General features: G+C 64.6%; 54 protein-coding genes, 1 tRNA gene and 1 pseudogene (1 of these 56 running past the window's edge). 27 read left to right on the plus strand and 29 right to left on the minus strand.

The window, feature by feature from the left end:
- The 8 genes from GGR61_RS00005 to GGR61_RS00040 form a co-directional block, all read left to right on the plus strand.
- Window positions 1–222, plus strand: a 222-nt coding sequence (locus GGR61_RS00005; RefSeq protein ID WP_184620045.1) for a transposase, incomplete at its 5' end; no start/stop codon positions are given.
- Between the two features lie 420 nt (window positions 223–642).
- Window positions 643–1812: a phage major capsid protein gene (locus tag GGR61_RS00010; RefSeq protein ID WP_184620046.1), complete on the plus strand. Its 1170-nt coding sequence runs from the start codon at window positions 643–645 to the stop codon at window positions 1810–1812.
- A gap of 2 nt (window positions 1813–1814) precedes the next feature.
- A complete protein-coding gene (locus GGR61_RS00015) occupies window positions 1815–2333 on the plus strand; it encodes an HK97 family phage prohead protease (RefSeq protein WP_184620047.1) in 519 nt (172 codons plus the stop codon).
- Window positions 2330–3472: a phage portal protein gene (locus tag GGR61_RS00020; RefSeq protein WP_184620048.1), complete on the plus strand. Its 1143-nt coding sequence runs from the start codon at window positions 2330–2332 to the stop codon at window positions 3470–3472. Before GGR61_RS00015 ends, GGR61_RS00020 begins: the two co-directional genes overlap by 4 nt.
- Window positions 3426–3755: a head-tail connector protein gene (locus GGR61_RS00025; RefSeq protein ID WP_184620049.1), complete on the plus strand. Its 330-nt coding sequence runs from the start codon at window positions 3426–3428 to the stop codon at window positions 3753–3755. Before GGR61_RS00020 ends, GGR61_RS00025 begins: the two co-directional genes overlap by 47 nt.
- Entirely contained in the window at window positions 3752–4084 is a 333-nt protein-coding gene (locus GGR61_RS00030; RefSeq protein WP_184620050.1) for an HNH endonuclease signature motif containing protein, read from the plus strand. Before GGR61_RS00025 ends, GGR61_RS00030 begins: the two co-directional genes overlap by 4 nt.
- A gap of 239 nt (window positions 4085–4323) precedes the next feature.
- Complete coding sequence (locus tag GGR61_RS00035; protein WP_221237213.1) at window positions 4324–4659, plus strand: hypothetical protein; 336 nt, start codon at window positions 4324–4326, stop codon at window positions 4657–4659.
- A 77-nt stretch (window positions 4660–4736) separates the two neighbouring features.
- Window positions 4737–6155 (plus strand): terminase TerL endonuclease subunit, encoded by a 1419-nt coding sequence (locus tag GGR61_RS00040; protein ID WP_221237215.1) that lies wholly within the window; start codon window positions 4737–4739, stop codon window positions 6153–6155.
- A gap of 88 nt (window positions 6156–6243) precedes the next feature.
- Here the strand turns inward: GGR61_RS00040 and GGR61_RS00045 are convergent, their stop codons facing one another.
- The 3 genes from GGR61_RS00045 to GGR61_RS00055 all read right to left on the minus strand — a co-directional run bounded on the left by GGR61_RS00045 (window position 6244) and on the right by GGR61_RS00055 (window position 7974).
- Window positions 6244–6453, minus strand: coding sequence for a hypothetical protein (locus GGR61_RS00045; protein ID WP_184620052.1), 210 nt, complete (start codon window positions 6451–6453; stop codon window positions 6244–6246).
- Window positions 6454–6594: 141 nt separating this feature from the next.
- A tRNA-Ser gene (locus GGR61_RS00050) sits at window positions 6595–6684 on the minus strand.
- Window positions 6685–6960: 276 nt separating this feature from the next.
- Complete coding sequence (locus GGR61_RS00055) at window positions 6961–7974, minus strand: LysR family transcriptional regulator (protein WP_184406325.1); 1014 nt, start codon at window positions 7972–7974, stop codon at window positions 6961–6963.
- A 100-nt stretch (window positions 7975–8074) separates the two neighbouring features.
- Between GGR61_RS00055 and GGR61_RS00060 the strand changes: the two genes are divergently transcribed.
- Entirely contained in the window at window positions 8075–8656 is a 582-nt protein-coding gene (locus GGR61_RS00060) for an NAD(P)H-dependent oxidoreductase (protein WP_184620053.1), read from the plus strand.
- A 230-nt stretch (window positions 8657–8886) separates the two neighbouring features.
- On the opposite strand, the gene serS is transcribed toward GGR61_RS00060, so the two are convergent.
- Window positions 8887–10167, minus strand: a complete 1281-nt coding sequence (serS, locus tag GGR61_RS00065) for a serine--tRNA ligase (RefSeq protein WP_184620054.1) — start codon at window positions 10165–10167, stop codon at window positions 8887–8889.
- 112 nt (window positions 10168–10279) lie between these two features.
- Here serS and GGR61_RS00070 point away from each other — a divergent pair, with 112 nt between their 5' ends.
- Both GGR61_RS00070 and GGR61_RS00075 read left to right on the plus strand, forming a co-directional pair.
- Window positions 10280–10942 (plus strand): energy transducer TonB, encoded by a 663-nt coding sequence (locus tag GGR61_RS00070; protein ID WP_184620055.1) that lies wholly within the window; start codon window positions 10280–10282, stop codon window positions 10940–10942.
- A 248-nt stretch (window positions 10943–11190) separates the two neighbouring features.
- Window positions 11191–11754, plus strand: coding sequence for an energy transducer TonB (locus GGR61_RS00075; protein ID WP_184406278.1), 564 nt, complete (start codon window positions 11191–11193; stop codon window positions 11752–11754).
- 273 nt (window positions 11755–12027) lie between these two features.
- Here the strand turns inward: GGR61_RS00075 and aroA are convergent, their stop codons facing one another.
- From aroA to serC, 3 genes are all read right to left on the minus strand, one after another.
- On the minus strand, window positions 12028–13341 hold the full coding sequence (gene aroA / locus GGR61_RS00080) for a 3-phosphoshikimate 1-carboxyvinyltransferase (RefSeq protein ID WP_184406276.1): 1314 nt from the start codon (window positions 13339–13341) through the stop codon (window positions 12028–12030).
- A gap of 121 nt (window positions 13342–13462) precedes the next feature.
- Window positions 13463–14653, minus strand: coding sequence for a prephenate dehydratase (gene pheA / locus GGR61_RS00085; protein WP_184406274.1), 1191 nt, complete (start codon window positions 14651–14653; stop codon window positions 13463–13465).
- A 62-nt stretch (window positions 14654–14715) separates the two neighbouring features.
- Window positions 14716–15801, minus strand: a complete 1086-nt coding sequence (gene serC, locus GGR61_RS00090) for a 3-phosphoserine/phosphohydroxythreonine transaminase (protein WP_184620056.1) — start codon at window positions 15799–15801, stop codon at window positions 14716–14718.
- Between the two features lie 176 nt (window positions 15802–15977).
- On the opposite strand from serC, the gene msrP reads away from it, so the two are divergent.
- A complete protein-coding gene (gene msrP / locus GGR61_RS00095) occupies window positions 15978–16946 on the plus strand; it encodes a protein-methionine-sulfoxide reductase catalytic subunit MsrP (protein ID WP_184620057.1) in 969 nt (322 codons plus the stop codon).
- A 161-nt stretch (window positions 16947–17107) separates the two neighbouring features.
- The gene (gene msrQ / locus GGR61_RS00100; protein ID WP_184620058.1) at window positions 17108–17764 is read left to right on the plus strand and encodes a protein-methionine-sulfoxide reductase heme-binding subunit MsrQ; all 657 of its coding nucleotides are present in this window, start codon (window positions 17108–17110) and stop codon (window positions 17762–17764) included.
- Here msrQ and GGR61_RS00105 read toward each other — a convergent pair.
- Window positions 17706–18515, minus strand: coding sequence for an FHA domain-containing protein (locus GGR61_RS00105; RefSeq protein WP_184406268.1), 810 nt, complete (start codon window positions 18513–18515; stop codon window positions 17706–17708). The genes msrQ and GGR61_RS00105 overlap by 59 nt on opposite strands.
- Window positions 18516–18688: 173 nt before the next feature.
- On the opposite strand from GGR61_RS00105, the gene GGR61_RS00110 reads away from it, so the two are divergent.
- The 3 genes from GGR61_RS00110 (at window position 18689) to GGR61_RS00120 (ending at window position 21600) form a co-directional block, all read left to right on the plus strand.
- The gene (locus GGR61_RS00110) at window positions 18689–18964 is read left to right on the plus strand and encodes a polyhydroxyalkanoic acid system family protein (RefSeq protein ID WP_184406324.1); all 276 of its coding nucleotides are present in this window, start codon (window positions 18689–18691) and stop codon (window positions 18962–18964) included.
- Between the two features lie 187 nt (window positions 18965–19151).
- Entirely contained in the window at window positions 19152–19712 is a 561-nt protein-coding gene (locus GGR61_RS00115) for a phasin family protein (protein ID WP_184620059.1), read from the plus strand.
- 886 nt (window positions 19713–20598) lie between these two features.
- Complete coding sequence (locus tag GGR61_RS00120; RefSeq protein ID WP_184620060.1) at window positions 20599–21600, plus strand: restriction endonuclease; 1002 nt, start codon at window positions 20599–20601, stop codon at window positions 21598–21600.
- A gap of 168 nt (window positions 21601–21768) precedes the next feature.
- On the opposite strand, the gene hutC is transcribed toward GGR61_RS00120, so the two are convergent.
- Together hutC and GGR61_RS00130 are read right to left on the minus strand one after the other, a co-directional pair.
- Window positions 21769–22542, minus strand: coding sequence for a histidine utilization repressor (hutC, locus tag GGR61_RS00125; protein WP_221237216.1), 774 nt, complete (start codon window positions 22540–22542; stop codon window positions 21769–21771).
- Window positions 22543–22546: 4 nt separating this feature from the next.
- Complete coding sequence (locus tag GGR61_RS00130; RefSeq protein ID WP_184620062.1) at window positions 22547–23917, minus strand: formimidoylglutamate deiminase; 1371 nt, start codon at window positions 23915–23917, stop codon at window positions 22547–22549.
- Window positions 23918–23977: 60 nt separating this feature from the next.
- Between GGR61_RS00130 and hutI the strand changes: the two genes are divergently transcribed.
- From hutI to hutU, 4 genes are all read left to right on the plus strand, one after another.
- On the plus strand, window positions 23978–25183 hold the full coding sequence (gene hutI, locus GGR61_RS00135; protein ID WP_184620063.1) for an imidazolonepropionase: 1206 nt from the start codon (window positions 23978–23980) through the stop codon (window positions 25181–25183).
- A gap of 13 nt (window positions 25184–25196) precedes the next feature.
- A complete protein-coding gene (hutH, locus tag GGR61_RS00140) occupies window positions 25197–26738 on the plus strand; it encodes a histidine ammonia-lyase (protein WP_184620064.1) in 1542 nt (513 codons plus the stop codon).
- Window positions 26739–26811: 73 nt separating this feature from the next.
- Window positions 26812–27672, plus strand: a complete 861-nt coding sequence (gene hutG, locus GGR61_RS00145) for an N-formylglutamate deformylase (RefSeq protein WP_184620065.1) — start codon at window positions 26812–26814, stop codon at window positions 27670–27672.
- Window positions 27673–27688: 16 nt separating this feature from the next.
- Window positions 27689–29356, plus strand: coding sequence for a urocanate hydratase (gene hutU, locus GGR61_RS00150; protein ID WP_184620066.1), 1668 nt, complete (start codon window positions 27689–27691; stop codon window positions 29354–29356).
- 139 nt (window positions 29357–29495) lie between these two features.
- Here the strand turns inward: hutU and GGR61_RS00155 are convergent, their stop codons facing one another.
- Window positions 29496–30545 carry a hypothetical protein gene (locus GGR61_RS00155; RefSeq protein ID WP_184620067.1) on the minus strand — a complete coding sequence of 350 codons (1050 nt, stop codon included), beginning with the start codon at window positions 30543–30545 and terminating at the stop codon, window positions 29496–29498.
- 450 nt (window positions 30546–30995) lie between these two features.
- Here GGR61_RS00155 and GGR61_RS00160 point away from each other — a divergent pair, with 450 nt between their 5' ends.
- Complete coding sequence (locus GGR61_RS00160; RefSeq protein WP_184406251.1) at window positions 30996–31724, plus strand: hypothetical protein; 729 nt, start codon at window positions 30996–30998, stop codon at window positions 31722–31724.
- Between the two features lie 139 nt (window positions 31725–31863).
- On the opposite strand, the gene gyrA is transcribed toward GGR61_RS00160, so the two are convergent.
- From gyrA to ligA, 5 genes are all read right to left on the minus strand, one after another.
- Window positions 31864–34563 carry a DNA gyrase subunit A gene (gene gyrA / locus GGR61_RS00165; protein WP_184620068.1) on the minus strand — a complete coding sequence of 900 codons (2700 nt, stop codon included), beginning with the start codon at window positions 34561–34563 and terminating at the stop codon, window positions 31864–31866.
- Window positions 34564–34771: 208 nt separating this feature from the next.
- Window positions 34772–35836, minus strand: a complete 1065-nt coding sequence (gene mtnA / locus GGR61_RS00170) for an S-methyl-5-thioribose-1-phosphate isomerase (protein WP_184406248.1) — start codon at window positions 35834–35836, stop codon at window positions 34772–34774.
- A gap of 618 nt (window positions 35837–36454) precedes the next feature.
- Window positions 36455–37141, minus strand: a complete 687-nt coding sequence (locus GGR61_RS00175; protein WP_184406246.1) for a DUF3011 domain-containing protein — start codon at window positions 37139–37141, stop codon at window positions 36455–36457.
- Window positions 37142–37310: 169 nt separating this feature from the next.
- On the minus strand, window positions 37311–38273 hold the full coding sequence (gene epmA, locus GGR61_RS00180) for an EF-P lysine aminoacylase EpmA (RefSeq protein WP_184620069.1): 963 nt from the start codon (window positions 38271–38273) through the stop codon (window positions 37311–37313).
- The gene (gene ligA, locus GGR61_RS00185) at window positions 38270–40771 is read right to left on the minus strand and encodes an NAD-dependent DNA ligase LigA (RefSeq protein WP_184620070.1); all 2502 of its coding nucleotides are present in this window, start codon (window positions 40769–40771) and stop codon (window positions 38270–38272) included. The genes epmA and ligA overlap by 4 nt, the downstream gene beginning before the upstream one ends.
- 310 nt (window positions 40772–41081) lie before the next feature.
- Here ligA and GGR61_RS00190 point away from each other — a divergent pair, with 310 nt between their 5' ends.
- Window positions 41082–42206 carry a pyridoxal phosphate-dependent aminotransferase gene (locus tag GGR61_RS00190; RefSeq protein ID WP_184620071.1) on the plus strand — a complete coding sequence of 375 codons (1125 nt, stop codon included), beginning with the start codon at window positions 41082–41084 and terminating at the stop codon, window positions 42204–42206.
- Between the two features lie 234 nt (window positions 42207–42440).
- Here GGR61_RS00190 and GGR61_RS00195 read toward each other — a convergent pair whose 3' ends face one another.
- The 7 genes from GGR61_RS00195 to GGR61_RS00225 all read right to left on the minus strand — a co-directional run bounded on the left by GGR61_RS00195 (window position 42441) and on the right by GGR61_RS00225 (window position 49594).
- A complete protein-coding gene (locus GGR61_RS00195) occupies window positions 42441–42842 on the minus strand; it encodes a hypothetical protein (protein WP_184620072.1) in 402 nt (133 codons plus the stop codon).
- 105 nt (window positions 42843–42947) lie between these two features.
- A complete protein-coding gene (gene zipA, locus GGR61_RS00200) occupies window positions 42948–43679 on the minus strand; it encodes a cell division protein ZipA (protein ID WP_184620073.1) in 732 nt (243 codons plus the stop codon).
- Window positions 43680–43735: 56 nt separating this feature from the next.
- Window positions 43736–47239, minus strand: coding sequence for a chromosome segregation protein SMC (gene smc / locus GGR61_RS00205; RefSeq protein WP_184620074.1), 3504 nt, complete (start codon window positions 47237–47239; stop codon window positions 43736–43738).
- Between the two features lie 207 nt (window positions 47240–47446).
- Complete coding sequence (gene rplI, locus GGR61_RS00210; protein ID WP_104601707.1) at window positions 47447–47896, minus strand: 50S ribosomal protein L9; 450 nt, start codon at window positions 47894–47896, stop codon at window positions 47447–47449.
- Window positions 47897–48129: 233 nt separating this feature from the next.
- Window positions 48130–48360, minus strand: a complete 231-nt coding sequence (rpsR, locus tag GGR61_RS00215; RefSeq protein WP_005991243.1) for a 30S ribosomal protein S18 — start codon at window positions 48358–48360, stop codon at window positions 48130–48132.
- 11 nt (window positions 48361–48371) lie between these two features.
- A complete protein-coding gene (gene rpsF, locus GGR61_RS00220) occupies window positions 48372–48806 on the minus strand; it encodes a 30S ribosomal protein S6 (RefSeq protein WP_055844662.1) in 435 nt (144 codons plus the stop codon).
- A gap of 449 nt (window positions 48807–49255) precedes the next feature.
- On the minus strand, window positions 49256–49594 hold the full coding sequence (locus tag GGR61_RS00225) for an iron-sulfur cluster assembly accessory protein (RefSeq protein ID WP_184406236.1): 339 nt from the start codon (window positions 49592–49594) through the stop codon (window positions 49256–49258).
- Between the two features lie 206 nt (window positions 49595–49800).
- Between GGR61_RS00225 and asnS the strand changes: the two genes are divergently transcribed.
- From asnS to GGR61_RS00250, 5 genes and pseudogenes are all read left to right on the plus strand, one after another.
- The gene (asnS, locus tag GGR61_RS00230) at window positions 49801–51195 is read left to right on the plus strand and encodes an asparagine--tRNA ligase (protein WP_184620075.1); all 1395 of its coding nucleotides are present in this window, start codon (window positions 49801–49803) and stop codon (window positions 51193–51195) included.
- A pseudogene (locus GGR61_RS00235) lies at window positions 51170–51573 on the plus strand (ADP-ribosylation/crystallin J1). Before asnS ends, GGR61_RS00235 begins: the two are co-directional and overlap by 26 nt.
- A complete protein-coding gene (locus GGR61_RS00240; protein ID WP_184406233.1) occupies window positions 51570–51875 on the plus strand; it encodes a hypothetical protein in 306 nt (101 codons plus the stop codon). The pseudogene GGR61_RS00235 and the gene GGR61_RS00240 overlap by 4 nt, the downstream one beginning before the upstream one ends.
- Entirely contained in the window at window positions 51872–52198 is a 327-nt protein-coding gene (locus GGR61_RS00245; RefSeq protein ID WP_184620076.1) for a hypothetical protein, read from the plus strand. The genes GGR61_RS00240 and GGR61_RS00245 overlap by 4 nt, the downstream gene beginning before the upstream one ends.
- A 1-nt stretch (window position 52199) precedes the next feature.
- The gene (locus GGR61_RS00250; protein WP_184406231.1) at window positions 52200–52835 is read left to right on the plus strand and encodes an FMN-binding negative transcriptional regulator; all 636 of its coding nucleotides are present in this window, start codon (window positions 52200–52202) and stop codon (window positions 52833–52835) included.
- A 143-nt stretch (window positions 52836–52978) separates the two neighbouring features.
- On the opposite strand, the gene GGR61_RS00255 is transcribed toward GGR61_RS00250, so the two are convergent.
- The 6 genes from GGR61_RS00255 to GGR61_RS21325 form a co-directional block, all read right to left on the minus strand.
- Window positions 52979–53668, minus strand: a complete 690-nt coding sequence (locus GGR61_RS00255) for a hypothetical protein (protein ID WP_184406230.1) — start codon at window positions 53666–53668, stop codon at window positions 52979–52981.
- A gap of 66 nt (window positions 53669–53734) precedes the next feature.
- Window positions 53735–54304, minus strand: coding sequence for a hypothetical protein (locus tag GGR61_RS00260; RefSeq protein ID WP_184620077.1), 570 nt, complete (start codon window positions 54302–54304; stop codon window positions 53735–53737).
- Window positions 54305–54763: 459 nt separating this feature from the next.
- Entirely contained in the window at window positions 54764–55477 is a 714-nt protein-coding gene (locus GGR61_RS00265) for a response regulator transcription factor (protein ID WP_184406323.1), read from the minus strand.
- A 375-nt stretch (window positions 55478–55852) separates the two neighbouring features.
- Window positions 55853–56722: a hypothetical protein gene (locus GGR61_RS00270; protein ID WP_184620518.1), complete on the minus strand. Its 870-nt coding sequence runs from the start codon at window positions 56720–56722 to the stop codon at window positions 55853–55855.
- 169 nt (window positions 56723–56891) lie between these two features.
- Entirely contained in the window at window positions 56892–57635 is a 744-nt protein-coding gene (locus GGR61_RS00275; protein ID WP_184620078.1) for a hypothetical protein, read from the minus strand.
- Window positions 57520–57671, minus strand: the 3' portion of a protein-coding gene (locus GGR61_RS21325) for a hypothetical protein (RefSeq protein WP_326520615.1). Its footprint extends 187 nt past the window's final position; only the last 152 of its 339 coding nucleotides appear in the window; its start codon lies off the right edge, out of view — the gene reads right to left on this strand; its stop codon occupies window positions 57520–57522. The genes GGR61_RS00275 and GGR61_RS21325 overlap by 116 nt, the downstream gene beginning before the upstream one ends.

A 57671-nucleotide genomic window follows, 5' to 3' on the forward strand; every position in this document is an offset into this window, starting at 1 on the left:
CGGGAGCGTGCTCGGGAACAGCGCTGGGAACACTTCAAGGCCAGCGTGCGCGCGAAGGTGGAGCATCCATTCCGGGTGATCAAGCGCCAGTTCGGTTACACCAAGGTCCGCTATCGCGGCCTGGCCAAGAACACCGCGCAGGTGCTGACCTTGTTTGCGCTATCGAACCTGTGGATGAAGCGAAAGCAGTTACTGCCGACGATGGGGAGCGTGCGCCTGTAGCCCGGGCAACACCCTGCAAACGCGCCGGAAACGGCAAAAAAATCGAGGATCTGAGCGCCGTCAGCCTGGTCGATGTGGTTAGGCTCATCCTCCGATGCCGTTGATCAGACCATCCCTAGATGCGCCACTCCTGAAACCTTTGGGCCGTAAGGCTTTCAGCTAAATAGTGGCGCAAGTGGCGCAAGATTTGGAATTAGCAACCTAGGAAAAAAAAGAGTTTTAGAGCTTTATTCCGCCAGCGCCGTCATATATGGGCATGCGCCACTTGCGCCACTCCCCCGTGTGGGCATCCTGCGCAGATTCTTTCACATAAGACACTGTTATTCGTCCAGCTACATCCCTGCGCATCCAACGCTTGCAGCACACATCCGCGTGGTCATCTAGTACGTCCGGGATATCCCTTCACTCCTGGAAAAAAACATGACCATTATCGAAATTCGCCAGCGCAAAGCTGCCCTCATCGCCGAAGCGCGCACCGCGCTGGAAGCAAACAACCAGGCCGAGTTTGAAAAGGCCAAGGCCGCGATCACCGAATTGGAAGCCGCCGAACAGCGGCAACAGTATCTGGACGATCTGGACCGCCGCGCTGCCACACCTACCCGCATCGACAACCCGGAGCAGCGTGTGAGTCTGCTGGACGTGCTGCGCGCCGGCATTGAAGGCCGCGCGCTCACTGGTGCTGCTGCTGAGCAGCATGTCGAAATGGAGCGCCGCCACGGTCCCGCCAAACACGGCGGCATTCTGGTTCCGCTGTCCGCATTCGAGAAACGCGCCAACACCACCGCGACCGCACCCGAGCTGATCGCCACGCAGCACCGTGCAGACCTGTATATCGGGCCGCTGCGCAATTCGTTGCTGGTGCAACGCCTGGGCGTGCGCACACTCACAGGTCTGACCGGCAATGTGTCCATTCCCAAGGCGGGTGCCGGCTTGTCCAGCGGCTGGGTGGCGGAAGGTCAGCCATTGCCGGAAAGTCAGATGGATTTTGAATCCGTCACCCTGACCCCGCGCCATGTTGGCGGCATCACCGAAATGAGCCGCCAGCTGATCCAACAGAGCGCGCCGGCTATTGAGGACCTGGTGCGCGAGGAATTGTCTTTCGCAGTGGCATCGGCCATCGACAAGGCCATCATTGCGGGCACGGGTGCAAACGGCCAGCCGCAGGGCATCATCGGCCGTGCTGGCGTGCAGACTGTTACCGAACTGCCGGGCAGCTGGGCTGCAGTGCTGGACATCGAGCAGAAGTTGGCGGCGCTGAACATCACCCCGTCCGGCTGGTACACCAGCCCCGGCATCCTCACTGCGCTGCGCAAGGTACTCAAGGCACCGAGTGCAGGCAGCGACTACGTGGCAACTACCGCACGCATCGGTGAACTTCCGGTGGCATCGAGCAACGCTGCGCCGACCAACACCGCCATCCTGGGGGACTGGTCGCAAATTCTGCTGGGCCAGTGGGGCGCGGTGGAAATTTTGGTCAACCCGTATGCCGAAACGCCGTACCGTCGCGGCGGCGTGCTGGTGCGTGCGATGGCAACGGTGGACGTGGCTGTGCGTCACGAAGCGGCTTTCGTCGTTGCCAAGGAGGCGTAACCATGAATCTGGAACTTCGATTCGCATCGGGTTCCAGCGTTGACGGCCGGTCACTCTACGGAGTGGCCGCACCGTTCGGCGTTGAGACTCGTATCGCTGATTTTCGGGAGGTCATCGCGCCCGGCGCATTCACGCGCTCGCTGGCATCTGGCACCGACGTGCTGGCGCTGGCCGATCACGACCCTGCCAAGGTGTTGGGCCGCACGCGCACGCGAAGCCTTGAACTGATCGAAACGGCTGCCGGCCTTGAGTACCGCCTCACTTTGCCGGATACGTCCACCGGGCGCGATCTGCGCGAGCTTGCGCAACGTGGTGACCTGGGCGGTGTTTCTTTTGGTTTCACCGTGGTGCGGGACAGCTGGGCCGGTGACGTGCGCACGCTGCATGAAGTCGCTTTGCATGAAGTCAGCATCGTGCAGGCTTGGCCCGCCTACCCCACCACCACCGTGAGTCTGCGCAGCCGCCAACAGCTGGATACGTGGATGGAACGCTCACGCTTGTGGTTGGAGACATGCCGATGAACCTATGGCCCTTCAAGCGCGCCGAGAAGCGCGATACAGATCCTTCCTGGTCGGCCCTCATCAATCGCGGTGCATTGAGTGCATCGGGCCAGTTTGTTGACGCGAACGCAGCGGAAAGCCTGACCGCCGTATTTGCCGCCGTGCAGGCGCTGAGCGAATCCACCGCCACGCTGCCGCTGCACGTCTACCAGCGTCAGGACGACGGCGAGCGCGTGCGCGCCGATGAGCATCCCTTGTCGCGCGTGCTGCGCCAGCCGAACGAATGCCAGACCGGCGTGGCCTTCCGCGAATCCATGACAGCAAGCGTGTTGCTGCACGGGAACGCCTATGCACGCATCGAAACCAACGCGGCCGGTGAGCTGACTGCACTGCATCCGATCCCTACGCGCGAGGTGAGCGTCATCAAGCTACCGAGCGGACGATGGGCCTACGATCTTCCCAACGGTGAACGCCTGCTACCACACGAACTGTTCCATCTGGCTGACCGCACCGAGCCTGGAGACATCGCGGGACGCTCACGCATCGCCATTGCACGCGATCAACTGGGCCTGAGCCTTGCGCAGCGTGAGCATGGTGCCGCTGTGTTCAAGAACGGTGCGATGCCATCGGGCGTGCTGGAAACTCCGAATCGCCTGGATGAAAAGCAGGTATCGCGGATCGCTGAGCAATGGCAAGCGCGCCATGGCGGTGCGGCTAACCATGGCCGCACGCCGGTCCTGGAATGGGGTCTTTCGTACAAGCCGCTCTCCACCACGCTGGAAGATCTGCAGTGGATCAGCGCACAGAAGTTGGCAGTTGAAGACGTGGCACGCATTTTCCGCATCCCGCCCACCATGATTCAAGACCTGAGCCATTCCACGTACACCAACGTCATCGAACTTGGTAGCCAGTTCGTTCGCTACTCGCTGGCCCGCTGGATCGCCATGTGGGAGGCCGAAATTTCCCGGCAGCTATTGGGGCCGGTCGCGCGTCGCCGCTATCTGGCCGAACACAGCGTGGAAGGTCTACTGCGTGGTGCGCCTGAGACGCGTGCAGCGTTCTACGCCAGCGCCATCGCTGCCGGCTGGATGACCGTCAACGAAGTGCGCAGGCTTGAAAACCTTCCTGCCTTGGAGGTGTCCGATGTTGACAACGATTGATGACGCCATCGACTACGTGCGCGCGGACGCCGACGATAGCAGCGTGGCCGTTCTATTGGCAGCTGCAGAAGCGGCATGTTTCGCAGTGCTGAACCGTAACGTCTACGCGAGCGTGGTGCCGAACGATGACGCTACGGGAATTGCTTTCCTTCCCGACATTCGGGGCGCAGTGCTGATCACGTTCGGTGCGTTCTATGTGCACCGCGATGGCAGCGTGGGGAGCGATATTCCGGCTGCTGCACTGGCCCTGCTGCGTGCCCATCGCTGGATTCCGCAGCCATGAGCCGAAACCGTCAGACAGGACGTGATGCTGATCCGCGTCGCGCCATTCCCTTGAACTCGCATGCTTGGAGGAAATTCCGTGCACAGATTATTGACTCCGAACCGCTGTGTCGGCATTGCAAGCGGTGCGGCCGGGTTACTCCCGCCACCGTGGTGGACCATATCAGCGGTGATCCTGCTGACAATTCTTTGTCTAATTTGCAGGCGCTGTGCGAGCAGTGCCACAACATGAAGACTGCGCGTGGAAACAATGCTGCGCTGCCTGGATGCAACGTCCACGGTATCCCGGCTGATCCTGTTCGGGGCTGGTTAGAAATATTTTCTGATTGATGAAAATCACAAAAAACCTCCGACTTACTAGACCGGCTGTCCATCGTTTTCAATCCCTAAGTGCAATATCTTTACTGCGGAGTACACTAATGCCAAATGTCCGGAAAGCCGCGCCCCGTGCGCGCCGCGCTGACAGTGCGACCGCTGCGGTTGAGGCGACCAAGAATGCAGCCCTGCCGATGCTTGAGCCGCCTGCGCACGTACGCCTGTCTGCTGCTGCGCTCAAGTTCTGGCCCCGCGTGATCGCCAACCGCGCGCGTGATCGCTGGAACGACCTAGACCTGACGAATGCAGCCGAGCTTGCGCGCCTGTATGCGGACATCGAGCGTCTGCGCGCCCTGATCGACAAGCAGGGCGACGTTCTGGGCGACGGCAAGCCGCACCCTGCGCACAAGCTGCTGGAAGCAGCCGGACGCCGCGCCGTTGCCCTCGCCCGCATGATCCAAGTCCACGCCGAGGCGACACAGGGCCGCGCGCAGGATCAAGGCAACGCGCTCAAATTGGAGAACCAGGCGCGTGCCGCGACGCAACAGCGTGATGATGACGATCTGATCCCCGGCGCGAGGCTGCAATGATCACGCGGGCGGGCAAGGTTATTAAATTCATTGAAACGTACTGCCTGATCCCAGACGGTGCGCACGTCGGCAAGCCAATGAGGTTGGCCGAGTTCCAGCGCGAGTTCATCACCAGCGTGTACGACAACCCCGCCAGCACACGGCGCGCGATGCTTTCCATTGGTCGCAAAAACGGAAAAACCGGCCTGATCGCAGCCCTGCTTCTGGCCCATCTTGTCGGGCCAGAGGCCAAACAAAATTCGCAAATCGTCTCTGGCGCGATGAGCCGCGACCAGGCGGCATTGGTGTTCAACTTGGCTGCCAAGATGGTGCAGCTGTCGCCGCGCCTGTCGGAAATCGTGCGCATCATCCCGAGCGGCAAGCGTCTGATCGGACTCCCACGCAACACCGAATACAAAGCGCTGGCAGCTGACGGCAAGACCGCGCACGGACTTTCCCCGGTGCTGGCGATCCTGGATGAAATCGGCCAGGTGCGCGGGCCGCAGTCTGACTTCGTTGACGCGATCACCACCAGCCAGGGCGCCCACGCAGAACCGCTGCTGATCGCTATCAGCACGCAGGCAGCCAGCGATGCAGACCTGTTTTCGATTTGGCTGGATGATGCACAGCGATCCGACGACCACCGCATGGTGTGTCGCCAATACAGCGCGCAGGAAGGTGCCGACCTGGACGACGAAAGCGCGTGGCGTGCCGCCAACCCTGCATTGGGTACGTTCCGCTCGCTGGACGACGTGCGCGAACAAGCCAAACAGGCTGCGCGGATGCCGAGCATGGAAAACACGTTCCGCAATTTGATCTTGAATCAGCGCGTGTCCGTAGTGTCGCCGTTCGTTTCGCCCAACGTGTGGAAGACCAACGGCGAGCAGCCAGCCGAGTTTGTGGGGCCGGTGTATGGCGGGCTAGACCTGAGCGCACGCACCGACCTAACCGCCTTCGTGCTGTACGACTTGCATGGCAATGTGCAGCCGTATTTCTGGACGCCGGGCGATGGTCTGCGTGATCGTGCCGCGCGTGATCGCGCGCCCTACGAAGTATGGCACCGGCAAGGCTTCCTGCGCACCACGCCTGGGGCCAGCGTGGACTATGACCACGTCGCTGCGGAAATCGTGGAGTTGTGTGCGGACCTGGATCTACGCGCCATCGCCTTCGACCGCTGGCGCATTGACGTGTTTCGCAAGTCCCTGGAACGGCTGGGCATCGAGCTGCCGTTGGTGCCAATGGGGCAAGGCTTCCGCGATATGGCCCCCGCACTGGATGCGCTGGAAGCGGAGCTGTTGAACGGCCGCATCGCGCACGGCATGCACCCAGCGCTGACCATGTGCGCGGCTAACGCCGTGGTGACGAAAGACCCGGCAGGCGGTCGCAAGCTGGACAAGTCCAAGGCAACGGGACGCATCGACGGCCTGGTGGCGCTGGCAATGGCCGTGGGCGCCGCGACCAGCGCGCCGGAAGCCGAGGCGTCACCCTACGCGGACAGGGGCTTGCTGTTCGTGTAACCGCGTGGGAGACAGCTGACAGGCGGGCCACCTTGAAAAACAGCCAGCAGCCGGAGCGGCGTCATGCGCCGTGATCCGGCACTTTGCCTCAAGCAAGCCTTTCAATGTCGGCGAGATTAACCTCCACCACATACACTGCAATGCCTGCTGCTTCCGCGAGCGTTTTGACGATCTGTCGCGCGTTCTTGCCTTCAACGATGAAGACCCCTGGTGCAACTGGCCTAGCATGCGCACCGATGAATGCTGAAAATTCGTCCGGCTTGTCTGAAAACGCCAAATACGTGGCGTGCAATGCCATCCTCGCTCCCCTCTTCCTTAGGCGGATTGCCCGAGACGATTTTGCCCGGATTGACCGCATAGCGACTAGGTGGATGGGATGTTGGAACGAAGATCTAGCGAAAAAATAAAGCGAATTAGATCAGTGACTTAGATCCGCATCTGGCGGAGAGAGTGGGATTCGAACCCACGGAAGGTTTGACCCTTCGCCGGTTTTCAAGACCGGTGCCTTAAACCGCTCGGCCATCTCTCCGATGCTGCTTGATTCTGCTTTGCACGATCCTCGACAAAGCATCGATGAATCACGCACGCGCCACGCGCGTTGCGAATGGCGCTGATGGTGACCGCCGCTGGTGCGGTGCTCCCCCTGGGAGCGCTCCCGGGCGCGTATTCTCGCATGCCCGGGCGCACTTTGCTAAACGCGTCGGCGTGCTGGGTTGACGCGCTACTGAGCGCTGCCAGGTTGCGCAGCGTTGCCAATCGGCCTGCCGCTTCGGCAGCGTCAACGCTGACGACTTAGACGCATCCCTCAGCCGGCTTCGGCGACCAGGCGCGATGCGGGACCGGCCGCACGCTTGAGCTTTTCGGCCAGCTCGGCGCAGTTGCCGCCGCAATCCAGGCGCGAGCGTTCGATTTCCTGCGGCAGGTGTTCGGCCAGGAAGTCGATGAACACGCGTACCGCCGGCAGCAGGCCGCGACGCGAGGCGAACACCGCGTGGCAGATGCCCTGCGGCAGCGACCAGTGCGGCAGCACCACTTCCAGTTCACCGCTGCGCACGGCTTCGGCGCACACGGTTTCCGGCAGCATGGTGATGCCGAAGCCGTCGCGCGCCATCGACTGCAGCAGCGGGAAGTCGAAACCGGCCAGGCGCGGTTGCAGGTCCACGCGGCGCATTTCGCCGTTCGGTCCATGCAACTCCCAGCGCTGGTGCGCTTCGTCTTCGCTGGTGCTCATGGTGGTGTGGTTGGCCAGCTCGCTTGGGTCCTTGGGCCGCCCGGCGCGGTCCAGATACTTGGGACTGGCCACCAGCAGCTCCTGCACCTGACCGAAGCTGCGCATCACCAGGCTGCCGTCGTCGTCCAGGCGCGAGCGCACGCGCAGCGCGATGTCGTAGCCCTCGTTGATGACGTCCACGCGGCGATTGCTGATGTTGAGCTGCAGCCGCACCTTGGGGTACTTGGCGAGGAATTCCGGCAACAGCTTGGGCAACTGGATCTGCGCCAGCGACACCGGCACGCTCACCCGCACAAGCCCGCGCGGCTCGGCGCTGAGGCGGTCCACCACCTCGCGCGCGGCCTGGGCCTCGGCCAGCATGGTCTGGGCATGCCGGTGCACGCTGGTGCCAACGTCGGTGACCGCAAAGCGGCGGGTGGAGCGCTGCAGCAGACGCACACCAAGATCGGTTTCGAGCTGGCTGATCCGGCGGCTCAGACGCGACTTGGGAATTCCCAGCGCACGTTCGGCAGCAGCAAAGCCACCGTGGTCCACCACCATCGCAAAGTAATACAGGTCATTCAGATCGTGCATGGCACTTACATCCAGGAATAGAACGATACGTGATATTTAAGCACCTTTATCCCACCAGAGCAACGACCTACGCTACGTCCCTCCGCGGCATCGCCGCTCTCAACAGGTCCTTGCCATGAAGCTGCTCCACCTCGATTCCAGCGCGCTCGGCGCCAATTCCGTCAGCCGCGAACTCAGCGCCGCCGCCGTGCAGCAACAACGCCGCTTGCACCCCAACCTGGAAGTGGCCTATCGCGATCTCGACAGTGATCCGGTGCCGCACCTGACTGGCAAGTCGCTGGCACAGACCGATCCCGCCGAAGCCGCTGCCGCCGAGGCGGTGCTGCAGCAGTTCCTGGACGCGGACGTGATCGTGATCGGCGCGCCGATGTACAACTTCTCGATTGCCTCCACGCTCAAGGCCTGGATCGACCGCATCGCGGTGGCCGGGCGCACCTTCCACTACACCGCCAATGGGCCGGAAGGTCTGGCCGGCGGCAAGCGCGTCATCATCGCCAGCGCACGCGGCGGCATCCATACCGGCCAGCCGACCGATTTCCAGGAACCCTATTTGCGCCAGCTGTTCGCCTTCCTCGGCATCGATGACATTCGATTCGTGCGCGCCGAAGGTGTGGCGTACTCGCCGCAACACCGCAGCGACGCGCTGGCACACGCGCTTGCCGGGTTGCAGTCCGAACATGCAGCTGCGATTGCGTAAACGTCGCAGGCCAGCGTGCACAGGTAAAAACGGGGCCGTGCTGGCCCCGTTTTCTTGCATCGGCGTGTACCGCCCTGTTCGACACGCATCATTGCCGTGGCGCAGCGTGTGCACCCAGCGCTGCTTTCCCACTTACCGCGCACGCAGTGAACCTGGGTGACGCAGGCTGGAAGCGGCGTCTAGCGCGCCGGTCGATCTCCAATCAGATGCGACATCCCTGCCCTCGCCGCTTACCCGATCCGCTCGATCCCACCCATGTACGGACGCAACGCTTCTGGCACATCGATCGAGCCGTCGGCGTTCTGATAGTTCTCCATCACCGCAATCATCGCCCGGCCCACGGCAGTGCCCGAGCCGTTGAGCGTATGCATCAACTCCGGCTTGCCACTGACCGGGTTGCGCCAGCGCGCCTGCATGCGCCGCGCCTGGAAATCGCCGCAATTGGAACAGGACGAAATTTCGCGATAGGTGTCCTGCGACGGCAACCAGACTTCCAGGTCGTAGGTCTTGATCGCGGAGAACCCCATATCGCCGGTGCACAGCAACACCTTGCGGTACGGCAGGCCGAGTTTCTCCAGCACCACCTCGGCGCAGCGGGTCATGCGCTGATGTTCGGCGTCGCTATCCTGCGGCGCGCAGGCGGTGACCAGCTCCACCTTTTCGAACTGGTGCTGGCGGATCATGCCGCGGGTATCGCGCCCGCCGCTGCCGGCTTCGGCACGGAAGCACATCGAATGGGCGGTCATGCGCAACGGCAGACGCTCGGCATCGACGATCTCGTCGCGCACGATGTTGGTCAGCGGCACTTCGGAAGTGGGGATCAGATAGCGGCGCGACTCGCCCACTTCGGTCTGAAACAGATCGTCCTCGAACTTGGGCAACTGCCCGGTGCCACGCATCGAATCGGCATTGACCAGCAACGGCACGTTGGTTTCTTCGTAGCCATGCTCCCCGACATGCAGGTCGAGCATGAATTGCGCCAGCGCGCGGTGCAGGCGCGCGATCGGGCCGCGCAATACGGTGAAACGCGCGCCCGACAACTTGGCCGCGGTCTCGCCATCCAGCCACCCATGCGGCGCACCGAGCTCGACATGATCCTTGACCGCGAAATCGAACTGGCGCGGCGTGCCCCAGCGCGATTGCTCGACGTTCTCGCTCTCGTCCTTACCGTGCGGCACATCGTCGGTCGGCAGATTGGGCAGGCCCAGCGCGATGGTGTCGAGCTTGCCGCGGATCACCTCCAGCGCTTCTTCGGAAGCCTTGAGCTCATCGCCGAAACCGGCCACTTCGGCCATCAGCGCAGTGACGTCCTCGCCCTTGGCCTTGGCCTGCCCGATTGCCTTGGATTTGGAATTGCGCTGGCTCTGCAATTCCTGCGTGCGCACCTGGATACGCTTGCGCTCGCTTTCCAGCGACTCCAGTTCCGCAGTGTCCAGCGAGAAACTGCGCGTGCTGCGCAGGCGCTCGGCAAGGTCGGCGGGATGTTGGCGAAGCAGGACCGGATCTAGCATCGGAAGTCTGTGTGTCGGTTTAGAGGCGTGGGATTATCGCCTGTTCCGCCACCTGCTGCGATCGATTCACCGGGGCTATGCCAGAATTGTCCCGATCCTTCAGGTGAGCCCTATGCCCGCGCCCCGCCCTGCGTCCGATCGCCAGATCGTCCTGCGTCTACCCCGCCACACGCTGAAAATTGCCGCGATCGCCTTTGGCGCCGGCCTGTTGTTGTTCCTGCTGGTGTGGGCCACTGGCCGCAAGGACGACTTCTACAAGGCCTCGCCGGCCCAGCCAAGCGCAGATGCGCCGGCAGACGCCAGCATCGAGCCACTGCCGGCGCCATTGCCGGCACAGGACGGCGCCAGCGACATGCCGCAAGCCAAGCCACCACAAGAAACCGCGACCCTGGTGGAAACCGCCCCCCCTGCTCCAGCTGCCCCGGCGCCGCTGCAGGAGACGACGGTTCCCGGTGCGCCTGACACCGCAGCCCCGTCAACCGCTCCCGCGGCCGGCGGCGATCGCCCGGTGCCGATGCAGGGCCAGATGCCGCCGCCGCGCTATCCGTCAGCTGCGCTGCGGCGTGGCGATGCCGGCGATGTGGTGGTGCGCGTAGACGTAGATGCCGCAGGCAAACCAGGCGGCGTGGCGCTGGTGCAACGCAGCGGCTCGCGCGATCTGGACCGCGCTGCAATGGAGGCGGTGCGGCATTGGCGTTTCCATCCGGCCCACCGCAACGGCCAACCGGTTGCCGGCAGCATCGATATCCCGTTTGAATTCAAGCCCGCGCAATGAGCGCGGCGAACGCGGGTTGGCGTCTGCAGCGTCGTTGCGCGCGGACGCTGCGGGTCGCATTGTAAAGACGCGGTTATTCCGCGTTTGCCGCCGTATTTATGTCGCTTTAACGGAACAACGTTGTCATTGCGGCTCAGCTGAACGCCTGCAGAGGCCTGGCCGATAATCCTGCCGCTGCCTTAGCTGCGCCTCAGGCAGCACCGACCAGACTGGGACCGTCATCCAACAGATGCGCCAGGAGGTCAGCCATGTCCTTCACCTCGAATCCTTCTTCACACCATGCACCGACGTTGCCGCATCGCGTTTCGCATGCGCAAGGCGGCGGCGCTTCGTCGCGGGCGTGGCTGTGGGCGGCAGCGTTCGTCGTGCTGCTGGCGGTGCCGGCGGGGTGGTGGGCCCGGCATAACGACGTATCCAACGCGGCTGAAACGCATGTGACACCCGCAATGAGTCGGCAGATCCTGCCCACCTCGGACGGCCCGCGTGCGGTGACCATGATCGCGCACCAGCCGGTGCGCGCGCCGATCGACAGCGTCCAGGCCCAACCGTTGCCGGGCAATCCGATGCCCAGTATTCCCGCAAGCTTGGCGCGCAGCGGTATCGAAGGCAGCCGTACTGCGCGCATGCAACTGGATGTGCAGGGCAAGGTAAGCGAGGTGACCATCGTGGACCGTAGCGGCAGCGAAGATCCGCGTCTGGACGCCGCCGTGATCGAGAGCCTGCGCCAGTGGCGCTTCGAACCTGCAACGCGCGACGGCCATGCGGTGGTCAGCAGCGTCCAGGTGCCGGTGGATTTCAACTCCGAGCTTTGAGCCAGTTCTCGCTGCCTGCTTGCAGTTCGGGGGACAGCCATCGAACGCCGTGTTTGTGAGTCACGCACGCCGATGTTGAGCGCGCCGTCCGCCAGCCGTCGTTACGACGACGCGCAACATGGCATCGTGAGCGGCCAACGAAGGTAGCGCGCAACTTCCAGATGGCTGTGGACGGCGCGAAGCAGCCAGCCATGGTCCAGTAGCACATGCCGCCGATCAGGGCATCGGGGTCGCCGTCCACATGACGGCGACGCACGCGCCTTGGTCGCGGCTTCAGGCCGATTCGAGTCCGAAGCCGGCGCCCTGCGCCAGGCTGTCGAAGCCCGGAAACGAGGTTGCGACATTGGCAACATCGTTCACGTGCACACGGCCGGTGGAGAGTTGGCCGGCAATCGCGAATGCCATCGCGATGCGGTGATCGCCATGGCTTTCGATCACCCCACTGCCAATGCTGCCACCGTGAATGGTCGCGCCATCCGGTGTTTCATCGACCTGCACGCCGAGCGTGCGCAGGCCGGTGGCCATTGCAGCAAGACGATCCGATTCCTTGACCCGCAATTCGGCAGCGCCGCTCACGACGGTCTGCCCATCCGCGGCGGCGGCGGCGACGAACAGGGCCGGGAATTCGTCAATCATGTCCGGCACCAGCGCCTCGGGAATTTGCGCACCATGCAGCGGCGCGTAGCGCACACGCAGATCGGCCACCGGCTCGCCGCCATGTTCGGCGTGATGTTCTTCGGCAATATCGGCGCCCATCAGCCGCAGTGCGGCGAGCAGCCCAGTGCGGCGCGGATTCAAACCCACCGCACGCAACACCACTTCCGAGCCGGGAACGATGCTGGCGGCGACGATGAAGAACGCTGCCGACGAGAAATCTGCCGGCACCGCGATATCGGTCGCGCGCAGGCGCTGACCGCCGCGCAGACGCGCCTTGCCCGGCGAAAAATCGATGTCCACGCCAAACGCCGACAACATGCGCTCGGTGTAGTCGCGGGTGGGATGCGGTTCGGTCACCGACGTCTCGCCCTGCGCATACAAGCCGGCCAGCAGCACCGCAGACTTGACCTGCGCACTGGCCACCGGCGACACGAAATCGATGCCATGCAGTACCTGCCCGCCATGCACGCGCAGAGGCGGCGTGCCGTCGGCGTCGGTCTCGATACGCGCGCCCATCTGCGCCAGCGGGCCGGTGACGCGCCGCATCGGCCGCTTGGATAAGGATTCGTCCCCCACCAGCACGCTATCGAACCGCTGCGCCGCCAGCAGGCCGGCGAGCAGACGCATGCCGGTGCCGGCGTTGCCGCAATCCAGCGCTTCGCTCGGCGGTTGCAGGCCATCCACGCCCACGCCATGCACGATGCGTTGCGATGCCGACGGCGTGTCGATACGCACGCCCAGCTTGGCAAAGATGGCGGCGGTGGAACGGGTGTCTTCGCCTTCGAGAAAGCCGTCGATCTGCGAGATGCCATCGGCCAACGCGGCAAACATCACCGCCCGGTGCGACACCGACTTGTCGCCGGGAATGGCCAGGCTGCCCTGCAGTGCGCTGCCGCGCTGTGCGATCCAGTGTTGCGTGCTGCTGCTCATGCGTGTGATCCGATTGCTGCGGCATCGCCGTGGGCGGCGATGCGTTTTGAAGAATGTGGTGGCAAGGCCATGACCGTGCAGGTAACGCCAACGATGACCGGCATTGCGGCAAGCCCGACGCTCAGGGAATCGCCACCGGATACGAACCCAGCACCTTGATCTGCGCCGAGTGCGCTTCCAGTTCGGCCAGCGCCTGCTTCATCGCCTCGTCTTCCACATGACCGGCCAGATCGATGAAGAAGCCGTACTCCCACTTGGCCTGATGCGAGGGTCGCGACTCGATGCGGTTCATGCTGATGCCATGCCGTGCGAACGGACTGAGCACGTCGAACAATGCGCCCGGCTTGTCGTGGATGAACACCAGCACCGAGGTGCGATCGTGCCCGGAGGTGGGGAAGATCTGCCGGCCGATCACCAGAAAGCGCGTGGTGTTGTCGTCGTCGTCTTCGATCGATTTCATGATGACTTTCTTCAAGCCATACACGTGCGCAGCGCTCTCGCCACCGATCGCTGCGGCATCTTCGGCATTGCGGGCGCGGCGTGCGCCTTCGGCATTGCTGGACACCGCGATCTTTTCGACCTTGGGCAGGTGCGAGCGCAACCACCCGGCGGTCTGCGCGAACGATTGCGGATGCGCGTAGATGCGCTCGATGTCGTCCAGCCGGCCGTTGCGCGAGAGCAGGTACTGGTGCACGCGCAGCTCGACTTCGCCGCAGATTTTCAGGTTCGAGGTCAGGAACATGTCCAGCGTGACCTGGATGGTGCCCTGCCCGGAATTTTCCACCGGCACCACGCCGAAGTCGGCATTGCCCGCTTCCACTTCCTGGAACACTTCCTCGATGGTGGCCATCGGCAGGCCGACGGCCGAACGGCCGAAATGTTTGAGCACCGCCTGCTGGCTGAAGGTGCCTTCCGGGCCGAGATAGCCGATCTTCAACGGCTCCTGCTGGGCCAGACATGCCGACATGATTTCGCGGTAGACGTGCACCAGCACTTCATCGCTGAGCGGGCCTTCGTTGCGGTCCACCACCATGCGCAGCACCTGCGCCTCGCGCTCGGGACGGTAGTAATCCACTGCCGCAGCGAGCTTGCCCTTGGCCTTGCCGACCTGATGGGCGAAGTTGGCGCGCTCGGCGATCAGCGCCTGGATGGTGCGGTCGATCTCGTCGATCTTGGCGCGCACGTCGGCCAGCACCGGCGCGGCAACGACCGGCTTGGTCGCGAGCTTGCCTGCAGATTTGGCGGCGGACTTGCCGGCCGACTTCGTCTTGCCGCCAGTGGCGGCAGTGGGCTTGTTGGACTTGGGAGCCATCGCTGGGCATTCCTTGAAAGGTAGCGCATGCGCCTGCGGCACGCGCTACGGTAAATGAAGACTCAGCCGTGACGCTGCTGGAAGTCGTGCATGAAGTCCACCAGCGCCTGCGCGCCTGCCACCGGCATTGCGTTGTAGAGCGAGGCGCGAATGCCGCCGACCGCCTTGTGCCCCTTCAACGCCAGCAGACCGGCCGCCTTGGATTGGCTGACGAACAACGCATCCAGTTGCTCATCGGCCAGGAAGAACGGGATGTTCATGCGCGAACGCACCGCCGGCGTGACCAGGTTGCGATAAAAACCGCCGGAGCCGTCGATCGCGCCGTACACCAGCGCGGCCTTTTCGGCGTTGCGACGGGCGAACGCTTCCACCCCGCCCTGCTCCAGCATCCACTTCACGGTGAGCCCCAGCAGATACCAGTTCCAGGTCGGCGGGGTGTTGAGCATCGAATCGCGGGCGGCATGCGAGGCGTAATTGAAGATGTCGGCGCGCGGCTGGCCGGCGCGTTCGAGCAGGTCGCGCCGCACGATCAGCACCGAGATGCCGACCGGACCCAGGTTCTTCTGCGCGCCGGCGTAGATCAGACCGTAGCGCGAGACGTCCAGTGGCTCGGAGGCGATCGAGGAACTGAAATCGGCAAACAACGGCAACGTGCCCACTGCCGGCGTGTCGCGGAATTCGACGCCGTGAATGGTTTCGTTGGCGGTGATGTGCACGTAGGCCGAGTGCGGCGACAGGGTCCAGCTGGCCACCGGCGGAATGTCGATGAACCCGCCAGCCTGTGCATCGGCGGCGATGCGTGCGTCCACATACGTCGCCGCCTGCTTGATGGCGGTCTTGCCCCAGTGACCGGTGATCACGTAATCGGCGGCCTGGCCGGGAGCGGCAAAATTCAGCGGCAGCAATGCCTGGATGGTGGTGGCGCCACCGGCGGTGAACAGCACTGCATAGTCGTCGGGAATCGACAACAACGTGCGCAGGTCCGCTTCGGCTGCGGCCGCCACAGCCATGAAATCGGCGCTGCGGTGGCTGATTTCCACGATCGAGGCGCCGACGCCGTTCCACTCGACCATCTCCGCCTGCGCCTGGCGCAGGACCGATTCCGGCAATGTCGCAGGGCCGGCACTGAAATTGAACGCGCGTGTCATGGCACACCTTGTCGAGCTAGCCGTCTAGTATGCCGCAGCGCATCAGCCTTGGCAGCGCCGGCAAACAGTTGCAACTGCATCCTTTCGACCCCTGGGACACGTAGGGGGTAAGCCTGGGCCAGAACTTTCACCCCGGTCCGTTAGTCTCACCACGTAGCCACTGTCAGGAGCGAGCCATGTCCCTTCGCGATGCCTTGAAGACGCCGTCCAGCGAAATCACCGATGAGTCCGTCTACCGCGACCGACGCCGGCTGCTGCAGCTGTTCGCCCTGACCCCGGCGCTGGGCGTGGCCGGCTGCGCCGAGGCCGACCCGCCGCCCCCGCCCAAGACCGTGGTGACGCCGGCGCAGGCACGCAGCGGCTTCCGCACCGCCGAGGAACTGACCCGGCTGGAAGACGTCACCAGTTACAACAATTTCTACGAGTTCGGCACCGACAAGACCGACCCGTCCAAGGCCGCCAAGACCTTGAAGCTGTCGCCGTGGTCGGTGAAGGTCGGCGGCGAGTGCGAAAAGCCCGGCAGCCTGTCGCTGGACGAACTGCTGAAAGGCATCACCCCGGAAGAACGCATCTACCGGCTGCGCTGCGTGGAAGGCTGGTCGATGGTGATTCCGTGGACGGGGGTGCCGCTGGGCGAGGTGCTCAAGCGCTTCGCGCCGACCTCCAAGGCCAAGTACGTGGCGTTCACCACGCTGGCCGACCCGCAGCAGATGCCGGGCGTGCGCTACCGCTCGATCAACTGGCCCTACCGCGAAGGCCTGCGCATCGACGAAGCGATGCACCCGCTGACCCTGCTGGCCACCGGCCTGTACGGCAAGCCGCTGCCGCAGCAGAATGGCGCGCCGCTGCGGCTGGTGGTGCCGTGGAAATACGGCTTCAAGAGCATCAAGTCGATCGTGGAGATCCGTTTCGTCGAAAAGATGCCCGAGACCGCATGGCATGACCTGCAACCGTCCGAATACGGCTTCTTTTCCAACGTCAACCCGGCCGTGGACCACCCGCGCTGGAGCCAGAAGACCGAGCGCCGCATCGCCGGGACCGCCAGCAAGCTGTTCGCCGAGCGCATCGCCACCAAGCCGTTCAACGGCTATGCGGATCAGGTCGCCTCGTTGTATGCGGGAATGGATCTGAAAAAGTGGTTCTAGCGCAGCACCTCACGCGTGTATCGAACTGACGTGGAGAAAAGCGCACAGGCACGCGATACGGCCCTTGCACGACGGCCTCATCGTGCATCAGCTTGTTCTTGCAACTCGTACGCTGGACATACCCCGCGCAGCGTCAGCACCGTTTTCTTCTGCGAGATCGCATGGCCAAGACATCCGCATCCCTGATCGCCGCCAAGACCCTGGTGCATGCCGCCGCGCTAACGCCGATCGCACTGCTCGGCTGGCAGTTCTGGCAGGTCTGGCAAACCGGCAGCGACGCGCTGGGCGCCGACCCGGTCGCCGAGATCGAGCACCGCACCGGATTGTGGGCGCTGCGATTTTTGTTGATCACGTTGACGATCACGCCGCTGCGCCAGCTCACCGGCCAGGCGACGCTGATCCGCTTCCGTCGCATGCTCGGCCTGTACGCCTTCTTCTATGCCAGCGTGCATCTGGCGGCGTATCTGAGCCTGGATCTACGCGGCTTCTGGACGCAGATCTTCGAAGAAATCCTCAAGCGTCCCTACATCACGGTCGGCTTCGCCGCGTGGCTATTGCTGGTGCCGTTGGCGATCACCTCCACCCAGGGATGGATGCGCCGGCTCAAGCGCAACTGGGGCCGCCTGCACATGCTGATCTACCCGATCGGGCTGCTGGCGGTGCTGCACTTCTGGTGGTTGGTGAAATCCGATATCCGCGAACCGGCGCTGTATGCCGGCGTTCTCGCCGTGCTGCTGGGGTGGCGGGTCTGGAAGAAACTCAGCGCGCGCCGAACCACAGCAAGGCGCTCAACGCCGCCGCCAGCAGCACCGCGCTGAGCAGCAGCCACGGCCAGCGCGCGACCTTCATCGGCGCACGCGCCGGCTCCGCAGTGGCACGCGGCGTCGGCAACGGCTCCGACTCGGGAAGGTCCCAGGTGGTGCCGTGATGGGTGCGCGGCACCTCGACGACAAAGCGGTGGCGGGCATCGAACACCACTTGGTCGCCGGCCTGCAGCCAGCCGTCACGTACTTGCACGCCGTTGATCCAGCTACCGTCCTCCGAGCCGAGATCGCGGATCAGCACCCGCTCGCCGTGACGCTCGAGTCGCGCATGCTGCGCGGCGAACGCCGGGTCGTCGATGACGATGTCCGAGGCTGAGTCGCTGCCAACAAGACGCGCGCGATCCAGCGTGAAGCTGCGACCGTGATGGCGGCCACCCAGCCCGCGCAGCAACAGGCAGACCTCGCTCAGGCTGGCCTGGTCGTCCAGCGCAACCTCTGCCGGTGCGCTCGACGGCGCACTGCGCAACAGCATTTCCACACCGTCGGCATAAATCGCATCGCCCGGCCGCAGCAGCGCCATGCGACGCACCGGGCGGCCGTTGACGTGGATACCGCGGATGCCGTTGGCGACCTGCAGCCACAGCCCGCGTTGGTCCAGGCAGAACTGCGCCAACAGCAACGCACCCTGCGCATCGGCAACCACCCGCACGCTGCCGGAGGCATGGCGGACGATCCGGTGGACGCCGGGTTTGAGGGAATGATCCGGCTGCTGCCGGTGGGTGAAATGAACTTGCAGATCGCGCACCGGCCGCAGCCTAGCAGGTTTGCCCCCTGCAGCGGCCAACAATGTGACCGGTGCCCGCCTGACCGACGCGCGGCGTCGGCCACTCGGTTGTGGCCGGCGACCGGCAGCCGCACTTGGAGCCTGGCCCGCGCATGCGCACAATGCGCGCTCCTTTGGTCTTCCCCATCGAACCCATGCCCAGCATCGATATCCGCCACGACCACTCCTTGACGCCGGCCCAGGCCCGCGCAGCGATCGACGAGGCGGCGCGCAAGTTGACCGATCGCTACGGCATCGCCTCGCATTGGGAAGGCGACACCTTGCGCATTGCACGTTCCGGTGTGGATGGCGCGATCGCGCTGCTGCCGCAGCAAGTGCATGTCACCGCCGAGCTTGGCTTTCTGCTGTCGGCGATGCAGCCGATGGTGGAATCGGAAATTCGCCGCCTGCTGGCCGAAAAACTCGCCTGAGCCCGAAGACCAGTCGGCGCTCCTGTCGGATATCTGCGGGCGGGTGCTTCAGCGCCAAGTCACCCGCTGCGCCCCTGATGGGCGGATGCTTGCAACATGACCTGAGCAGGCCATGTTTCACCTGCCCGATGCAGCATCGGCACTAGGGTGAATGCCACGTCACTTTGGCAACCTACAGGAGCATCGCATGACGACCGGATACGATCAGAACGCTAACCGCGACAATGCGGCCCAGGGCTTTCAGGCACAGGCCGAACAGATTTCGCGCCGGCTTGGCGAATCGGCGCAGACCGTGTGGCTGGCCGGACTCGGCGCGCTAGGTCGGGTGCAGAACGAAGGCGGCAAGTTGTTCGACTCGCTGGTGCGCGAAGGCGCAGCCTATGAGCGCACCGGCCAGCGCAAGGCCGCCGAAAGCGTCGAAGAGCTGCGCGAAGAAGTGGAAACCCAGTTCGGGCAGGCACGCGACACCGCCGTGCGCGGCTGGGACAAGCTGGGCAAGGCCTTCGACGAACGGGTCAAGGGCGTGCTGCGTACGCTCAATATCCCCGAACAGGACGAACTTGAAAACCTGCGCCGCGAGGTGGAGTCGCTCAAGGCCCAGGTACGTGCCAACACCGCCGCCACCAAGCGCGCCAATCGCACGGCCAACCAGGCAGCGCAGGCCACCAGCAGCGATGCGTCCGCCACCGGCTCGACAGCCGGTGCCAGTTCGACCACCACAAATACCGGTGCGTTCGACGGGGAATAAGATTCGACGCGGAATCAGAGCGGTCAACAACGTAGCGCAGATTGCCAGCTGGTGTGGCCGTCTTGTCCACTCTGGCGTCATGTGGATGGTCCCGAGCTGCGCTGGTCGAGGGCGCGGTGCCCTCACCGCTCGCGGCACACGCCGCAAGTACGTTCCTCTACCTCTAGGCTCCGTGGCGGCATCCATGCCGCCACAGGGTTCCGCAAGCGGCGAGGACACCGCACCAGACAGTTGATCGGCTGCTTTGGTGAAGGCCTGTCTATTAGCCGGCTTGCGTCGACAAGCTGATACGACGCGCCTTTATCCGAGCAACGCACCTCGTGCATTGCTTGCACCCATGCACCGACTGTCACGACGAGTCCTTGCCCGTCCACCATCGCGGGACCTTATGCGGCATGGATGCCGCATAAGAGCCTACGGACGTACTTGCGGCAGGTCCCGCGATGGTGGGCGGGCAAGGGCCCTGCGGCCAAGCCGCAGATCTGTCGCCCGAAGACTGCTGCCAACTCCGGCACTCGCCAGCCGCCGACCGCGGCCGGCGTTAATCAAGACTGCGACATCACGCTGCAGCACGAATAAGGTCGCTCGCATCCATGCGAGACGCGATCGCTCCGTCCTTAACGCACTCTCCACGTTCTTTAACGGTTCCGCGCTGATAGCCGTTGAATGTTGCAAAGCAGCATGCTTTTTTGGACAATCGGGAGTGACCCGCCAGTCCTGTTCCACGAAGTCCGTTTGCTCCCCTCCCCTCACGGCTTCGGACTGGCGGGTCTTTCGCTATCTGGATCACGGCTTGTGATATCTCCATCCGCGATCCATTGACGAATCTTCCGCGAAGGATTCTTCTAGGCGCAACGTTTCGTTATACGTGCCATACCTTCGTTTAATGCTCATCCCGTCCTGGATCGTTGTCTTGCTGGCCGCACCGCTGCTCTGGTTGGTGGCGTGCGCTTACCTCTGGCTCGTGCGTCGTCCCGACAATGAACTACATGAGGGCGTACGCGCACTGGCGGACATGCAATGGCGCGACTTCGCCGCCACGGTGCTACGCGTGTTGCAGGACCAACGTGGCTGGCAGCCGGTGCAGCTACCGCAGGACGGCGTGCCTACCGCCGACTTCATGGTGCACACCAGCCACGGCACCCGCCTGGTGGCCTGCAAACATGGGCGCAGCTATCGCATCGGCGTGGCGGCAGTGAACGAGTTGGGTGCACTGGCACGGCTGGCCGGCGCCAGTGGCGGCGTCATGGTCACCGAAGGCCGTATGGAGCACGAGGGCCTGGCCGCTGCGGAAAAGCAATCGATCGAAGTGCTGGATGGTGCGCGCCTGTGGCCGCTGCTCAAGCCGTATCTGCCGGGCGATATCGAAAGCGCGGTGGTCGGCAAGGCACGTCGCCGCGCGATCCGGCACAGCAGCATCGCCGGTGCTGTACTGACCGTACTGGCACTGGTCGCCGTGCCTGCATTGCATACGCCAGTTGCAGCGCCCGACCCGGTACCGGCGGTGGCGTCCCCGTCCGCATCCCCGGCATCTGTGCGCACCCCGTCTGCTACACCGACGGCGTCGGCTGCTGTCGCCACACCGGCGTCCCCATCGACACCCGCAGCCACGCCGGCACCGGCTGGCGAAGAACCGGATGCGGCGACCATGCAGGCGTATCGGCGCGAAGTTTCCAAAGCGCTCGCACAGACACCAGGACTGGTGCGTGGCATCTGGATCAGCCAGGCGACCTTGGCGGTGGATCGCAGCATCGACGACAGCGCGGCCTGGCCCTTGATCTGTCGCCACGTGGAACGCTATCCGTACCTGCGCACCGTCCGCGTGCAGCTCAACCCGCGTCCGGGCGTGGCCGAGCCGGTACGCTGGCGTCAGTGCACGACGATTTGAGCGCAGCGCGGCGGCCGGTTGCGATCCGTTGTCCGGTACGGACTCGTCCTCCTGTATGCGCACTTGCAGTCGCAGTGCACGGGCGACGTGCCGGCACAGCCTCGCCGGCATCCCGGCAGACAGTGAAACACTCGCTGGGTGATCGCATCCAACGCGTGGCAACCCGCCTCAACGCAGGCCGGGCGCAAACCGCGCCACCAGATCGTAGGACCCGCCCAGAAACAATTGGCGCACGTAAGTGACCGGCTGATCGCCGCGCCAGGTGTGGCGATCGATGACCAGACAGGCCGCACCATCGTCTACCTGCAACCGTTCGGCTTGCGCGGCATCCACGCTGACTGCGCTGATGCGGTGTTCGGCACGCGTCCACGGCACGTTGCGCAACAGCCAACTTCCCGGCGCCACGTCGGTGAACGCTTGCAGCAATGCCTCCGGCACCGTGCTGGTGTCGATCACGCGCTGCTCCAGCGCGAACGGCCTGCCGTCTGCCAGGTGCACGCTTTCCAGCGCCAGCACCTTGCCGCTGCTGCCCAGGGCACGTTCCTGCGGTACGCGCTGACGCAAGTTGCGTAGTCGCCGCGACAACAGCGAGAACTGGTACACGTGGCCGCGCGCGGTCATCTCCACTTCGATGTCCGGGATCGACAACGCAACCTGTTCCAGATGCGGATGCGGACGCGCGACAAACGAGCCGGTGCGGCGACGGCGTTCGATCATGCCGGCGTCGGCCAGCAAGCCGAGCACCTTGTTTACTGTCATGCGCGAGCAAGCGTATTGCGCCATCAATTCGTGTTCGGGCGGCACGCGGTGACCCGGCGGCCAGTCCCCACTATGAATGCGTTGTTCCAGATCCTGCCGGATGCGCTGATGCAAGGTGCCTGGCTCGGCGGTGGGGGAAGCGGTCACAGCAGGTCTCCGGTCGGATGCGCATTGTGCGCGCATCCACTCATTTGCTCAGCAGTGCTCGTAGGACGCCGGCAAAACGCGTGGCGATGCGCGCACGATCGACATGTTGCCCACCGCGCACCACTTGTTGCCCGGCACGCCAGACAGTGCGCACGGCGCTGCCGCGTGCGGCAAATAGCCAGCTATCCAACAACGCATCGTCGCTACGTGCCAGCAGTGCCGGATGGGCCGGGTCCAATTCGAGCAGATCGGCCGGCGCACCGACCCGGATCCCGCTCAGTGCACTCCCCAGCGCCTGCGCCGCGCCCTCGCCGGCCTGATCGAACAACCATCGCCCGCTGGAAACCCCACCTTGCGCCAGCACATTGCGCGCCTGTCGCTGCAGACGTTGCCCGTATTCGAGCAGCCGCAGTTCTTCGGCCGCATCGATCAGCACATTCGAATCCGAGCCCACCCCGAAGCGCCCACCCGCCGCAGCAAATGCCTGCATCGGGAACAACCCATCGCCCAGATTCGCCTCGGTGATCGGGCACAACCCGACCACTGCGCCGCTGTCGACGATGGCCTGCAACTCGGTCGCATCCACATGCGTGGCGTGCACCAGGCACCAGCGCGCATCTACCGACGCGTTGGCCTGCAGCCACTGCACCGGACGCTGGCCCGACCAGGCCAGACACGCATCGACCTCGCGCTGCTGCTCGGCGATATGGATGTGGATCGGGCCATCGGTGAGCGGCACCAGCGCAGCCAATTGCTCCGGTGTGACCGCGCGCAGGCTGTGCGGCGCCAGCCCGAGTACGGCATCCGGCAACGCGTCGAGGCTGCGCTGGCAGTCTTCCAGCAACCGCGCGAAGCCGTCGATGCTGTGGATCAAGCGACGCTGCGCTGCGTTCGGCGCCACGCCACCGAAATCCGAATGCGCATAGAACACCGGCAACAGCGTCAGCCCGATACCGGTGGCGGCGGCGGCAGCGGCGATGCGCTCGGACATCTCGCCGGCATGCGCATACGCCACGCCACTGGGACTGTGATGCAGATAGTGGAATTCGCCGACGCGGGTGAAGCCGCTTTCGAGCATTTCCACATAGGCCTGTTCGGCGATCGCTTGCAGGCTGTCGGGATCGAGCCGGTCGACGAAGCGGTACATCAACTCGCGCCAGCTCCAGAAACTGTCGCCGCTGCGCCCGCCCACTTCGGTCAGTCCGGCCATGCCGCGCTGGAACGCGTGGCTGTGCAGGTTGCCTAGCCCAGGCAGCAGCACCTCGACACGGGTATCGGTGGCGGCGAGCGCGGTATCGGCCTGTACTGCGGCAATGCGCCCGTGCGCCAGCGTGATCCGCACGCCACTCGCCCAGCCAGCGGGCAAATGAGCCCGGGCTGCCCACAATGCGTGTACCGGTTGGTCTGCCACTGGACACCCTCGATCGTCGAATCTATTGTATATACATATCAGACAGTACGAGCCTGCGCCATGCATTGCGACGTCCTCTGGCAGAACGCACAACTGATGACCCTGGATGCCACCGATGGCGGCCTGGGCATCGTGAACGATGGCGTGGTCGCCTGCCAGGACGGCCGCATCGTCTACGCCGGCCCGGCCGCGCAGGCCACCGCGCTGCAGCCAGGCACCGCGCACGACTGCCAGCGCCGCTGGATCAGTCCCGGCTTGATCGATTGCCATACCCACCTTGTCTACGCCGGCAACCGCGCCAACGAATTCGAGCAACGTCTGCGCGGCGCCAGTTATGCCGAGATTGCCGCAGCCGGCGGCGGCATCGTGTCCACGGTGCGCGCCACTCGCGCCGCCGATGACGCAGCGCTGCTGGCGTCCAGCCTGCCGCGCCTGGACGCCATGCTCGCCGAAGGCGTGACCACGCTGGAAATCAAATCCGGCTACGGGCTGACGCTGGAGGACGAAATCAAGCAGCTGCGCGTGGCCAGCCAGCTCGCCGCACTGCGCAAGGTCGAAGTGGTGCCGACCTTCCTCGGCGCGCACGCGGTGCCACCGGGCAGCGACGCGCAGACCTATATCGACGAGGTCTGCACGCAGATGATGCCGGCGATCGCCGCGCAAGGTCTTGCCGAGGCGGTGGACGTGTTCTGCGAGCATCTGGCGTTCTCGCCCGCGCAGGCCGAGCAGGTCTTCATCGCCGCGCAGGCACACGGCTTGAACATCAAGATCCATGCCGAACAACTGAGCAATCAGCACGGCGCGCAACTGGCCGCGCGCTATGGCGCACTGTCGGCCGATCACATCGAATATCTGGACCAGGCCGGCATCCTCGCGATGGCCAGCGCCGGCACGGTGGCGGTGCTGTTGCCGGGCGCGTTCTATTTCACCCGCGATACCCAGGTGCCGCCGATCGCCGCGTTGCGCGCTGCCGGCGTGCCGCTGGCCCTGGCGACCGACTGCAACCCAGGCACCTCGCCGCTGACCAGCCCGCTGCTGGCGATGAACATGGCCGCCACGTTGTTCCGCATGACCGTGGACGAATGCATCGCCGGTTTCACCCGCGAGGCCGCGCGCGCGCTTGGGCGTAGCGAGCGACTTGGCCGGCTGCGCGCGGGCATGGACTGCGATCTGGCGATCTGGGACATCGACGCGCCGGCCGACCTGGTCTATCGCATGGGCTTCAACCCTCTCCATGCCCGCGTCTGGCGCGGGCATTCCTGCTGAAACCGGAGTCGTCATGAGTGCATCCGTTGTCCTGCAGCCCGGCCAGGTCACCCTGGCGCAGTGGCGTGCGCTGTATCGCGGTGCCGAGGTCGTCCTGGACGACGCCTGTGCGGCGGCTGTCTTGCGCAGCGCGCAAACGGTGGACGCGATCGTTGCGCGCGGAGAGCCGGTCTATGGCGTCAATACCGGCTTCGGCAAGCTGGCCAGCGTGCGCATCGAGCGCGAGGACCTGCAAACCCTGCAGCGCAATATCGTGCTCTCGCACGCGGCCGGCGTCGGCGATCCCACGCCGGTGCCGGTGGTGCGCCTGATGATGGCGCTCAAGCTCACCAGCCTGGCCCAAGGCGCTTCCGGTGTGCAGCCGCAAACGCTGGCGTTGCTGGAGGCGATGCTGCAGCGTGGCATCACGCCGGTGGTGCCATGCCAGGGCTCGGTCGGCGCCTCGGGCGATCTGGCGCCGTTGTCGCATCTGGCTGCAGTGATGATCGGCGTTGGCGAAGCCTTCGTCGGCGAGCAACGTTTACCCGCCGCCGATGCACTCGCGCAGGCGCAACTACAGCCGCGCGTGCTGGGCGCGAAGGAAGGCCTGGCACTGCTCAACGGCACCCAGTTTTCCACCGCCTGCGCATTGGCCGGCCTGTTCGAGATCGAAACCGTGTTGCAGGCCGCACTGGTGACGGGTGCGCTGTCGGTGGAAGCGGCCAAGGGCTCGGATACCCCGTTCGATGCGCGCATCCATGCGTTGCGCGGCCAACCGGGGCAAATCGCGGTCGCCGCAGCGCTGCGCGATCTGATGGCCGATTCGAGCATTCGCGAATCGCACCGGCTTGGCGATGTGCGCGTGCAGGATCCGTATTGCCTGCGTTGCCAGCCGCAGGTGATGGGTGCGGCGCTGGACATCATGCGCCAGGCCGCGCGCACCTTGCAGATCGAGGCCAATGGCGTCTCCGATAACCCGCTGGTCTTCAGCGACACCGGCGAGGCCTTGTCGGGCGGTAACTTCCACGCCGAACCGGTCGCGTTTGCGGCCGACATGCTGGCGATGGCGGTCTGCGAAATCGGCTCGATCAGCGAACGCCGCACCGCGATGCTGGTGGACCCCGCATTGTCGGGCCTGCCGGCCTTTCTCACCCCGCGCCCAGGCTTGAATTCGGGCTTCATGATTCCGCAGGTGACCGCTGCGGCGCTGGTGTCGGAGAACAAACAACGCGCATATCCGGCCAGTGTCGATTCGATTCCGACCTCGGCCAATCAGGAAGATCACGTGTCGATGGCAGCGCACGGCGCACGGCGCTTGCTGGCGATGGCCGAGAACGCTGCGCACGTGATCGGCATTGAACTGCTGGCGGCCGTGCAAGGCTGCGATTTCCATGCTCCGCTGCGCACCAGCGCCGCGCTGGAAGCTGCACGCGCATTGCTGCGCGCACAGGTGCCGACCTTGCAGGACGATCGCTATTTCCATCCCGACATGCTGGCGGCCAGCACGTTGGTGCGCTCGGGCGCACTCGCGCAGGCGGTCGCCATGGCGTTGCCAGGTGTGGAGCAGCACGCATGAGTTGGCAGGCTGACGGCACGCAATCGCGCCATCAAAACGTCTCGGCGATTGTATTGATGCGAGGCACGCACCGATGAGCGCCCTGCCCTGGCTCGAAATACACCGAGGCGACGCGCCACTGATCGTCAGCTTCCCGCATACCGGCACCGAGTTGCCGGACGACGTGGCCGATCAGTTCGTGTCGCCCTGGCTGGCACGGCGCGATGCCGACTGGTGGGTGCATCAGCTGTACGACTTCGCGCAATCGCTGGGCGCCACCACCGTGCGCACCGCGATCTCGCGCTCGGTGATCGACGTCAACCGCGACCCGAGTGGCGCCTCGTTGTATCCGGGCCAGAACACCACCGGTCTATGCCCGCTGACCACCTTCGACAATCAACCGTTGTATGCCGACGGCGCTGCACCGGACCAGGCACAGATCGCCTTGCGCCGCACACGCTGGTTCGAGCCGTATCACTCAGCGCTCGCCGCCGAAATCGCGCGCTTGCGCGAGCGGTATCCGACCATCGTGATCTACGACGCGCATTCGATCCGCTCACATATTCCGCATCTGTTCGATGGCGAGCTGCCGCAGTTCAATATCGGCAGCAATGACGACCGCAGTTGCGATCCGGCGCTGGCCGATGCGGTGGAGCAGCTGTGCCGCAGCAGTGGCTCGAGCACCGTGCGCAATGGGCGCTTCAAGGGCGGCTGGATCACCCGCCATTACGCGCAACCAGACCACGGCGTGCACAGCTTGCAGATGGAGCTGGCGTGTCGCGGCTACATGCGCGAGCCGGACGAGATCACTCCGGAAAACTGGCCCTCGCCATGGCAACCCGCACACGCGGTGGCCTTGCGTGCCGTGCTGCGGCACGTCCTGCTGGCCTGCCTGCAATTCGCCACAACCACCGACCACTCACCCACCACCTCGCCGCGCGCGGCGCAGCGTTGATTGCAAGGAAACCGGCATGACCCGTCACGATGCAACCCGCGTCATCCGCGCCGCCACCGGCACCACGCTCACCGCCAAGAGCTGGCTGACCGAAGCGCCGTTACGCATGCTGATGAACAACCTGGACCCGGACGTGGCCGAACGCCCGCAGGAACTGGTGGTGTATGGCGGCATCGGCCGCGCCGCGCGCGATTGGGAATCCTTCGATGCGATCGTCGCCGCGCTCACCCGCCTGGACGACGACCAAACCCTGCTGGTGCAGTCCGGCAAGCCGGTCGGCGTGTTCCGCACACATACCGATGCACCACGCGTGCTGATCGCCAATTCCAACCTGGTGCCGCGCTGGGCCACCTGGGACCACTTCAACGAACTCGATCGGAAAGGTCTGGCGATGTACGGCCAGATGACCGCCGGCAGCTGGATCTACATCGGCGCGCAAGGCATCGTGCAAGGCACCTACGAAACCTTCGTGGAAATGGGCCGCCAGCATTACGGCGGCAACCTGTCCGGCAAGTGGCTGTTCACTGGTGGTCTCGGCGGCATGGGCGGCGCGCAACCGTTGGCTGCGGTGATGGCCGGCGCCTCGTGTCTGGCGGTGGAATGCCGCCGCTCCAGCATCGACATGCGCCTGCGCACCGGCTATCTGGATACCTGGACCGACGATCTGGACGAAGCACTGCGCCTGATCGAGGAATCGTGCACGGCGAAGAAGCCGCTGTCGGTCGGCTTGCTGGGCAATGTCGCAGACGTGTTGGACGAACTAGTGGTACGTGGCATCAAGCCGGACCTGCTGACCGACCAGACCTCCGCGCACGACCCGGTCAACGGCTACCTGCCGCAGGGCTGGACGGTGGAGGAATGGGACGCAAAGCGCGTGTCCGCACCGAAGGACGTGGAAGCCGCCGCGCGCGAGGCGATGGCCAACCACATCCGCGCCATGCTCACCTTCCACGCACTCGGCGTGCCCACCGTGGATTACGGCAACAACCTGCGGCAGATGGCGCTGGAAGCGGGCGTGGACAACGCATTCGACTTCCCCGGCTTCGTACCTGCCTACATCCGGCCGCTGTTCTGTCGCGGCATCGGCCCGTTCCGCTGGGTCGCGCTCAGCGGCGACCCGGAAGACATCGCCAAGACCGATGCCAAGGTCAAGGAACTCATTCCCGACGATGCGCACCTGCATCGCTGGCTCGAGATGGCCGCCGACAAGATCGCTTTCCAGGGCCTGCCTGCGCGCATCTGCTGGGTCGGCCTGGGCGACCGCCACCGGCTCGGCCTGGCCTTCAACGCCATGGTGCGCAGCGGCGAACTGAAAGCGCCGGTGGTGATCGGCCGCGACCATCTGGATTCGGGCAGCGTGGCGTCGCCGAACCGCGAAACCGAAGCCATGGCCGACGGCTCGGATGCGGTGTCCGACTGGCCATTGCTCAATGCATTGCTCAACACCGCCAGCGGCGCCACCTGGGTCTCGCTGCATCACGGCGGCGGCGTCGGCATGGGTTTCTCGCAGCATGCCGGCATGGTGATCGTCTGCGACGGCAGCGACGCGGCCGACAGACGCCTCGAACGCGTGCTCTGGAACGACCCGGCCACCGGCGTGATGCGTCACGCCGATGCCGGCTATGCCATCGCCACCGAGTGCGCCAGGGAAAAAGGGCTGGATTTGCCCGGAATTTCGCGCTGAGCAAGGACGTGCGGACAACGCGCTGTGTATTGCTGCGCGCTGCCGAGATGCCGACACATCGCACTGGCGAGGTGAAGTGGATGCCTGCACAACCTGCTTTACGTCGCTGCGTCGGACGACCGCAATCAAGCCCGTTGGTTCAGTGGCTCTTGCTGTCCACATCTGTCTGCTGGCAGGCCGATGCCGCTGCCCGCAGCAATGCGGCATCGTCCAGGTGCGGCGCGGGGCCACGTGCCGGATAAGCGGCTGCGATCGCCTTTGCCGCGCGATCGGCATCCGGCTGGATGTACCACTGCGACGACAACGGCAACGAGCGCCCGCGTACAGCGTATTCGAACCGATACTGGCCCCAGTAGATGGCCAGTGGCTCCTCCAGCGCGTTGAGCGGGTTACGCAACGTGGACGCACCTGGGCACAACTGCAGGAAGTTGGAGGCCAGGGCGCGTTTGCGCTCAGACCCCTGCCCTGCTGACAGATAGTGGCTCAACTCATGCAACAGGATCGGCGTCCAATCCATCGATGGCGCGCCATCAGGCGCGTCATGCTGCGAATACAACAGGATGGTGCGCCCACGCACCTTGGCCTGGGTGCTGTCCGACTCCGGCCACCACACGAATCGCGCCTGGAACACCGGGGGCGGTGGCACTGCAAAGAACGCGCGCATGTCCGATGCCAAGCCAGCAACGCCCGGGCTGCCCAATGCTTCTTTCAGCAACCGTGTCTGCGTTTCAAAACGCGGCGCAACTGCGATTGCGCGGGTGGCACGCCCGACAAAGCGGGCGAAGTACGCGCGTAGCATCACCTGGTCATCTGCCGACTGCGCTGCAATCGCCGCGTTCGCTGCGGCCTCGAACTCCCCGCCTCCCAGAAAGTATCGGGAAAACGGATCCGCATGACGGGTCACGTCTGCCGCGAAAATGCGCTCGGCTGCATCCAGCATGTCGTCTTCTGCCAGCCCGGATGTGCGACGGCGGAAGTCCGCATAGGCGGCGAGCGCGCTGCGATCTGCATCATCCAGACCGCCGTGCGTTTCCATATAGCGGCGGTAGACGGGAACGGTGAAACCGGGCAGCCAGTCCGACAGGTTATCCAGCAGATTGAATAGATCCGCAGCTTCGCTGTATTCCACATTCATCGGCAGCGCCGGCGTTGCCGGTGGCGCTGCATGTGCGGTTGCGGACAACAGCATCCAGATCAACGCAAGGGAGCCGACGCCCGGCAATGCGCTGGACCAACAGTCACTCCATCTGCGCATGACGAACCCTGGGCTGGCGGATCGCTGGATTCGAGCATGCGGCGATGCTTGCCCACAATATGTCGTTGGTTAGGGGGGGGGGCGGTCTAAAAGCAAGACTTACCTGTGCAGAGTGCGACAGGATCGAGGCAGGCGCAGCGGTTGGTCTTGCAGGCAGGTTTTCCAACGCTGTGGCGCAGCGTGGCCGGTCACGCATCGATCCCGGGAGCGGTCCCCCGCATCGCGGCGAACCGGCGGACGTTGCGACGGCCACAGCCGCCATGAGCGGCACGTTGCAGCCCGGTCGACCCACCGCAGCAGTCAGACGCCATCACCGTCGCGACGATTGCCCTCAAGTCTGCGCGGTACAGGCCGACAAGGTATGCAACGTTTCGAGGAATCTCTATGGGCATCTTGATCTACCTGGTGCCTGCATTCGCACTCTGGGCGCTGATCGCCACCGTGCTGGCGTTTGTGCGGGGCCGGCAATTGCGTGATGAATCCGGCCAGCACGCGAGCACCCAGGACAGTCTTGCGCGTTATCAGGCAGCCCTGTCGCAGCTGAAAGCGCGTGCGGCGGCCAGTACGCTGGAGCTGGAATCGCTGCAGCGCAGCTACGCCGTGCTCAAACAGTCGATGGAGCAGCAGGAACAGAACGCATCTGCGCAGCAGGCGGTCACTGCCGACCAGGTGATTCCAATGGTGATGGTGCAGCAGTTGGACATCGCCAACGAGATCGGCACCTTGTTCGGACATGTGGCACGCGTGGCGCGCAGCCTGCGCCGTTACAGCGCCTACAGCCGCGGCCACAACGCCCCGGAACCGAGCACCGCCCGTTACGACCTGCATTGGCTGGCGGACTGCCTGCACAGCTTCGACCAGGTCGGCCATGCACTGTTGCGCGGCAATGTCGCTGCATTGATCACGGCGTGCCAGGATCTGCTGTCGATGTACGACCACTACTTGAAGGATGGCTCAGGCTACAACAGCCGCGACACCTTCCAGCGCCTGAGCAGTGATGTACCGCTATCGGAGGCGACCGACGCCATCCGCTCGATCATCGTCAAGGCAACGCTGGCGCAGGATGCGCAGGACGCAGTGAAGGAAGAGGCGATAGCCGCGAACGTCGGTTGAGTCGGAAATCGGGAGTTGCGCAATCGCTGCGCTCTTGCGTGCAGCGTCAAAGGTGGGTTGCAGATTGGTACCGCACGCAATAAAAAACGCCGGCTGTGGGCCGGCGTTTTTCGTCAACTGCGTGGATCGGATCACCCGATCACGCTTCGGTCGGAGGCAACTCGCTGGCGGGTGCGGCGACGTCGTCCACCACATCTTCCGCTTCATCCAGTGACGCATCCAGGCGTTCGACCGCCTGCAGCTTTTCGCCCTTGGACAAGCGGATCAAGGTCACGCCCTGGGTATTGCGACCCACGCGCGAGATCTCCGAACCGCGCGTGCGCACCAGGGTGCCGCCATCGGAAATCAGCAGCACTTCGTCGGTGGCGCCCAGCAGCACCGCACGCACCAACTTGCCGTTACGCTCGGTGGTCTGGATGCCGATCACGCCCTGCGTGCCGCGGCCCTTGCGCGGATACTCGGTCAGCGGGGTGCGCTTGCCGTAGCCGTTCTCGGTGGCGGTAAGGATATAGGCCATGTCGTCGCTCTCGGCGAGGTCGATCACCTCCGCGTCGACGCCGTCCGTGCTTTCCACCACGTCCTCGACACCCTCGTCCTCGAGATCGCCTTCGATGCCGCCGGCACGCTCTGCCACGATCAGGCTGACCACCTCTTCGCCCTTGGTCAGACGGATACCGCGCACGCCGGTGGCGGTGCGGCCCATCGAACGCACCGTGGATTCGCCGAAGCGCACGGTCTTGCCGTTGGAGGCGAACAACAACACGTCGCGGTCGCCGTCGGTCAAGGCCACACCGACCAGCGCATCGCCCTCGTCGAGGTTGATGGCGATCTTGCCGCGGGCCAGACGGAAGGCGAATTCGCTCAGCGGGGTTTTCTTGACCGTGCCGTTGCGCGTGGCGAAGAACACATAGCGGTTGTCGGCGTATTCGCGCACCGGCAGCACCGCCTGCACACGCTCGCCGGGTTCCAGCGGAATCCAGTTGATGATCGGACGGCCACGCGCGTTGGAGCCGGCTTCCGGCAACTGATACACCGGCAGCCAGAACACCTTGCCGCTGCTGGTGAAGGTCAGCAGCGTGTCGTGCGTGTTGACCAGCCACAGCTGATCGATGAAATCCTCTTCCTTGGTCGCTGCGGCTGAGCGGCCACGGCCACCACGGCGCTGCGCGCGATACGCGCTCACCGGCTGACGCTTGGCATAGCCTGCGTGCGAGAGCGTCACCACCACGTCTTCCGGCGAGATCAGATCCAGGATGTCCAGATCTTCTTCGCTGTGACGGATCTCGGTGCGGCGTTCGTCGCCGTACTCTTCGCGGATATTGATCAGCTCATCGCGGATCACCTGCAACAGCACGTCGGGGTTTTCCAGGATGCGGATCAGGCCCTGGATGACCTCGAGCAACTGCTTGTACTCGTCGGTCAGCTTTTCCTGCTCCAACCCGGTCAGGCGATGCAGGCGCATTTCCAGGATCTGCGAAGCCTGCACTTCACTGAGCTGATAGAAGCCATTGGCCAGGCCCACGCCCGGCGCCAGGTCTTCCGGCTTGGAGGCTTCGGCACCGGCGGCGCCCAGCAGCGCGCCGACCAGACCCGGTTCCCAGGTCTTGGCCAGCATGCGCTCGCGCGCTTCCTGCGGGTTGGCCGAGGTCTTGATCAGCTCGATCATCTCGTCGATGTTGGCCAACGCGACGGTCAGGCCTTCCAGCACATGCGCACGCGCACGCGCCTTGCGCAGCTCAAAGATGGTGCGGCGGGTCACCACTTCGCGGCGGTGGCGGATGAACGCCTGCAGCATCTGCTTGAGGTTCATCAACTGCGGGCGGCCGTCGATCAGCGCCACCATGTTGATGCCGAACACCGACTCCATCTGGGTCTGCTGATACAGGTTGTTGAGCACAACCTCGGCCGACTCGCCGCGCTTGACCTCGATGTAGATGCGCATGCCGTCCTTGTCGGACTCGTCGCGCAGCTCGCTGATGCCTTCGAGCTTCTTTTCCTTGACCAGCTCGGCGATCTTTTCGATCAGCCGTGCCTTGTTCACCTGATACGGGATCTCGGTGACGATGATCGCTTCACGGCCGTTGTCGGCCACTTCCACGTCGGCCTTGGCGCGCATGCGCACGCGGCCACGGCCAGTGCGATAACCGGCAGCAATGCCGGCGGTGCCATTGATGATGCCGGCGGTGGGGAAATCCGGGCCGGGGATGTACTCCATCAGGCCTTCGACATCCAGTTCCGGCGTATCGATCAAGGCGATGCAGGCGTTGATCGCTTCGGTCAGATTGTGCGGCGGGATATTGGTGGCCATGCCCACCGCGATACCGGCCGAGCCGTTGACCAGCAGGCTCGGGAACCGGGTCGGCATGACCGTCGGCTCCTGCTCCTTCTCGTCGTAATTGGGCTGGAAATCGACGGTTTCCTTGTCGATGTCGGCCATCAGCTCATGCGCCAGCCGCGACATGCGCGACTCGGTGTAACGCATCGCCGCGGCGGAGTCGCCATCGACCGAACCGAAGTTACCCTGACCGTCCACCATCATGTAACGCAGCGAGAACGGCTGCGCCATGCGCACCAGCGTGTCGTACACCGACTGGTCGCCGTGCGGGTGGTATTTACCGATGACGTCGCCGACGATACGCGCCGACTTGAAATAGGCCTTGTTGCTATGGGCACCCAGCTCGTGCATCGCAAACAGCACGCGGCGATGCACAGGCTTGAGGCCATCACGGGCATCGGGGAGTGCGCGGCCCACGATTACGCTCATCGCGTAATCGAGATAGCTCTTGCGCATCTCGTCTTCCAGATTGACCTGGATGATTTCCTTGGCGGTTTCTGCCATTCGGGTTCCGTAAGTGAGGTGGCGGGCGAGCCGGAAAGCCGCGTCGGGGGCGCCCTGGTGACAGGCTGCCGACCCCACGCTCCCGCCGATCGATTCAAGCCCCGGATTGTATCACGAAGGGGCAGCCCGATACCGCCGGTTTACCGGCCAGAAACAAGCACTTGCGGGACTTTAGCGACGAATGGCGCGTTATTGCGCCGGGCTGGCCTCAGCTGCCGAACGCTGTCTGCATGCGCGCCAGGTCCGGCTGCGCGATCACCCCGCGTTCGGTGACGATCGCATCGATCAGGCGACCGGGGGTGACATCGAACACCGGATTCCAGGCGTGGATGCCGTCGGCCACCGTGCGCACGCCGCCAACGCCGAACAATTCGCCTGGGTCGCGCTGCTCGATCTCGATCTGTTCGCCGTCGGCGGTGGCCATGTCCACGGTCGAGGACGGCGCCACCACCATGAACCTGACGCCGTGGTGGCGCGCAGCGATCGCCAGCTGATAGGTGCCGATCTTGTTGGCGGTGTCGCCGTTGGCGCAGATGCGATCGGCGCCGACGATGACCCACTGCACCAGCCCGGACTTCATCAGATGCGCGGCGGCCGAGTCGGCGATCAGGGTCGCGTCGATGCCGTCCTGCTGCAGCTCCCACACGGTCAGGCGTGCGCCCTGCAACCACGGCCGGGTCTCGCCGGCAAAGACTTTGGCGATGCGCTGCTGGGCCACGCCGGCGCGGATCACACCCAGCGCGGTACCGAAGCCGGCAGTGGCCAGCGAGCCGGTATTGCAGTGGGTCAGCACGCCGCTGCCTGCCGCGATCAGATCGGCACCGAGCGCGCCCATTCGCCGATTGGCCGCCAGATCTTCGTCGGCGATGGCTTGCGCCTCGCGTGCGATCACTTCGCGCCAGTCGGCGCCGGCAGCGCCCAATACCCGACGCATACGCATCAGTGCCCAGGCCAGATTCACCGCAGTCGGACGCGCGGCATTGAGCCGCAATAGCGCCGGTTCGAGTTTTTGCAAGGCGGCGCTGCCCCCATCGGCATCGATGTCGCGTGCCGCCAACACCACGCCCCACCCGGCCGCGATACCGATCGCCGGCGCGCCGCGCACGGCCAGCGAATGGATCGCCTCGGCCACCGCGTCGCTGGACTCGCAGCGCACATGTTCCACCACGAAGGGCAGCTTGCGCTGGTCGAGCAGTTCCAGGGCATCGCCGGTCCACAGCAGTGGGCGGATATGGTCGTAGCGGGCGTAGTCGATATGGGCGCTGTCGTTCATGGCGCTATTGTAAGGCGCGCGGGCAGCCCAGTCAGTGGACCTGCCGTGCTCAGCCTGGGGTCGGCGCGCAACAATGCCTCAAGCGCATGCTAGGCGAAGGTATGTTGAGCGGCTGGAAAACGTAGCGAGCAGTTTGGATGCAGTCGAAAGCCTGGTTGGTCGAGCGCGCGCTGCCCTCGCCGCTCGCGGGACACGCCGTACATCCGTCCATGGAGGCTCGGTGGCGGCATCCATGCCGCCACACGGTACCGCAAGCGGCAAGGACACCGCACCAGGAAGTTTGCCGGTTGCTTTGTTGAAGCCTGCCTGTCGATCGCGTTGCGCTGCGAAGCTGATCCGACGCGGCGTTATTCAAACAACGCACGTCATGCACTGCTTGCAACCATGCACGCCGACCATCCCGCCTGGTCCTTGCCCGCCTACCCTCGCGGGACCTTACGCGGCATGCATGCCGCGTAAGCGCCTACAGGGACGTACTTGCGGCGTGTCCCGCGAGGGTGGGTGGGCAAGGGCGCTCCAGCCAAACCACAGATCAGGCCGCAGATCAGCCGCCTGCAGCGAAAGCCAAGATCCTCCGCTCAGCAATAGACCAACGCGCAACAGGCTTGTCAGCCGCTCTCAGTCGACGATGAACTCGGCACGGCAGCCGTCGTTCACCCACACCCCATCGCGGCTCCAGCCCCAGGTCTGGCCTTCCACGCAGTCTTTTTTGGACATCTGCCGGCCCACACGCACCTGGCGCTCCACCGACACCCCGCAGGTACGGCGCGAGTTCTTCTTCGATTCGCAGGTGATCATGCGCGGCACGGCCACAAAGCCGGAACCGTCTTCGGCACCGACTTCGAACTCGCCATCGCAACCGCGCGAGACCCAGATTTCGTTACGGCGGGTGCCCCACGTGCGGCCCTCCTTGCACGGCCACATCGAGCGTTGACGCAATAAACGGACTGGCGCGCCGCGCAGCACCACCGGGCAGGCCACCTTGCCGCCGTTGGAATCGCAGCGCACCACGCGGCGCATCTGCGGGGAGGCCGGCACGCCTGCGGAGGCGAACTCCGCACGGCAGCCCTGCTCGACCCACACGCCGTCGCGTTCGACATCCCATTCGCTGCCGCGGATACAGCTGGTTTCGGACAACTGGCGCACCAATTGCACGCCGTGTTCGGTGTCCATCGCACAATGCGTGCGCGCCATGTCCTTGGACTCGCAACGCACCACGCCGGAGGCGCGATCCGAGGCACGCGCGTCGGCAAGCATCAGCAGCGGCAAGCACCACAAACCGCATAAGCTGACCAGCCACTTCATGCCGACACTCCTCACCCAAACACACTCTGCGCCGCGCCCCCCGTGGACGGGAGGATGAGAGCATCATCGATGTGAAGAAAGCAATACAGTGCCGATGACAGCGGGATGGCACTGCGGGCCTGTGATCCGCAATGGCGTCGGCGGCACAACCCGATACGCGGTGCCGGCGCTAGGCGCGCGCGAACTCGAACGCGAGCACATCGGCAATCTGCGCGGTGCCACGCAGGGCCATCAACAAGCGATCAACGCCGACCGCCACACCGGCGCAATCGGGTAGCTGCGACAACACCGCGAGCAGGCGTTCATCCAATGGCACCTGCTGCAACCCGCGCGCGGCACGCACCGCGTTGTCGCGCATGAAACGCGCGCGTTGCTCCTGCGCGTCATTCAATTCGTGATACCCGTTGGCCACCTCATAGGCGCCAAGGTACAGCTCGAAGCGCTCGGCCACTGGCGGGTCGTCGTGGCGGATACGCGCCAATGCACATTGGCTGGCCGGCCAGTCGTGCACCACGGTCAGCGTGTCGCCGGCAAAGTCCGGCTGGATGCGATGGGTCATCAGCAGATCCAGCCAATCGTCGCGGGTCAGCCCCTGCGGATCGATGGCGATGGCCTGTAGCGGTGCGCGTAGCGTTTCGATCGGATCGCGCAGTGGGTCGATGCCCAAGGTCTGCGCGAACAATTCGCGGTACGTCAGCACCTGCACGCGCACCTCGCGCTCGACCAATGCAAGTGTGCGCCGCACCAGCGCGACGGTTTCCTGTGCCAGGGCGCGATCGTTCCACCCCAGCCGATACCACTCGAGCATGCTGAACTCGGGATTGTGGCGGCCGCCGGCTTCGCCGTTGCGAAACACCCGCCCCAGCTCGTAGCAATCGCCCACCCCGGTTGCGAGCAAACGCTTGAGCGGATATTCCGGCGAGGTACGCAACCAGCGCACCGGCGCGCCGGCATCCACGTGGCCGCTGAAGCGGGTGCTGAAGCTCTCGATATTCGGCTCGGTGTTGCCGGCCTCCGACAGCACCGGCGTCTCCACTTCCAGCACGTCGCGCTCGGCGAAAAACTCGCGAATCGCGGCATTCAGCCGCGCGCGCAACCGTAATGCGGCCAAGTCGATCTGCGCCGCCGTCATGGCTGCTGGCCGTGCTCGCCGAGGAAGGCCAGCAAGCGCGCTTCGTCCCAGATCTCCACGCCCAGCGACTGCGCCTTGTCGAGCTTGGAACCGGCTTCTTCGCCGGCCACCAGAAACGCGGTTTTCTTGGAGACGCTGCCGGCGACCTTGGCGCCCAACGCTTCCAGGCGCTGTTTGGCCGCATCGCGCGTCAGCGCAGCCAAGGTGCCGGTGATGACCACGGTCTGTCCATCGAGCGGGCCGCTCTGCACGGCGTCGGCATCGGGCAGGCGCGACAGCACGGTCTCCATCGCTCGCTGCGCGGCACTCGCCAATGCCGCGTTCTCCGGCCGATCCAGCCATTGCAGCAGCGACGCCACCACCGGCGCCGGAATGCCGGCCTGCAACAATGCGTCGGCGTCCGTGTTGCGCAGCGCGTCGAACGAGTCCACCACCGCGGCCAGTTGCTGCGCCCGCACCGGGGTCACCTTGGGGATGTCCATGTCTTCCAGCACGCTGGCAAAGCTCAGCGCATCGCGCAGCTTGGGCGATGGCGGGTGCGCATCGCCGATGCGCACGCCACGCTGCAACAGATCGTCGATGGCTTGCTGGTTGCCGGACTGATCGAGGAAGTGCCCCAGCGAACGCGCCACCTCGCCACCGATGTCGGGCACGCGCTTGAACAGCGGCCACGGCAGGTGGCGGATCAGCTCCAGATCGCCGAACCAGGCCGACAAGGCCTTGGCCGTACTTTCGCCGACATGCTCGATGCCCAGCGCAAACAGGAAACGCTCCAGCGTGGTGTCGCGCGATTTCTTCAGCGCTTCGATCAGGTTGTCGGCCCACTTGGTGGCGATCTTTTTGCGATTCCAGTCGAACGCCGGCAAGCCGGCACGCAGCAGATCGGCCTGCCAGGTGTGCGGCACCTCACGCTCGCCGGCCAAATCCACACCGATGCTCGCCACGGTGGTTTCGAGCTGCGCATATGCACCGGTCGCGAGATGCTCGCGCGCTTCACGCAGAAACGCATGCGGGCTTTCGGCGGTGCTGATCAGGCGCAATTGCAGCAGTTGATCGACAGTGAGCAGATACAGATCGGCCACGCCCTGCACCACGCCGCTGTCGACCAGCACCTCGATGAACTTTTCGCCCAGGCCATCGACATCCATCGCGCGGCGCGAGACGAAATGCCGGAACGCTTCCTTGCGCTGCGCTGGGCAGGTCAGCTCGCCAGAGCAGCGCCACACCGCCTGCCCTTCTTCGCGCACGATCTCCGACCCGCACACCGGGCATTGCGTAGGCATCTGCCATGGCTGGGTGCCGGGTGGCCGTTGATCGGCGACAACACCAGCCACTTCCGGAATCACATCGCCGGCACGGCGCACGATTACCGTATCGCCCACGCGCACATCCAGCCGCGCGATCTGGTCGGCGTTGTGCAAGGTCGCGTTGGTGACGATCACCCCGGCCACATGCACCGGCTTCAGACGCGCCACCGGGGTCGCCGCACCGGTGCGGCCGATCTGGATCTCGATCGCCTCCACCGTGGTGGACTGCTCCTGCGCCGGGAATTTATGCGCGATCGCCCAGCGCGGTGCGCGCGAGACAAAGCCCATCTCGCGCTGCCCGGCCAGATCGTCGAGCTTGTAGACCACGCCATCGATATCGAATGGCAAGCCGTCGCGCGCCGCACCGATACGGTGGTAGTACGCCAACAGGCCGTCGCTGCCCTGCACGACCTCGACCAGGGCGCTGACCGGAAAGCCCCAGTCGCGCAACTGCGCCAGGATGGCCGAATGGGTCTGCGGCAATACGCCTTCGCTCACTTCGCCCACGCCGTACGCAAAGAAACTCAGCGGACGTTGCGCGGTAATGCGCGCATCCAGCTGACGCAGCGAACCGGCCGCACCATTGCGCGGATTGGCCAGCACCTTGCCGCCATGCAGGCGCATCTGCGCGTTGTAGGTTTCGAATGCGGCGCGCGGCATATACACCTCGCCCCGCACTTCCAGCACCTGCGGCCAGCCTTCGCCACGCAGGCGCAGCGGAATCGCCTTGACGGTGCGCAGATTGGCACTGACGTCCTCGCCGGTGGCGCCGTCGCCCCGCGTTGCGCCCTGCACGAACTCGCCGTTCTCGAAGCGCAGGCTGATCGCCAGGCCATCGAGCTTGGGCTCGGCCGAAAACAGCGGTTGTTTCACCTCCAGCCGCGCGCTGATACGCCGCACGAATTCGGCCACTTCCTCATCGCTGAAGGCGTTGCCCAGCGACAACATCGGCAAGGCATGCCGCACTTCGGCAAAGCGCGACGCGGCTAGATGGCCGACGCGTTGGGTCGGCGAATCGGCGCTGGCGAACTCTGGATGCTCCGCTTCCAATGCCTCCAGCTCGCGCATCAAGCGGTCGTAGTCGACGTCGGCCATCTGCGGCTCGTCGAGCACGTGATAGCGGTAGTTGGCGTCTTCGAGACGACGACGCAGGGCGTCGATGCGCTGAGCGGGATCCGGGCTGACAGTCATGCGATCGCTGGGCGGGCTCTGGGCTGCATAGTCTAACGGGCAGGCACTGGCTCAAGCAGCGCCCGGACAGCGGCCCAATTCGGTGTCTGGCACATCCGCCGGGTTCGTGCGCGTGTGCGCGAACGGCAAGCAGGCACCAGCGCCTGCCCGCCGTAGCGCCCGCCCGGGAGAGGCCTTCACGTCGACAGGGAAGCCACCCTGCTTTCCTAGCGAATAACCGTTTTCAGCCCGTTCGGCAGTTGCCGATAGGCACACCGCCACAAACCCGCTAGCGTGGCGCCCTCTTTGCCCTGTCCGCCTGGAGTTCACCGTGTCGTTGCCCGTCTCGCGCCGTTCGTTTCTCAGCCTTGCCGGTTCCGGCATGGCGGTTTCCGCATTGGGGCTGATGTCGCCAGCCGAGGCGGCCCGCAAACGTGCAGCCGCACCTGCCGCCCCGGGTGTGGCGCCTGCCGCCGGCACCGTGTACCTCAACTACAACGAACATCCGCTCGGCCCCTCGCCCGCCGCACTGGACGCGGCAACGCGATCGCTGGCGCGTGCAGGCCGGTATCAGTTCGAGATGGAGCAGGACCTGCGCAACCTGATGGCCGGCGAGTTGCAGTTGCCGAACGACCACATGGCGTTTTTTCCCGGTTCGAGCGACCCGCTGAATCGCAGCAGCGCCCTGTTCACCTCGCCACGCGCAGGTCTGGTCATCGCCGACCCAACCTTTGAAGCGGTGGCCGACGTCGCCACCGCACATGGTGCACCGGTGCGCCGTGTGCCCTTGCGGGCCGATGGCGCACACGACGTCAAGGCAATGGCCAAGGCCGACCCGACCGCTGGCTTGATCTACGTGTGCAACCCCAACAATCCCACTGGCTCGGTCACGCCGCGTGCCGAGATCGAATGGCTGCTGACCAACAAGCCAGCCAGCGCCGTGCTGCTCGTCGACGAAGCCTATATCCACTACAGCCACGAAACCTCGGCGGTGGATCTGGTACGCCAACGCCAGGACCTGATCGTGCTGCGCACGTTTTCCAAGTTGTACGGCATGGCCGGCCTGCGCCTGGGCGCCGCCATCGCCCCGCCGGGCCTGCTGACCAAGCTCGCCACGCTGGGCGGCAATCCGCTACCGGTGCCGGCCATGGCCGCAGGCATCGCCAGCCTGCGCGACCCGCAACTGGTGCAGACCCGGCGCGCGGAGAACGCCCGCGTGCGCGACGACACCATCGCCTGGCTCAAGAGCAAGGGCTACACCTGCCTGCCCACGCAGGCCAACTGCTTCCTGCTCGACGTCAAGCGCGACGCCGGCGTGTTCGCCGATTCGATGCAGAAACAAGGCGTCATGGTCGGCCGCAGCTGGCCGATCTGGCCCAAGCGCGTGCGCGTGAGCGTGGGAACCGAGGCGGAGATGCTGCGGTTCCGCGAGGCGTTTGCCAAGGCCAAGCGCTGATCGCGCCTCCGGACGCGAGAAGGGCTTTGATGCGTTATCCCCTCGGGACAGCGTCACGTACAACGGGAGAGCGTGCCTTGCAGGCGCGGATGAGGGGCGCCGCAGGACAGCGGAAGATGAAAGCCATGACCGACGCGTCGCCACGCGTCAGCCGGGGCAAACCATCGGATTTCAGCAACACCTCGCAACCGTGCCCTCGCCCCTCTTCCGCAGCAGAGGGGCGTTGACTTGCTGTCACGCAGACGTTGCAACAGGCGCAGCAGGATTCAGGCGCAGCAAGCGCCGGATCCCCACATAGCTCGCGGCAAACGTCAGTAGCATCGACAGCGCAATCCACACCAGGAGCTGGCGCATCATCGGTGTGCCCTGAAAGATGCGCGCGTAGTCGCTGGTAGCGAACAGTGCGATGGCGTGCGGCAGGAACACGCTGATGATGGGCTTGGGCACAGGCGCCACCAGCAGCGTCACTGCAGTGGCAAACCCGATCGACATCCATTGCGAGCGACATGGGCTTCTAGACGCGCTTTTACGCAACCGCAGCGCAACCCGCGAAAACATCCATAGCAGCGGTGCGGCCAGTACCGCACACACCGCCAGCAACATCAGCACCGCCAGCACGCCCTGCAAGCTCCACATGGTTCATTCCTATGCAGGAGCACGTCCAGCGGCAGACAGGCTGGCACCGCTAATCGATGGCTCGCAGCCACCAACTAATGACGTGCAATCACCCGCAGCGCGCAATCACCAGCGCGGCGACTTGGTCAGCGGCGGCGCCTGGTGCTGGCGATCGTAGGCGCGCAGTTCGTCGCGGATATGCGCAACGCGCTGGCGGCCCAGCGCATTGCGGCTGTCGTCCAGCACCACGCCATCGAGCAATTCGGCCATGCGCTGCACGGTCGGCAGCATCTTTTCCCAGGCATCCAGCGCGGTCATCGGCGCCGGCAAGGTGAGGAAGAACGCAATCGCCGGGGTCTGCATTTCGCGGATGTTGGCCATATCGAAACTGCCGGGCTTGAGGATGCTGGCCATGCTGAAGATCGGCCCACGCTCTGGATACCCTTCCACCAGGCGGTGGAACACATTCATGTGGCCGAACACCAGCCCAGTCTTCTCGGCTGCCACCACCACGTCTTCGCCGCGCAGCACCTGCCCGGCCTTGGCGGCCACGAACAGCGAGACGATCTTGTCGAAATCCTGGTTCGGGCGCTTGCCGACGTCGTTGCCGCCGGTCGCATCCTGATCGTCCAGATTCAGCTCGCTCTGCGTGGCGCTTTCGGTGCGCTCGGAAAGCTCACCGTCGCTACCGGCATCGCCGGAAATCACCGGCTCGCGGCGCTCGCGCGGCTGTCCGTCCTCTTTGTCGACCCGGCGCCCTTGCGGCGATTTCTTCGGGCGACCGAACAGGAAGATCGCCGCGACCAGCAGCAGTCCAGCGATCAGGATCCCGATCCGGATCATGGCCATGTCGGACATTCAGCGTGCCTCCGCATAAGAATGACAGGTGTCGATATTCCAACAAGCATGGCACGTCATGCCGCACCCGCCAAACGCGCGGCTTCTTCCAGGTCCACGCTGACCAGACGACTGACGCCCGGCTCGCGCATGGTCACGCCGGAGAGCTGACGCGCGGCCTCCATCGTCGCCTTGTTGTGGCTGACGAACAGGAACTGCACCTTCTCGCTCATTTCCCGGACCATGTTGGCCAGGCGGCCGACATTGGCCTCGTCCAGCGGCGCGTCCACCTCGTCCAACAGGCAGAACGGCGCCGGGTTGAGCTGGAAGATCGCAAACACCAGCGCCACCGCGGTCATCGCCTTCTCGCCACCGGACAGCAGCGAGATGCTGGACACCCGCTTGCCCGGCGGGCGCGCCATGATGGTCACGCCGGTGTCGAGCAGATCTTCGCCGGTGAGTTCCAGGTAGGCATGACCGCCGCCGAACAAACGCGGATACAAGGCCTGCACGCCGGAATTGACGCGGTCGAAGGTGTCCTTGAAACGGCCACGGGTTTCGCGGTCGATCTTGCGGATGGCTTCTTCCAGGGTCTCCAGCGCGGTGTTCAGATCCAGGTTCTGCGCATCGAGATATTCCGAACGCTGCGCGGCTTCGCCGTATTCCTGGATCGCGGCCAGGTTGACCGGCTCCAGCCGCCGCATGCGGCCGTCGATCTGGCCAACCGCCGCTTCCCACTCGGCCGCATTGGCCGCCTCGGGCAACCCGTTGACCACATCTTCCAGGACGAAGCCTGCTTTCACTACGGCAGCCGACAGCTGTTCGGCGCTCAGCACCAACGCCTGCTGATCGAGCTTGCGCTGCGAGATGCGCTCGCGCTGTGCCAGCGCCTGCTCGTCACGCTGCTGGCGGGTCTGCTCATAGCTGCGCAGCTCGCCATCGACACTCTCCAGCATGGTGCGCGCTTCGCTCAGCACGCGCTCGGTGCGCACGCGCTCGCTCAAGGCGGATTGATGTTCGTGCTCCAGCGTTTCCACCGGCGAATCGCCGTCGCTGAGTTGCGCGACCAGGTCTTCCAGGCGCGTGTCGAGCTGGCCGCGCTGGCTATCCATGCGCTCCAGCGTCTGGCTGAGCGAGGTGATCTGGGTGCGTTGCGATTCCAGCGTGAGCGCCAGCGCATGCATCGCATCGCGCACGCCGCGTGCGGCATCGCGGGCCTGATCGCGCGCGTCGGTGAGCTGGCGGCGTTCGTTTTCCAGGGCCTCGCGGGCACCTTGCAGATCGCCCATCAGGGTGACCGCGTCTTCGAGCTTGGCGCGCGCTTCGCGCGCCTGCTCGCGGCTGGTGTCCAGCGTTTCCAGCAGCTGCGACAACTCGTTTTCGATGCGTTCGATGCGCGTGCGTGCGGCATCGACCTTGCCTTGCTGACTCTGCAGCTGACCGGCCAGTTCGGACACGCTGCGATGCGCCATGTACAACTGGCGCTGCGCATCTTCGCGTTGCTGTTCGGCTGCCAGCAGCTGCTCGCGGAAGCTGCCCAGGCGCTGCTCAAGTTCGGCTTCGCGCTCCTGCAGCGTTTCGATCTGCGCGCGCAGTTCCTGGATCTCGCGCTCGCGCAGCAACGCGCCCTGCTTGGCGGCGCCGGAACGCGACACCCGCACCCAGCCCTCGCCCAGCCGCTCGCCATTGCGGGTGATGACCGAATCGCCTTCGGGCAGGTTGCGCTGCAGCGTGCGTGCGGCGTCCAGATCCTCGGCCGCGTGCAGACGCGCGAGCAGGCGACGGATCGCGATCGGCCCCTGCACCTTGGCCGCCAGCGAGGTCGGTGCGAAGTTGGCGTTGTCGCTGGCACTGGACACCAGCGCGATGCGGCCGTCGCCCAATTCGCCCAGCGCATCGACCAGTTGTTCCGGCGCGTCCACCAGCACGCCTTCGATCAACTGCCCCAATGCGCCTTCGACCGCGTTTTCCCAGCCGCTTTCGACCGTGATGCGCTCGCCCACGCGTGCGGCCGAATCCAGCCCGCGCGACTTCAACCATGCCACCGCCGCGCCCTGCTCCTGGCCGAGTGCGGCCTGCTGCAGGGTTTCCAGCGACGACAGCCGGCCACGCGCGGCCTGCGCCTGCTTGCGTACTTCGGCCAGCTCGCCCTGGCTTGCCCGCTGTTGTTCCTGCAGCCCGCCAAGCGCGTGCTTGCGCGCTTCGACCTGCTCGGTCAGCCCGTCCAGCGAGGTCTTCTGGGTTTCGTGGCGCAGCTCGATCTGCTCGAACGCCTCGGCCAGCGCATCCAGATCCAGCCCGGCGCGCTCATTGACCAATGCTTCGCGGCGACGGTCGGCTTCCAGCGACTGGCGATCGAGATAATCGACGCGCGTGCGCTCCACTTCGCCGGCACGCGAGGCCTCGCCGGTGTCGCGGTTATGGGCTTCCCAGCGTTGCTGCCAGTCGGCCAGGCGCGCTTCGGCCTCGCGTAGCGCCTCCTGACGGAATTCGTGGTCTTCGCGCAGCTGCTCCAGCTGCGGTTCGGCAGCGTCCACCGCCTCGCGCAATACCGCCAACTTGGCCGAATCGCCGCTGATGTGCTGGGTCAGTTCCTGCAGTTGGCTTTGCGCCTCATCGCGCGCCTTGTGCAGGCGATGCGAGAGTTCGCGCTGATGCTGGATCTGCTGCTCGATGCGCGCCAATGCACCACCGACCTGATACACATCGGCCTGCGCCTTGGCCACCGCTTCGGCGGCCTCTTCGCGTCGCGCGCGCCCGGTCTCGATCCGCGCTTCGGCATCGCGCTGTTCGGCGATCAACTGCTGCAGGCGGGTTTCTTCCTGATTCAACTTCTCGCGCAGGCCCTGCAATTGTCCGTCCAGGCCACGGTACTCCAGCGCCTTCCACTCGGCATCCTTGATCCGGCGCTCTTCCTGCAACGCCTGGTACTGCTCGGCCTGGCGCGCCTGGCGCTGCAGATGCGCCAATTGCTTGGTGATTTCCTCGCGCAGATCGCCGAGGCGATCGAGATTTTCGCGGGTATGGCGGATGCGCGTTTCGGTTTCCTTGCGGCGTTCCTTGTACTTGGAAATGCCGGCAGCCTCTTCCAGATACACGCGCAGGTCTTCCGGGCGCGCTTCGATGATCTGGCTGATCATGCCCTGCTCGATGATCGAGTAGCTGCGCGGCCCAAGACCGGTGCCCAGGAACAGGTCGGTGATGTCGCGGCGCCGGCACTTGGTGCCGTTGAGGTAATACGCACTGGTGCCGTCGCGGCTGACCAGACGCTTGACCGAGATCTCGTTGAACGAGGCGAACTCGCCGGTGATGGTGTGATCGGAGTTGTCGAAGATCAGCTCCACCGTCGCCTGCGACACCGGCTTGCGCGCCGAGGAACCGGAAAAGATCACGTCGGTCAGCGAGTCGCCGCGCAGGCGGCTGGCCGAGCTCTCGCCCATCACCCAGCGCACCGCATCGATGATGTTGGACTTGCCGCAGCCATTGGGGCCGACGATGCCGGTCATGTTGGTGGGCAGGTGCAACGTGGTCGGGTCGACGAACGACTTGAAACCGGACAGTTTGATCGTGGACAGGCGCATGAGACTGAGGGTTCCGGGCACCGCGCGGGCAAGGCCGGCAGGCGCGTTTTCCTGTGAAGCCGGGATCTAAGCCCTTGATCGGAAAGATCTATGGGCCGTGGCACCGGCAATGGAGCACGAGTATAACGGGCCGGCCATCACTGGCGGCGACCACAAAGACGAAGGGCGCCTAACAAGGCGCCCTTCGGGTCGTGCAGACGGCGTGGATCAGGCGTCGGATTCGACGATGACCTTGACCGAGGTTTCCACATCGGCGTGCAGGTGCAGCACAACGTCGTACTCGCCGACATTGCGGAATGCGCCTTCGCCCAGGATCACTTCGCTCTTTTCCAGCGGCAGGCCGGCGGCGGTGAAGGCCTCGGCGATGTCGCGCGGGCCGACCGAACCGTACAGCTTGCCTTCGGTGGACGCATGCGCGCCGATGGTGACGCTGGCGCCTTCGAACTTGGTGGCGCGGCCCTGTGCATCGGCCAGGATGGTGTTGGCCTTGGCTTCGTACTCGGCACGCTTGGTTTCGAACGCTTCGACGTTGGCAGCGGTGGCCGGAACGGCCTTGCCCTGCGGCACGAGGAAATTACGGCCGTAGCCCGGCTTGACGCTGACCTTGTCGCCCAGGTTGCCCAGGTTGGTCACTTTCTGCAGAAGAATCAGATCCATGGTGGTGCTCCGTTATTCGTTAGCGCCGACGCTTTGGCCGACGCAACGGGTGCTGTCCGAAAAGACGGGGATTCGGGAATCGGGATTTGGGAATCGCAAGAGCACGATCAACACCGCATCTCGAATGACCGGCCTCTATATTTTAATAACCCGCACATGGATGTGCGGGCTCTTGTGAGGGACTCACATACAACCGTGCGGGCTGTGTGCGGGACTCACATCAACGACTCGAATCAAACGTCGTGATTGTCCGTGTACGGGATCAGCGCCAGGAACCGCGAGCGCTTGACGGCCGTCGCCAGCTGGCGCTGGTACTTGGACTTGGTACCGGTCACGCGGCTCGGCACGATCTTGCCGTTCTCGGTGAGGTACTGACGCAGGGTGTTGAGATCCTTGTAATCGATCTCTTTGACGCCCTCGGCGGTGAACTTGCAGAACTTGCGACGACGGAAGAACTTGGACATGACAGCGCTCCTTAAGCGGCTTCGGCGTTGTCGCCGTCGGTATCGGTGGCGGCAGGTGCAGCATCGCCTTCCTCGTCGTCACGACGACGACGCTCGCTACGCTCGGGCTTGTCGCCCTTCTCGTCCTTGCTCTTCATGATCAGCGACTGCTCGGTGTCCGGGCCGTCGCGCTTGACCACCAGGTGACGCAGCACCGCATCGTTGAAGCGGAAGCTTTCCACCAGCTCGCTCAGCACGGCCTGGTCGACTTCGATGTTGAGCAGCACGTAGTGCGCCTTCACCAGGTTCTGGATCGGGTAGGCCAGCTGACGACGGCCCCAGTCTTCCAGACGGTGGATGGTGCCGTTACCGCCCTCGATCAGCGACTTGTAGCGCTCGATCATGGCCGGGACCTGCTCGCTCTGATCCGGGTGGACCAGGAACACGACTTCGTAATGACGACTCATGTTGTATTACCTTTCGGATGTGGCCACGTGGGCCGGACAGCTCCCCGGTGACCCGCGCAAGGCGGCCGGTGGAGCAAGGGTTCCCGCCCGGAACCGGGCAGGAAGCAGGAAAGTATGGCAGTTCAGTCGCTTAGCCGCAACCGGGCGCCCGGCGGAGAGGTTCTAAGTCCGTCCCCTCCGGGCGATCAGGACTGTTTGCGTGCCACTGTCGCGCCTGCCCTGGAGCGCCCGCGCCGCAACCGCGGACCGAGCCGCGCGTGCCTGGGGTGAGCGGACCGAGCGAGAAGCAGTGGAGCAGTCGGTGATGCAATTCAGACGGCGCGTGGCGAGGCCTCTGTCATCGGGTGTGCCGGCAGATCTCCGAGGCGCGCCCTGATCGGCCCCTTCGGGGCACCTTCTGTCCCGACGGGAGAAGGAAATCACGCCAATGCCGCCGACTCAGGCCGTGCTCAACGATGCTCGGCTTCGGTCGTGAAACTCTCCCCACACCCACATTCGGCGGTGGCATTGGGATTGCTGAAGGTAAAGGTCTCGCTGAGGCCGTGCTTGCCGAAGTCGATGCAGGTGCCGTCCACCAGGGGCAGGCTGACCGGATCGACGAAGATACGCACCCCACCCTGCTCGAATACCGCATCGTCATCGCGCTGGTCGCGCGCCAGATCGGTGATATGGCCCCAGCCGGAGCACCCGGTCTTGGTCACACCAAAGCGCAACCCCAGCGTACCCGGGGTCTGCTGCACGAAACGCTGCACGCGCTCCAGCGCGGCGGGGGTGAGGCTGATGGCCATGAGGTGGCTCCAGAAACGATGGCGACAAGTATAGCGAGGCTGCAATCGACCGAGGCTGCGTCCTCGGCTATCGCGTCATCCACAGGTGGGGGCATGGCAAGGCCTGGACAAGCGCATCGACCGCAAGCGGTTCAGATGCTCGCGCCAGCGCGTCCGCAGCCAGTAAACTCGCAGACCATTCAAAGTCGCTACGGCGAGGACAAGTCATGACGGTGGTCAGCGTTGAACATGCGCTTGCGGGCAAGCTCCCCGAAGGCGGCGAAGTCACGGTACGGGGGTGGGTGCGCACCTTGCGCGGATCTGCCGGACTGGCCTTCATCAACGTGACCGATGGCTCGTGCTTCGCCCCGATCCAGGTGGTGGCCACCGAGGCGCTACCCAATTTCGACGACATCAAGCGCCTGACCAGCGGCTGCTCGGTGATCGCCAAGGGCGTGCTGGTGAAGTCGCAGGGCAAGGGCCAGTCGTTCGAGATCCAGGCCAGCGGCGTGGAGATCGTCGGTTGGGTCGAAGACCCGCTGACCTACCCGATCCAGCCCAAGCCGATGTCGCCGGAGTTCCTGCGCGAAGTGGCGCACCTGCGCCCGCGCACCAACCTGTTCGGCGCGGTCACCCGCATCCGCAACTGTCTGGCGCAGGCGGTGCACCGCTTCTTCCACCAGAACGGCTTCAACTGGATCAGCACCCCGATCATCACCACCTCCGACGCCGAAGGCGCCGGGCAGATGTTCCGCGTCTCCACGCTGGACATGGTCAACCTGCCACGCGATGCCAAGGGCAACGTGGACTTCAGCCGCGACTTCTTCGGCAAGGAAACCTTCCTGACCGTGTCCGGCCAGCTCAACGTGGAGGCGTACTGCCTGGCGCTGAGCAAGGTCTACACCTTCGGCCCGACCTTCCGCGCCGAAAACAGCCACACCACGCGCCATCTGGCCGAGTTCTGGATGATCGAGCCGGAAATCGCCTTCGCCGATCTGGCCGAAGACGCGCGCCTGGCCGAGCAGTTCCTCAAGTACCTGTTCCGCGCGGTGCTCGACGAGCGCGGCGACGATCTGGCATTCCTGGCCGAGCGCGTGGACAAGAACGCGATCGCCAAACTGGAAGCCTTCATCAATGCCCCGTTCGAGCAGATCGACTACACCGAGGCGGTGAGGCTGCTGCAGGACTCGGGCAAGAAGTTCGATTTCCCGGTCGAATGGGGCCTGGACCTGCAGACCGAGCACGAGCGCTGGCTGACCGAAGAACACATCGGCCGCCCGGTGGTGGTGACCAACTATCCCGAGCACATCAAGGCCTTCTACATGCGCCTGAACGACGACGGCAAGACTGTCGCGGCGATGGACGTGCTGGCGCCGGGCATCGGCGAGATCATCGGCGGCAGCCAGCGCGAAGAGCGCCTGGATGTGCTGGATGCGCGCATGGCGCAGTTCGGCCTGGATAAGGAGCACTACAGCTGGTACCGCGATTTCCGTCGCTACGGCTCGGTGCCGCATGCCGGCTTCGGCCTGGGGTTCGAGCGCCTGGTGGTCTACGTGTGCGGGCTGAGCAATATCCGCGACGCCATCCCCTACCCGCGTGCGCCGGGCAGCGCGGAGTTCTGAGTGAACACGGAGGCGGCCACCGTCACGATGTATCGCCCGTTGGGACCGGAGGAATACGCCCTGGTGCGTGACTCCGGCTTCCGACGCTGGCCGCCGCGATTGCCTGAGCAGCCGATCTTCTATCCGGTCACCAATCAGCGCTATGCCGAGGAAATCGCATCGCGCTGGAACGTCAAGGACAGCGGCGTTGGCTATGTGGCGCAGTTCGATGTGCTCGCTGCGTTCGTCGACCAATACGCCAGTCAAAAAGTCTGCGGCGCGCATCACACCGAGTCGTGGATTCCGGCCGAAGACTTGGACACATTGAACGAGGCGATCGTCGGCCTCATCACGATCATCGCCTGCTTCGATGCCCCGCCCCAGGAGCACTCCACATGATCCTGTTCTTCGCGCTATGTTTCGTCGGTGTCGCCGTCGCCGGACTCACCGCGCTGCTGATCTTCTGGCCACTGACCCTGGTGCACATGCGCGACCGCCATCCCGACGCGCTGGCCAGCTTCGGCGACCCGGCCTTCATCAGCCCTACCGCGTGGCGCTGGTTGTTGGCGCGCCGCTACCGCAGCTACCGAGACAGTGCGCTGTCCGGTCTGGCCACACCCGCCTGGCTCTCGCTGCTGACCATCTTGTTCGGCCTGGGCATGGCGGCCCTGCTCGGCCTGCTTTCGAAGGTAATGGCATGACTACACAGCACGACACCACGCAGAACGACCACGATTCGTGGTGGCTGGCCACCATCGGCCGCACGCTGATCTGGGCGCGCCTGCGCGTCAAGGAAGCCGGTACCGCCGAAGTCCTGGACAGCGACGGCAAGATCCTGCCCTACGACAGCGAAGACACCGCCCGCGCGGCCTTGTTCGATGCCGAATTCGTCGCGCTCGACGGGCTGGACGAAGAAGACGCGCTGATGCGCGGCTTCTCGCTCGACGAAGTGGCGCCGCCGCGTGGCGAGAACGATGCGGACCTGCGCGAACGCATGGTGGTGACCCTGGGCGGTCGCGCCTGACATGTACGCTCCACGCACGTTCGTGCAGACCGATCTGGCACTGCTGGACTGGCTGATGGCACGCGACCCGTTCGTCACCGTGATCAGCCAGGGCGACGATGGAGTGCCGGCAATCTCGCATCTACCGGTGCTGTACACACGCAACGCGCAGGCAGTTGTGATCGAGGGCCATTGGGCGCGGCCGAACCCGCAGGCGCGCGCGCCCGGCGATGCGGTGATCGTGGTGCAGGGCCCGCACGCCTACGTGTCGCCGAGCTGGTATCCGGACAAGGAAGCGGCCGCGCGCGTACCGACCTGGAATTACGCGGTCGCGCATCTGCATGGACGTTGCGAGCAGGTAAGCGATGAGGCGGAACTGGGCGATTTGATCGGTCGCATGAGCACGCACTTCGAACAGCGCGTCGGCAGCGACTGGCTGTTCGAGATGGAGCGCGACAGTCACCGTCGCCAACTGCGCGGCTTGGTCGGCTTCCGCTTCGTGCCCAGCCGCATCGAGCTCACCTTCAAGCTCAGTCAGAATCATCCTGCCGCCAATCAGCGCAGCGTCAGCCAGCTCCTGGCGCAGCAACCCGACCAAGCCTCGCACGCGATCGCAGCGTTGATGCAGGCGGCCATGGACGCCGATACGACGCGCTGAGACGCCCGCAGCCGCACACGCGAAAAGCGGCTCACCAGAAGGTTGGGACGCATCGGCTACCTTGTTGGCCAACGCCCGAATCGACCTGCGCGCAGGTCATCGCCCCACCCTCTCCCTGCGGCGGACATCACCCTTCGCCACGCTCATAGCATGATCAGCAGATGCGGGCCATACAACTCGTCGTCGCGCCAACTCTGCGCATCCATGCCCGCTTCGTGCGGCGCAAGCCGATACCGCGCCGGATCGACTCCCAGATTGCGACGTGCAGCCAATGCCTCGGCTCTGGCCCACGGTTTGTAGTGATTGGGAGAGATGAAAAAGCGCGTATTGAGATAGTCGAAGATCAATCGCACATTGCTGCAACCCTCCAATACCACCGTGTATTCCACATACCCGGTCAGCACATCGCTCGTGCCCGAACGTTCACGCTGCCGGTTCTGGACGCATGCCTTGCCCCGCTCCAGGATGTAGTCGTGATAACGCCCGGCACGCCCCAACGGCGATGCTGGATAAGCGAGCACCGGAAGGTAGCGACGGCCACGGTCGTCGTTCTGGTGCACGTCGCGCATGGAACCGTGCACATTTTCGCCGTGCTTGGATTCAGGCACCGCATCGTAGACGCCTGTGGAGCGAAAGATGCTGGCGACCAACGCCCGCAACGGTTCCGCCACCTCTGTCACCGGCACCTGGTAGATCGGCCGCGCAAACGACATGCCAGCAAGCGGCTGCAGCAGCTTGCCGTCACGATCACGTGCGAGCACCCGCTCCAGCGATTGAATGAACTCCAGATTGTCGCCTTGCCCGGTGGTAACGCCATTTTCGGACATGTTCATACCGTTTCCTTGATGCGCAACGGCGTATGCCGCCGTTGCAGATTGATGGACACAGCGGCGGGCTGCCTACTGCAGCGCACGAATGGTGTCTGCGATGTTCTTGCCGCCGGTGTAAGCCTTGGATTGGACATAGTCGATGTAGTCCTGCAACTGCAGCGGCAGCAACGTCGCAGCAGCGTTCGTTGCTCTTTTGAATTCGAGCGTATGCTCGTACATATTCATCAACACACGGTAGCGCGCCAAGTCGACGCGCTCCCCAGCGATGGCTTTCTGCATCGCGCGTTCGATCGGTTCCGAACGCGCGGCCTCGCAGATCAGGCACACCACGACGCTCAACCGATCATTCATCTCGGTACCGTGCTCTCCTCCCTTGGACAATGCGGCAGCCAAGTCGGCTTTTGCGACGTTCGGAAATTTGCTTACATGCTGATAGCTATCCAGTGTGTACTTCGTGCCACCGATGGCATAAGCGTTCAACTCGAAGTTCGGGAACTTCAAGAAGTAGCGCGAGACTTCAACTTCTTCATTCTCCGTCGCGTAGGCCACCTCGACGCAAGCCTTTTTTTCATTGGCATCCCGCACAGCTTTCAGTGCGTTTGCATAGTCCGTCGCAGCAAGTCGCAAAATGGTTTCCATAGAACTCTCCTGTATTGAGTGACGTTGCGTCGCTGTACGCGCCGGATGCGCGACTGGACGCACCACCAGTGTGCGAGGACCGACCATCCCTCGATATCGGTCAGGACCCCAGATCCAGGCGCCTATGCGCGGATCTACCGGCGGGAGTGCGCTCAATGCTGCAGGTGAAGCGGCCCTGGCGTCAGCGTTGGACAAGGCGCGAGCAAGTGACTGATCGCGGCGACGACGAGGCGCTGCGATGGAAGTTGACGCTGCATCTCACTGCCGCTACAGCCGTAGCGGTGACGAAAGGTGCCTGCAGACGTTCGCAAACCACATCGTTGAGCATCGCGCGGACGGCACGGCCAATGCATCGATCAGTAACTGCGCATCGAAGCACCAACTCACACGTAGACACTGCGGCCATGCGCTAAATGCTGCGTGCCTGGCACACCTACTCCCGCAGGGCTTGGCCAACGCTCAGCCAGCCCGACGCGACCGCTGCGGCACAAGCGCCTCCGAGGGCTCGCTGCCGCCGCCTGATGCAGGATCAAGCGGAGAAAGTCCTTGCGCGATTGCATACCGGGTGAGCTGGGCGATGCTTTGGATATTGAGTTTCAACATGCAGTTTTCGCGATGCGTGCCCACCGTTTTCACGCTCAAGTGCAAGCGCGTGGCGATCTGCCTGGTCGACAGGCCTTCGGAGTAGAGCTGCACGACTTCGCGCTCACGTGAGGTCAGCCGGGTATACGCAGAATCGTCTTTGGCGGCTCGACGCAGTCCTGCGATCAGCGAACGCGACATCTGCGGACTGATGTAGATCTGATCCTGACCAACGAGCTGAATCGCACGCAGCAATTCGGCGAAGGTACTGGTTCGCGCCAGATATCCTTTTGCGCCAGCTTCGAAGACTGCGCTGGCACGCATGCAGGCGTCGGACGGAGCAATGCAGATTGCCCGGCTGTTGGGACTGCGTTGAATCAAACGTCGCGTCAGATCGATGCCATTGAGGCCAGGGAGCAGGACATCTACCAGGACGATATCCGGCTGCTCTCTGGCAGCGATCTGAAGACACGCCAGCCCGTCTTCGGCGTGCCCTACCACTTCGAAACCCGGAACCTTTTGCAGCAAAGCGACCATGCCTTCCACGAGGATGGTGCGATCAGCAGCGACGACGATACGTGTCTTCATCATTCCCTCGGTTGCACGAATGGGGTCGGCGATGTGCAGCGGCTTTCGAGCGGCGCGCTGCAGCGAATCGACAGATGCTCGGCAGGAGCACTTGAGCGAGCTTGTCATACGCTCACCTCGGGACCATCGGTCTTGGACTGATTTAGCGACCGTCAAATGCTGGTGTTCACAACGGTGCAGATATGGCTGCGACGCCACGACGGGTACGTTCGCCTGACGTGTGTTAGGCACGTTGCACCGGGGCCGAAGCGAACTGTGCCGCACCAGGCCAAGGCACACCGCCACCTGATGCTCGGTACGCTGCGCCAGACATCGTTTCTGCGTACGGCTGCTGATGAAACACGCACGCTGGTCTAGCTGCAGCTCACGCACGAAAGATTACGAATCGCCGGACATCATCTGCCTGGCAAGGCCGGTCAGTTGCTGACGCACCTGATCCAGACGCGGGTCCGCTTCCATCTCACGCTGCAGGTCCAACAGGCCTGCGGCAAGTTCGCCACGCACGCGGATGCCTTCGGACTCGGCCGATGCGCGCTGCGACTGGATCGCGGCAGCGGCCTGTTGGCCGGAATCGCCGCGTACGACAGTTTCCATGACGTCGACCATGCGTTGCAGCAGGCGATAGACGGCGCTTGCCGAAAAGCCGCCCATCATCGCCAATGCGGGCTTTCCGAACGCGCCCAGGCTACTTTCGGCGAACATATCCTCCGGCAGCAACTCCACCAGGATCAGGCCAGCGATGAGGCCCAAGATCATGCGCGCCGCATAGGAAGAATCGAAGCGCGGATCGTATGTCGCATCGGCGACGTAACGGTGGGCCTGGAACAGCGCGGAAAACGCTGCGCCAAGCCCGGCACAGGCCAGGATAAACATCACATTCCAGCCCAGCGTGCTGCCCGAGGAGTCAAGAAACCCCAGCGCGATGTTCTGCTCGTTAACCAGGCTGGACATAGCCAACCCGACCACTGAAGCCAGGCAGCCGACCGAGCTCAAGGTCAAGGTGCGGATCAGCGGAATCGGCCCGAGCCAGCGCAACAGGCCGCCGCGCAGCCGCTCCCGCTCGATCAGCACTACCGCCTGCGGCGTTGCCGGCTGGATCGCTCGCACCAGCTGTCGGTGCAGACCGGCCAATTCGCGCGCGCCGGCTTCGCCGTGCAGGGAAGCGCCAGGCATTACCCGTAGTTCCGCCAGCCGGCCGGGTAAATCGGGGGACATGGCCAGTCCCTGCTTTAGCGCATAGGACACCATGGCCCGGCATTCGAGCTCCAGTTGTTCAAGCACGCTGGAGAATGCCGGCCCGGCGAATCCTGCCGGCGAGACGGACGGCGCCACCGCGCGTCGCCGCAGGCCCATGCGCATCCTGGCTCGCTTCCACATAAATGATGTCCTTACTGGCAGACGCGCCCCTGCAACAATCTCAGGGCATCCGCTCAAACAGCGCGATATCGCGCTGACCTTTCACAACAAGAGCAAGCTCTGCGCTTCCATCGTCGCGGATCCGCAGACTGGCCTGGTCATCGCTGAGCTGACGGCAATAGCCTCTATCGTTGGCCCCGACCCAGGCATTCAACGCGCCTGCCGCACGCCCGGCATAGCGCAACTCCACTTGGCAGTCGCGAGGGGCGCCGTAGCGCAGGCGACCGAGCACGTCTCCCGGGCGGATTGTGGTCGCCACGATCTCCAGCTGTGCGGAAATCAGGCCCGTCCCGCGCCAGCGCCCGGCTTCGGCCAATCCTGTACTGCTCTGGTCCAAGGCAACGACCAACGGCGAGTCGCGGCCGGGCAGCGTGAGTTGCATACCAGACGTCGCCCCCTCCGACACCTGAAGCTGCGCACGCCCACCGGTTAGCGCGTCGCAGAACTTGCCGCCATTGCGCGACAGCAGCGCGTAACCGTCCGGCTGCGCTCGTAGCTCAAGCGCGCAATTGAAAGGAGGCCCAAGCCGCACGTCCGCCGTCTGGGTGCCGTCGGCTCCCGCCGCGCGTCCGCTCAGACGGACATAGACCGGGCCCGCACCGCCGTTGGCGGACAATATCCCGCGCCAGTCACCCGCCGGAATGCTGCCAGCGGGAGCGGCCTGTACTGCAGTCAGCGAAAGACACAAGGCCACTGCCGAGGTGATGCGGAAGATGTGAGGTTGATGATGAGATTGACCAGACATGAGAAAGCTCCGATAAGAAGTTGGACAGGATGGAAA

The organism is Xanthomonas sp. 3058 (genome assembly GCF_014199765.1).
Lineage (GTDB): Bacteria > Pseudomonadota > Gammaproteobacteria > Xanthomonadales > Xanthomonadaceae > Xanthomonas > Xanthomonas campestris_B.

Coding starts and splice junctions, on each gene's coding strand:
- GGR61_RS00160 (WP_184406251.1), top strand. CDS start 30,996: ATGGGCATCTTGATCTACCTGGTGCCTGCATTCGCACTCTGGGCGCTG.
- GGR61_RS00275 (WP_184620078.1), bottom strand. CDS start 57,635: ATGTCTGGTCAATCTCATCATCAACCTCACATCTTCCGCATCACCTCG.
- GGR61_RS00195 (WP_184620072.1), bottom strand. CDS start 42,842: ATGTGGAGCTTGCAGGGCGTGCTGGCGGTGCTGATGTTGCTGGCGGTG.
- GGR61_RS00265 (WP_184406323.1), bottom strand. CDS start 55,477: ATGATGAAGACACGTATCGTCGTCGCTGCTGATCGCACCATCCTCGTG.
- zipA (WP_184620073.1), bottom strand. CDS start 43,679: ATGTCCGACATGGCCATGATCCGGATCGGGATCCTGATCGCTGGACTG.
- GGR61_RS00015 (WP_184620047.1), top strand. CDS start 1,815: ATGAATCTGGAACTTCGATTCGCATCGGGTTCCAGCGTTGACGGCCGG.
- GGR61_RS00120 (WP_184620060.1), top strand. CDS start 20,599: ATGCTCATCCCGTCCTGGATCGTTGTCTTGCTGGCCGCACCGCTGCTC.
- rpsF (WP_055844662.1), bottom strand. CDS start 48,806: ATGAGTCGTCATTACGAAGTCGTGTTCCTGGTCCACCCGGATCAGAGC.
- GGR61_RS00040 (WP_221237215.1), top strand. CDS start 4,737: ATGAGGTTGGCCGAGTTCCAGCGCGAGTTCATCACCAGCGTGTACGAC.
- GGR61_RS00255 (WP_184406230.1), bottom strand. CDS start 53,668: ATGAACATGTCCGAAAATGGCGTTACCACCGGGCAAGGCGACAATCTG.
- GGR61_RS00175 (WP_184406246.1), bottom strand. CDS start 37,141: ATGAAGTGGCTGGTCAGCTTATGCGGTTTGTGGTGCTTGCCGCTGCTG.
- pheA (WP_184406274.1), bottom strand. CDS start 14,653: ATGGCTCCCAAGTCCAACAAGCCCACTGCCGCCACTGGCGGCAAGACG.
- hutG (WP_184620065.1), top strand. CDS start 26,812: ATGAGCGCCCTGCCCTGGCTCGAAATACACCGAGGCGACGCGCCACTG.
- smc (WP_184620074.1), bottom strand. CDS start 47,239: ATGCGCCTGTCCACGATCAAACTGTCCGGTTTCAAGTCGTTCGTCGAC.
- GGR61_RS00060 (WP_184620053.1), top strand. CDS start 8,075: ATGAAGCTGCTCCACCTCGATTCCAGCGCGCTCGGCGCCAATTCCGTC.
- GGR61_RS00075 (WP_184406278.1), top strand. CDS start 11,191: ATGTCCTTCACCTCGAATCCTTCTTCACACCATGCACCGACGTTGCCG.
- GGR61_RS00110 (WP_184406324.1), top strand. CDS start 18,689: ATGCCCAGCATCGATATCCGCCACGACCACTCCTTGACGCCGGCCCAG.
- GGR61_RS00225 (WP_184406236.1), bottom strand. CDS start 49,594: ATGGCCATCAGCCTCACCCCCGCCGCGCTGGAGCGCGTGCAGCGTTTC.
- epmA (WP_184620069.1), bottom strand. CDS start 38,273: ATGACGGCGGCGCAGATCGACTTGGCCGCATTACGGTTGCGCGCGCGG.
- hutC (WP_221237216.1), bottom strand. CDS start 22,542: ATGCGCGCACAATGCGCATCCGACCGGAGACCTGCTGTGACCGCTTCC.
- GGR61_RS00245 (WP_184620076.1), top strand. CDS start 51,872: ATGACTACACAGCACGACACCACGCAGAACGACCACGATTCGTGGTGG.
- msrP (WP_184620057.1), top strand. CDS start 15,978: ATGTCCCTTCGCGATGCCTTGAAGACGCCGTCCAGCGAAATCACCGAT.
- GGR61_RS00155 (WP_184620067.1), bottom strand. CDS start 30,545: ATGCTGTTGTCCGCAACCGCACATGCAGCGCCACCGGCAACGCCGGCG.
- msrQ (WP_184620058.1), top strand. CDS start 17,108: ATGGCCAAGACATCCGCATCCCTGATCGCCGCCAAGACCCTGGTGCAT.
- GGR61_RS00270 (WP_184620518.1), bottom strand. CDS start 56,722: ATGGTGTCCTATGCGCTAAAGCAGGGACTGGCCATGTCCCCCGATTTA.
- hutI (WP_184620063.1), top strand. CDS start 23,978: ATGCATTGCGACGTCCTCTGGCAGAACGCACAACTGATGACCCTGGAT.
- aroA (WP_184406276.1), bottom strand. CDS start 13,341: ATGAGCAGCAGCACGCAACACTGGATCGCACAGCGCGGCAGCGCACTG.
- gyrA (WP_184620068.1), bottom strand. CDS start 34,563: ATGGCAGAAACCGCCAAGGAAATCATCCAGGTCAATCTGGAAGACGAG.
- rpsR (WP_005991243.1), bottom strand. CDS start 48,360: ATGTCCAAGTTCTTCCGTCGTCGCAAGTTCTGCAAGTTCACCGCCGAG.
- GGR61_RS00070 (WP_184620055.1), top strand. CDS start 10,280: ATGCCCGCGCCCCGCCCTGCGTCCGATCGCCAGATCGTCCTGCGTCTA.
- asnS (WP_184620075.1), top strand. CDS start 49,801: ATGACGGTGGTCAGCGTTGAACATGCGCTTGCGGGCAAGCTCCCCGAA.
- GGR61_RS00020 (WP_184620048.1), top strand. CDS start 2,330: ATGAACCTATGGCCCTTCAAGCGCGCCGAGAAGCGCGATACAGATCCT.
- GGR61_RS00115 (WP_184620059.1), top strand. CDS start 19,152: ATGACGACCGGATACGATCAGAACGCTAACCGCGACAATGCGGCCCAG.
- mtnA (WP_184406248.1), bottom strand. CDS start 35,836: ATGAACGACAGCGCCCATATCGACTACGCCCGCTACGACCATATCCGC.
- ligA (WP_184620070.1), bottom strand. CDS start 40,771: ATGACTGTCAGCCCGGATCCCGCTCAGCGCATCGACGCCCTGCGTCGT.
- GGR61_RS00260 (WP_184620077.1), bottom strand. CDS start 54,304: ATGGAAACCATTTTGCGACTTGCTGCGACGGACTATGCAAACGCACTG.
- GGR61_RS00045 (WP_184620052.1), bottom strand. CDS start 6,453: ATGGCATTGCACGCCACGTATTTGGCGTTTTCAGACAAGCCGGACGAA.
- GGR61_RS00240 (WP_184406233.1), top strand. CDS start 51,570: ATGATCCTGTTCTTCGCGCTATGTTTCGTCGGTGTCGCCGTCGCCGGA.
- hutU (WP_184620066.1), top strand. CDS start 27,689: ATGACCCGTCACGATGCAACCCGCGTCATCCGCGCCGCCACCGGCACC.
- GGR61_RS00250 (WP_184406231.1), top strand. CDS start 52,200: ATGTACGCTCCACGCACGTTCGTGCAGACCGATCTGGCACTGCTGGAC.
- rplI (WP_104601707.1), bottom strand. CDS start 47,896: ATGGATCTGATTCTTCTGCAGAAAGTGACCAACCTGGGCAACCTGGGC.
- GGR61_RS00010 (WP_184620046.1), top strand. CDS start 643: ATGACCATTATCGAAATTCGCCAGCGCAAAGCTGCCCTCATCGCCGAA.
- hutH (WP_184620064.1), top strand. CDS start 25,197: ATGAGTGCATCCGTTGTCCTGCAGCCCGGCCAGGTCACCCTGGCGCAG.
- serC (WP_184620056.1), bottom strand. CDS start 15,801: ATGACACGCGCGTTCAATTTCAGTGCCGGCCCTGCGACATTGCCGGAA.
- GGR61_RS00030 (WP_184620050.1), top strand. CDS start 3,752: ATGAGCCGAAACCGTCAGACAGGACGTGATGCTGATCCGCGTCGCGCC.
- serS (WP_184620054.1), bottom strand. CDS start 10,167: ATGCTAGATCCGGTCCTGCTTCGCCAACATCCCGCCGACCTTGCCGAG.